This window comes from Pontibacter populi, assembly GCF_019336435.1.
GTDB lineage: Bacteria > Bacteroidota > Bacteroidia > Cytophagales > Hymenobacteraceae > Pontibacter > Pontibacter humidus.
Genome location: NZ_JAHWXQ010000008.1, coordinates 1 through 57,671, shown reverse-complemented (window position 1 = coordinate 57,671; position 57,671 = coordinate 1). Strand labels below are relative to the sequence as shown.

General features: G+C 44.3%; 49 protein-coding genes (1 of these 49 running past the window's edge). 29 read left to right on the top strand and 20 right to left on the bottom strand.

From position 1 onward, the window contains the following. The 7 genes from KYK27_RS17985 to KYK27_RS17955 form a co-directional block, all read left to right on the top strand. Positions 1 to 406: the final stretch of a TolC family protein gene (locus KYK27_RS17985; RefSeq protein ID WP_199111701.1), read on the top strand. The gene continues 857 nt to the left of window position 1, outside the view; the window shows 406 of its 1,263 coding nt (coding positions 858-1,263); its start codon lies beyond the left edge, outside the window; the stop codon is at positions 404 to 406. Positions 407 to 510: 104 nt separating this feature from the next. After that, positions 511 to 1,821 (top strand): efflux RND transporter periplasmic adaptor subunit, encoded by a 1,311-nt coding sequence (locus tag KYK27_RS17980; protein WP_199111700.1) that lies wholly within the window; start codon positions 511 to 513, stop codon positions 1,819 to 1,821. 74 nt (positions 1,822 to 1,895) lie between these two features. Beyond that, positions 1,896 to 3,095 (top strand): efflux RND transporter periplasmic adaptor subunit, encoded by a 1,200-nt coding sequence (locus tag KYK27_RS17975; RefSeq protein WP_199111699.1) that lies wholly within the window; start codon positions 1,896 to 1,898, stop codon positions 3,093 to 3,095. 165 nt (positions 3,096 to 3,260) lie between these two features. Beyond that, complete coding sequence (locus KYK27_RS17970; protein WP_199111698.1) at positions 3,261 to 3,896, top strand: DUF3347 domain-containing protein; 636 nt, start codon at positions 3,261 to 3,263, stop codon at positions 3,894 to 3,896. A gap of 107 nt (positions 3,897 to 4,003) precedes the next feature. Continuing rightward, the gene (locus KYK27_RS17965; protein ID WP_199111697.1) at positions 4,004 to 5,056 is read left to right on the top strand and encodes a YncE family protein; all 1,053 of its coding nucleotides are present in this window, start codon (positions 4,004 to 4,006) and stop codon (positions 5,054 to 5,056) included. A 33-nt stretch (positions 5,057 to 5,089) separates the two neighbouring features. Beyond that, complete coding sequence (locus KYK27_RS17960) at positions 5,090 to 5,800, top strand: hypothetical protein (protein WP_199111696.1); 711 nt, start codon at positions 5,090 to 5,092, stop codon at positions 5,798 to 5,800. Between the two features lie 108 nt (positions 5,801 to 5,908). Then, positions 5,909 to 6,373, top strand: coding sequence for a nuclear transport factor 2 family protein (locus tag KYK27_RS17955; protein ID WP_199111695.1), 465 nt, complete (start codon positions 5,909 to 5,911; stop codon positions 6,371 to 6,373). A gap of 180 nt (positions 6,374 to 6,553) precedes the next feature. On the opposite strand, the gene KYK27_RS17950 is transcribed toward KYK27_RS17955, so the two are convergent. The 5 genes from KYK27_RS17950 to KYK27_RS17930 all read right to left on the bottom strand — a co-directional run bounded on the left by KYK27_RS17950 (position 6,554) and on the right by KYK27_RS17930 (position 12,976). Further along, positions 6,554 to 9,190, bottom strand: a complete 2,637-nt coding sequence (locus tag KYK27_RS17950) for a multicopper oxidase domain-containing protein (RefSeq protein ID WP_233150516.1) — start codon at positions 9,188 to 9,190, stop codon at positions 6,554 to 6,556. Positions 9,191 to 9,442: 252 nt separating this feature from the next. Then, positions 9,443 to 10,882 (bottom strand): MATE family efflux transporter, encoded by a 1,440-nt coding sequence (locus KYK27_RS17945; RefSeq protein WP_199111694.1) that lies wholly within the window; start codon positions 10,880 to 10,882, stop codon positions 9,443 to 9,445. Between the two features lie 24 nt (positions 10,883 to 10,906). Beyond that, a complete protein-coding gene (locus KYK27_RS17940) occupies positions 10,907 to 11,611 on the bottom strand; it encodes a hypothetical protein (RefSeq protein WP_199111693.1) in 705 nt (234 codons plus the stop codon). Between the two features lie 183 nt (positions 11,612 to 11,794). Continuing rightward, positions 11,795 to 12,493, bottom strand: coding sequence for a DUF305 domain-containing protein (locus tag KYK27_RS17935; RefSeq protein WP_199111692.1), 699 nt, complete (start codon positions 12,491 to 12,493; stop codon positions 11,795 to 11,797). 168 nt (positions 12,494 to 12,661) lie between these two features. Then, complete coding sequence (locus KYK27_RS17930) at positions 12,662 to 12,976, bottom strand: four-helix bundle copper-binding protein (protein ID WP_199111691.1); 315 nt, start codon at positions 12,974 to 12,976, stop codon at positions 12,662 to 12,664. Between the two features lie 1,128 nt (positions 12,977 to 14,104). On the opposite strand from KYK27_RS17930, the gene KYK27_RS17925 reads away from it, so the two are divergent. The 5 genes from KYK27_RS17925 (at position 14,105) to KYK27_RS17910 (ending at position 19,116) form a co-directional block, all read left to right on the top strand. Continuing rightward, the gene (locus KYK27_RS17925; RefSeq protein ID WP_199111690.1) at positions 14,105 to 14,701 is read left to right on the top strand and encodes a helix-turn-helix domain-containing protein; all 597 of its coding nucleotides are present in this window, start codon (positions 14,105 to 14,107) and stop codon (positions 14,699 to 14,701) included. A 347-nt stretch (positions 14,702 to 15,048) separates the two neighbouring features. Next, the gene (locus KYK27_RS17920; protein WP_199111689.1) at positions 15,049 to 17,151 is read left to right on the top strand and encodes a copper-translocating P-type ATPase; all 2,103 of its coding nucleotides are present in this window, start codon (positions 15,049 to 15,051) and stop codon (positions 17,149 to 17,151) included. Positions 17,152 to 17,212: 61 nt separating this feature from the next. Next, complete coding sequence (locus KYK27_RS18560) at positions 17,213 to 17,887, top strand: hypothetical protein (RefSeq protein ID WP_317195963.1); 675 nt, start codon at positions 17,213 to 17,215, stop codon at positions 17,885 to 17,887. Positions 17,888 to 17,925: 38 nt separating this feature from the next. Beyond that, the gene (locus tag KYK27_RS18555; protein ID WP_317195962.1) at positions 17,926 to 18,564 is read left to right on the top strand and encodes a hypothetical protein; all 639 of its coding nucleotides are present in this window, start codon (positions 17,926 to 17,928) and stop codon (positions 18,562 to 18,564) included. Between the two features lie 132 nt (positions 18,565 to 18,696). Then, positions 18,697 to 19,116 (top strand): DUF305 domain-containing protein, encoded by a 420-nt coding sequence (locus tag KYK27_RS17910; RefSeq protein WP_370583661.1) that lies wholly within the window; start codon positions 18,697 to 18,699, stop codon positions 19,114 to 19,116. A 122-nt stretch (positions 19,117 to 19,238) separates the two neighbouring features. Here KYK27_RS17910 and KYK27_RS17905 read toward each other — a convergent pair whose 3' ends face one another. The 6 genes from KYK27_RS17905 to KYK27_RS18540 all read right to left on the bottom strand — a co-directional run bounded on the left by KYK27_RS17905 (position 19,239) and on the right by KYK27_RS18540 (position 22,271). Continuing rightward, positions 19,239 to 19,544, bottom strand: a complete 306-nt coding sequence (locus KYK27_RS17905) for a DUF6122 family protein (RefSeq protein ID WP_199111687.1) — start codon at positions 19,542 to 19,544, stop codon at positions 19,239 to 19,241. A 143-nt stretch (positions 19,545 to 19,687) separates the two neighbouring features. Next, on the bottom strand, positions 19,688 to 20,320 hold the full coding sequence (locus KYK27_RS17900; RefSeq protein WP_199111686.1) for a DUF2911 domain-containing protein: 633 nt from the start codon (positions 20,318 to 20,320) through the stop codon (positions 19,688 to 19,690). 10 nt (positions 20,321 to 20,330) lie between these two features. Beyond that, positions 20,331 to 21,134 carry a DUF6503 family protein gene (locus tag KYK27_RS17895; RefSeq protein ID WP_199111685.1) on the bottom strand — a complete coding sequence of 268 codons (804 nt, stop codon included), beginning with the start codon at positions 21,132 to 21,134 and terminating at the stop codon, positions 20,331 to 20,333. A gap of 4 nt (positions 21,135 to 21,138) precedes the next feature. Beyond that, a complete protein-coding gene (locus KYK27_RS18550; RefSeq protein ID WP_317195960.1) occupies positions 21,139 to 21,507 on the bottom strand; it encodes a hypothetical protein in 369 nt (122 codons plus the stop codon). Positions 21,508 to 21,567: 60 nt separating this feature from the next. Next, positions 21,568 to 21,972: a hypothetical protein gene (locus KYK27_RS18545; protein WP_317195959.1), complete on the bottom strand. Its 405-nt coding sequence runs from the start codon at positions 21,970 to 21,972 to the stop codon at positions 21,568 to 21,570. Between the two features lie 95 nt (positions 21,973 to 22,067). Further along, on the bottom strand, positions 22,068 to 22,271 hold the full coding sequence (locus tag KYK27_RS18540) for a four-helix bundle copper-binding protein (protein ID WP_317195965.1): 204 nt from the start codon (positions 22,269 to 22,271) through the stop codon (positions 22,068 to 22,070). 351 nt (positions 22,272 to 22,622) lie between these two features. Between KYK27_RS18540 and KYK27_RS17880 the strand changes: the two genes are divergently transcribed. Further along, positions 22,623 to 23,642 carry a potassium channel family protein gene (locus KYK27_RS17880; RefSeq protein WP_233150515.1) on the top strand — a complete coding sequence of 340 codons (1,020 nt, stop codon included), beginning with the start codon at positions 22,623 to 22,625 and terminating at the stop codon, positions 23,640 to 23,642. A gap of 418 nt (positions 23,643 to 24,060) precedes the next feature. Here KYK27_RS17880 and KYK27_RS17875 read toward each other — a convergent pair whose 3' ends face one another. The 4 genes from KYK27_RS17875 to KYK27_RS17860 form a co-directional block, all read right to left on the bottom strand. Next, complete coding sequence (locus KYK27_RS17875) at positions 24,061 to 24,387, bottom strand: GIY-YIG nuclease family protein (RefSeq protein WP_199111683.1); 327 nt, start codon at positions 24,385 to 24,387, stop codon at positions 24,061 to 24,063. Then, positions 24,388 to 24,672, bottom strand: coding sequence for a hypothetical protein (locus tag KYK27_RS17870; RefSeq protein WP_199111682.1), 285 nt, complete (start codon positions 24,670 to 24,672; stop codon positions 24,388 to 24,390). It lies immediately after the preceding gene. 62 nt (positions 24,673 to 24,734) lie between these two features. Next, entirely contained in the window at positions 24,735 to 25,493 is a 759-nt protein-coding gene (locus KYK27_RS17865) for a ParA family protein (protein ID WP_199111681.1), read from the bottom strand. Between the two features lie 510 nt (positions 25,494 to 26,003). Then, on the bottom strand, positions 26,004 to 27,083 hold the full coding sequence (locus KYK27_RS17860; protein WP_199111680.1) for a replication initiation protein: 1,080 nt from the start codon (positions 27,081 to 27,083) through the stop codon (positions 26,004 to 26,006). 1,284 nt (positions 27,084 to 28,367) lie between these two features. Here KYK27_RS17860 and KYK27_RS18605 point away from each other — a divergent pair. From KYK27_RS18605 to KYK27_RS17830, 7 genes are all read left to right on the top strand, one after another. Then, a complete protein-coding gene (locus KYK27_RS18605) occupies positions 28,368 to 28,685 on the top strand; it encodes a DUF6660 family protein (protein ID WP_370583659.1) in 318 nt (105 codons plus the stop codon). Between the two features lie 108 nt (positions 28,686 to 28,793). Then, on the top strand, positions 28,794 to 33,182 hold the full coding sequence (locus KYK27_RS17855; RefSeq protein WP_199111679.1) for a CusA/CzcA family heavy metal efflux RND transporter: 4,389 nt from the start codon (positions 28,794 to 28,796) through the stop codon (positions 33,180 to 33,182). 26 nt (positions 33,183 to 33,208) lie between these two features. After that, a complete protein-coding gene (locus KYK27_RS17850; RefSeq protein ID WP_199111678.1) occupies positions 33,209 to 34,399 on the top strand; it encodes an efflux RND transporter periplasmic adaptor subunit in 1,191 nt (396 codons plus the stop codon). A 12-nt stretch (positions 34,400 to 34,411) separates the two neighbouring features. After that, on the top strand, positions 34,412 to 34,741 hold the full coding sequence (locus tag KYK27_RS17845; RefSeq protein ID WP_199111677.1) for a YnfA family protein: 330 nt from the start codon (positions 34,412 to 34,414) through the stop codon (positions 34,739 to 34,741). A gap of 24 nt (positions 34,742 to 34,765) precedes the next feature. Then, a complete protein-coding gene (locus KYK27_RS17840) occupies positions 34,766 to 35,215 on the top strand; it encodes a Fur family transcriptional regulator (RefSeq protein ID WP_199111676.1) in 450 nt (149 codons plus the stop codon). A 33-nt stretch (positions 35,216 to 35,248) separates the two neighbouring features. Further along, a complete protein-coding gene (locus KYK27_RS17835) occupies positions 35,249 to 35,614 on the top strand; it encodes a DUF3703 domain-containing protein (RefSeq protein ID WP_199111675.1) in 366 nt (121 codons plus the stop codon). 17 nt (positions 35,615 to 35,631) lie between these two features. After that, positions 35,632 to 37,659: a heavy metal translocating P-type ATPase gene (locus KYK27_RS17830; protein ID WP_199111674.1), complete on the top strand. Its 2,028-nt coding sequence runs from the start codon at positions 35,632 to 35,634 to the stop codon at positions 37,657 to 37,659. A 189-nt stretch (positions 37,660 to 37,848) separates the two neighbouring features. On the opposite strand, the gene KYK27_RS17825 is transcribed toward KYK27_RS17830, so the two are convergent. After that, on the bottom strand, positions 37,849 to 39,384 hold the full coding sequence (locus KYK27_RS17825) for an IS1182 family transposase (RefSeq protein WP_199111673.1): 1,536 nt from the start codon (positions 39,382 to 39,384) through the stop codon (positions 37,849 to 37,851). A gap of 943 nt (positions 39,385 to 40,327) precedes the next feature. Here KYK27_RS17825 and KYK27_RS17820 point away from each other — a divergent pair. The 3 genes from KYK27_RS17820 (at position 40,328) to KYK27_RS17810 (ending at position 42,112) form a co-directional block, all read left to right on the top strand. Then, complete coding sequence (locus KYK27_RS17820) at positions 40,328 to 41,017, top strand: recombinase family protein (RefSeq protein WP_317195958.1); 690 nt, start codon at positions 40,328 to 40,330, stop codon at positions 41,015 to 41,017. A 79-nt stretch (positions 41,018 to 41,096) separates the two neighbouring features. After that, positions 41,097 to 41,213 carry a helix-turn-helix domain-containing protein gene (locus KYK27_RS18600; RefSeq protein ID WP_370583662.1) on the top strand — a complete coding sequence of 39 codons (117 nt, stop codon included), beginning with the start codon at positions 41,097 to 41,099 and terminating at the stop codon, positions 41,211 to 41,213. Between the two features lie 215 nt (positions 41,214 to 41,428). Further along, positions 41,429 to 42,112, top strand: a complete 684-nt coding sequence (locus KYK27_RS17810) for a hypothetical protein (RefSeq protein ID WP_199111670.1) — start codon at positions 41,429 to 41,431, stop codon at positions 42,110 to 42,112. A gap of 293 nt (positions 42,113 to 42,405) precedes the next feature. Here KYK27_RS17810 and KYK27_RS17805 read toward each other — a convergent pair whose 3' ends face one another. Continuing rightward, a complete protein-coding gene (locus KYK27_RS17805; protein ID WP_199111669.1) occupies positions 42,406 to 44,478 on the bottom strand; it encodes a hypothetical protein in 2,073 nt (690 codons plus the stop codon). A 310-nt stretch (positions 44,479 to 44,788) separates the two neighbouring features. Here KYK27_RS17805 and KYK27_RS17800 point away from each other — a divergent pair, with 310 nt between their 5' ends. After that, on the top strand, positions 44,789 to 45,019 hold the full coding sequence (locus KYK27_RS17800; protein ID WP_199111668.1) for a hypothetical protein: 231 nt from the start codon (positions 44,789 to 44,791) through the stop codon (positions 45,017 to 45,019). Between the two features lie 187 nt (positions 45,020 to 45,206). Here KYK27_RS17800 and KYK27_RS17795 read toward each other — a convergent pair whose 3' ends face one another. Together KYK27_RS17795 and KYK27_RS17790 are read right to left on the bottom strand one after the other, a co-directional pair. Next, complete coding sequence (locus tag KYK27_RS17795) at positions 45,207 to 45,734, bottom strand: hypothetical protein (protein ID WP_199111667.1); 528 nt, start codon at positions 45,732 to 45,734, stop codon at positions 45,207 to 45,209. 395 nt (positions 45,735 to 46,129) lie between these two features. After that, positions 46,130 to 46,471, bottom strand: a complete 342-nt coding sequence (locus tag KYK27_RS17790) for a hypothetical protein (RefSeq protein ID WP_199111666.1) — start codon at positions 46,469 to 46,471, stop codon at positions 46,130 to 46,132. A 3,056-nt stretch (positions 46,472 to 49,527) separates the two neighbouring features. Here KYK27_RS17790 and KYK27_RS17785 point away from each other — a divergent pair. From KYK27_RS17785 to KYK27_RS17765, 5 genes are all read left to right on the top strand, one after another. After that, positions 49,528 to 49,848 carry a helix-turn-helix transcriptional regulator gene (locus KYK27_RS17785; protein ID WP_199111665.1) on the top strand — a complete coding sequence of 107 codons (321 nt, stop codon included), beginning with the start codon at positions 49,528 to 49,530 and terminating at the stop codon, positions 49,846 to 49,848. Between the two features lie 183 nt (positions 49,849 to 50,031). Beyond that, the gene (locus tag KYK27_RS17780; RefSeq protein ID WP_233150514.1) at positions 50,032 to 51,132 is read left to right on the top strand and encodes a type II toxin-antitoxin system HipA family toxin; all 1,101 of its coding nucleotides are present in this window, start codon (positions 50,032 to 50,034) and stop codon (positions 51,130 to 51,132) included. A gap of 478 nt (positions 51,133 to 51,610) precedes the next feature. Further along, the gene (locus KYK27_RS17775) at positions 51,611 to 53,491 is read left to right on the top strand and encodes an ABC-three component system protein (protein WP_199111663.1); all 1,881 of its coding nucleotides are present in this window, start codon (positions 51,611 to 51,613) and stop codon (positions 53,489 to 53,491) included. Next, complete coding sequence (locus tag KYK27_RS17770; protein WP_199111662.1) at positions 53,488 to 54,096, top strand: ABC-three component system middle component 1; 609 nt, start codon at positions 53,488 to 53,490, stop codon at positions 54,094 to 54,096. Before KYK27_RS17775 ends, KYK27_RS17770 begins: the two co-directional genes overlap by 4 nt. A 2-nt stretch (positions 54,097 to 54,098) precedes the next feature. After that, the gene (locus KYK27_RS17765; protein WP_199111661.1) at positions 54,099 to 57,053 is read left to right on the top strand and encodes an AAA family ATPase; all 2,955 of its coding nucleotides are present in this window, start codon (positions 54,099 to 54,101) and stop codon (positions 57,051 to 57,053) included. A 254-nt stretch (positions 57,054 to 57,307) separates the two neighbouring features. Here KYK27_RS17765 and KYK27_RS17760 read toward each other — a convergent pair whose 3' ends face one another. After that, a complete protein-coding gene (locus KYK27_RS17760) occupies positions 57,308 to 57,595 on the bottom strand; it encodes a helix-turn-helix domain-containing protein (RefSeq protein ID WP_199111660.1) in 288 nt (95 codons plus the stop codon). Positions 57,596 to 57,671: the final 76 nt, after the last annotated feature.

Sequence of the window (57,671 nt, the reverse complement as noted above, 5' to 3'; positions counted from 1 at the left end):
CCCTATGATGCCGCAGCAGTTTACGGCAATGGGGATGATTTCCATTCCGATTGCCCCATGGTCTTCGAAGATGTACAAGGCTAATACCAAAGCCATGAACCTGGAGATACAGGCCATGCAAAGCGAGCGAGAAGCCATGCTCAACGAAGCACAAGGGATGGCCCGTAACATGGCACTTGAGCTGAATACCATGCGGCAGCAGGCCGAAAACTACAACAGCAGAATCATTCCGGCACTCAAAAAGAACTACGATGTGACCATGCTAGCCTACGAGCAGAACAACGAAGAATTGCCTTTGGTAATTGATGCCTGGGAAGCTTTGAACATGGCGCAGATGGAGTATCTCAAGTTGCTACAGTCCCTTTATCAGATGACGGTAAGCTATGAGAAAGAGATAGAAAGATAAATTATCAATACCTGGGTTTGAATAATAGAATGGTGAGCTCGATTTCATAGTCGATCATTCATATTTATTCAAAATTCAATTATTCACTCATTCAAAAATTGAACATGAAACGATATTTGAACATACTCTTCCTGCTAGTAGCCTTTGCTGTGGCGGCCTGCTCCGTGGAAGAAAAAACACATGCAGAAGGTGAAACGGAATACACCTGCCCCATGCACCCACAGGTAGTCAAAAGCGAACCTGGCTCCTGCCCTATCTGCGGCATGGACTTAGTTCCTAAAGCCGTACAAGGTGAAGGTGTTGAGCTAACCGAAGACCTTGCTTTTTTGCTCAAGCCAACCAATACCACCGTTGTTTCTAACATTGCTACGGTCAAACCTGTGCAAAAGACTGTCGAAGCCACAGTGCAGCTGGATGGTATTATCACCTATGATCCACGACGGGTTTATTCTGTTCCGGCGCGTATAAGTGGTCGTATTGAGAAACTGTTTGTCAAGTTTAATTTCCAGCCGATCCGCAAAGGCCAAAAGCTGATGGAAGTCTATAGCCCGGATCTAATCACGGCCCAAAAAGAGCTGCTGTACTTAGTGCAGTCGGCTCCGGAAGACAAGGAGCTGATCGTAGCTGCCAGGCAAAAACTAAAGTACCTGGGTGCCACCAATGAGCAGATCAACCGCCTGATCCGCACAGGGGAAGAAAGCTATACGTTCGCGCTTTACAGCCCCTACGATGGCTACGTGGTCGACCTGAACGCATCAGCACCTGCTGCTTCGGCAAGTGGCGCTACAGCACCAGCTGCCAGCGCTGGTGGGGGTATGGACGCCATGGGAGGTAGTAACGCTACTACCACAACTCCAGCAGCCTCCAGTACGCCAGCTGGACAAGCCATACAGTTGCGTGAGGGCATGTATGTCACCACAGGGCAGTCCCTGTTGCGGGTGGTAAATGCTGCGCAGTTGTGGGCAGAGTTTAATATCCCCACAGGTAAGATGCAGTCATTAGCAAAAGGTTCTCCTGTGGTAATATCATTTCCGCAACTACCCGGCGAAAAGCTGGAGGCCAACATCGATTTCTTTCAGCCCTTTTTTGATGAAGGTGAAAATTTTGCCAAGGCGCGCGTGTATTTGCCTGGCAACCTGAAATCAGTAATGGTAGGGCAATTGGTAAGTGCGCAGGCAACATACAGCACTGACACTTCCCTTTGGGTACCCAGCGTTGCGGTGCTGGATATTGGCACCAAGATAGTCGCTTTTATAAAAAGAAATGGTGTATTTGAGCCTGTCGCTGTTACCACTGGCACTGACGCTGGCAGTGAGACCCAAATCATATCCGGTTTAAAGCAAACGGACGTCATTGCTGCCAACGCACAGTTCCTGGTAGACAGTGAAAGCTTTATAAAAGTGAATAATAAATAACTGACTTTTGAATAACTGAATAAAATTGAAGCACATTCAATTTTATTCAGTTATTCAACTATTCAAAATTAGACATGAGACGATATTTGAACATACTCTTCCTGCTGGTAGCCTTTGCCGTGGCTGCCTGCTCGGTGGAAGAAAAAACACACGCGGAAGGGGAATCGGCAACCTATACCTGCCCGATGCACCCGCAAATTGTGCAGGATAAACCGGGCACTTGCCCTATCTGCTTTATGGACCTAGTGCCGGTATCGCAGACGGGTAAGGAGAATGGTGAACTTGTTTTAATGGAAAGCCAGATCAAGCTAGGAAACATCAAAACAATGCGTGTTAAAGCAGGTTCAGCTGGCAGCAACGCCATACTTACCGGCAAACTGGTACTCGACGAAACGCAAACCGATGTGATCAGCAGCCGTGCCGCGGGACGCATCGAAAAACTGTACCTGAAAGAGAACGGGCAAACGATTAAAAAAGGGCAAACGCTGTACGAACTATACTCCGAAGAACTTCTGACCCTGCAACGCGAATACCTACTAGCCCTGCGTCAGAACCAGGAACTGGGGAAAGAGAATCCACGATTTGCTTCCTTCCTGGAGGCTGCTAAAAAGAAGCTGCTGCTCTATGGGTTAACCGAAGGGCAGATAAGGAGTTTGGCTAAAACCGGAAATGTAAATTCACGGATAACTTTTGTAGCTCCCGCCAGTGGCGTTGTTACAGAAGTAGCCGCTGCCGAAGGCCAGTATGTAGCCGAAGGCAGTGTACTTTATAAGCTTGGCAAACTGGGCAAGATCTGGGTAGAGGCTGAACTATATCCGCAGGAAGTGGCTAACGTGAAAGAAGGTGATCCTATCCAGGTATTGGTGGAAGGTTTTGACAAGGAGCCGGTAGCGGCAAAAGTAACTTTCATCAGTCCGGAATTCAGGGCCGGTAGCCAGGTTGTTATCCTTCGTGCTGAATTGCCAAACGCCAATGAGCAGTACCTGCCAGGCATGCAGGCCAACGTGATCATCGATAAGCCCAAAAGCGCTACCTTAACCCTGCCTACCGATGCCGTAATCCGCGACGGAAATGGGGCGCACGTATGGGTACAATCAGGCAAGGACACTTTTAAAGCACAAATGGTAACTATAGGAGAAGAAAGCGCGGACAACGTGGCGATACTCTCCGGCCTGAAAGAAAACGACAAAGTAGTAGTATCCGGCGCGTACCTGCTCTACAGCGAATTTGTATTGAAAAAAGGCACTAACCCGATGGCTGTCCATCAGCACTAATTAATTTCTGATATGAAAGAATGTTGCAAATCCGGCGACGAAAAACCAGACAGTAAGTGGCGCAGGTGGCTAAGCTGGCTCGTCATTGGTATTGTAACTCTAATCATACTCTCGGTACTGATAAACCAATTTAAATAAATTTCAATTAACTAATTTCTAAAAACAATGCTGAAAAAGACTTTTGTAGCCGCTGTTATGGCAACTTTCCTATTTACTTCATGCTCCGAAGCAAAACAGGATACTACTGCTACTGCCGAAACTGAAAAAATGGAGCACCATGAAGGCATGGCGCACGGTGAAGCCACACCTGCTTCAGACAAAGTGGTAGTAGAAACGCCAGATTATACTTCGGTAGCAGGCCCTGTAAAAGAGCAGGTTGCTACCGTGGTAAATAAGTACCTGAAATTAAAAGACAAGCTGGTTGCTTCTAACGCGCAGCAGGCACAGGAGGATGCCAAAGCCGTAGTAGCTGCAGCCGAGAAAGTAGATGTAACGGCACTGCAAGGTGAGCAGAAAACTTTTGCAGAAGAAAAACTAAGTGAGGTAAAGCAAGCTGCATCTGACATGGCAGAAACTACTGACTTAGAAGCACAACGTGCCCAACTGGAACTACTATCTGAAGCTACATTTGCCCTGACCAAAGCATTTGGTGCCGCGAATGAAACATTATATTACCAGCACTGCCCGATGGCTAACAACGACCAGGGTGCCTATTGGCTGAGCTCGAATGAGGAGATCCGCAACCCATACTTTGGTGAGAAGATGCTCAAGTGCGGTAGTACAGAGGAGGTGTTTAATTAACATAGAAGAAGGGAGCAGTACTAAAAAGCGCTCCCTTCTTTATCAACTTTAGTCAAATCAGGAAGCAGGGCTTGCGTTCTACCTGCGTCTATCAACTTCATAACCTCATGCATAAATTCGGGACATCAATTATTGGGGCCTTTGCACTTGCCGGTAGCCTTATGGCTTGTAACGACCTCATGGTACACGACGAGCAGATGACACCCTTGAACCTAACTTACCCGGCTGCTTTTGTCGTGAATGGGCTAGATAATACGGTTGCTGTTATCAGGCTAAGTGAAAATCAACTTTCAGAAACGATCAAACTACAGGATGCCGTAGCGCCCCACCACATATCGATAAGTCCTGATAAAACAACACTTGCTGTTGCGATCACTTCCACTGATTTAAGCGGCGGGCATGATGGTATGGATGAAAGCGACAAATCAACTAAGGTAATTATTTTGGATGCAGTAACCGGCTTAGTCAAGCAAACGCTCCTTTTACCCAGTATGCCACATAATGCAGCATTCAATGCTGCCGGGAATGAGCTGTGGATCGGACAGCAAAATGAGAATTCTGGAACTGTGCTTGTATTTGATACGGGTGATTGGTCTATCAAATCAGTAATCACTGTAGGCAAGAACCCTTCTGAGGTCACCTTCGCTACAGATGGCAATTTAGCCTTTGTTGCCAATACCGGTGATGCATCCGTCTCGGTGATTGATCCTTCATCCAAGACAGTGTTAAAAACCTTACAGGTGGGCAAAGACCCAGTAGGGGCTTGGCCGGCTACCGATGGCAATATGTATGTGGATAATGAAAGCGCGAAGACAGTCAGTATCATAAATGTAGCATCAACAACGGTAACAGAAACACTTGCCCTTGGATTTAAGCCAGGGTATGTAGCCTACCAGGAGGATTCAAAGGAACTCTGGGTAAGCAATGCCACTGACGGTAAAGTAGTGGTCTATCAACGGGTCGGCGATAGCTGGATAAAAAAGGCAGAGGTAGCAACCGGCGCTGATGCACATGCCATTGCCTTCAATTCAGACAAAAGCCTAGCCTACATCACCAACCAGGGTGCAGGTACCGTGACCGTGCTAGATGCGACAACCTATACCAAAGTAAAAGAACTTGCCATTGGCCGCATGCCCAACGGCATTGTCATCAAACCATAATCTTTTAAACGATCAAACACTCTAATTTCACCCATGACACACAAACATTACATTCTGAAACCCTTTATCGGCGTAGTGGCTCTCTACTTACTCGCTGCCTCTTCTGTCCTGGCACACGGAGGCGAGAAGCACGATAAGAAAAAAGCAGAGCCAGCAAAAGTTGTAACTGTCGATACAGCCCATGCCTCGCACCCGGCCAATGATACCGTAATGGCACAGCAGCCAGTGCCAGCTGCCAGTGAGCATACGGAAGCCCATGAGCACACGCCAAGCGAAGTACATGCCTCACTCAGCGATTTCCCGAACACCCATCCGCTCATTGTCCACTTTCCGATCATGCTGCTGATGGTAGCAGCGGCAGTACTATTGGTTAACATCAAGTTCTTGCGCAAAGAATTAGACTGGGTTGCTACCGTTGCCACCCTGATTGGATTTGGCACGGCTTACGTGGCTGCCAACTACAACCACCCGCATACGTCCGGGCTAACCGACCATGCCCAGCTGGTGCTTGACCAGCACGACCTATATGCTGAATGGACCGTGTATCTGGGAGCAGTAGGCGTGGTTGTACAGCTGCTTAGCCAATTCTTATTCAAGGGCAAGCGCTGGAGCGTGGCTGTGGCTGCGCTTGTATTAACAGGCTCCGCGTATGCTGTCTCCATGGCCGGCCATTACGGAGCGCAACTCGTGCACATCGAGGGTGTCGGGCCTCAAGGAAAATTCCTGGAAGAACACCACCATTAAGCTCCAGCCTAGAAGAGAATCAGCTAAAGGCGCTTCTTGAGCTATTATTTTCTCTTAGAAGCGCTTTTGCTTATAAAATCATTTTTTTTAACCTCTCACAAATACCATATGAAGAAATTTTTAGCTATCTTTTTTGCTGTTTGCCTGCTATCCCTGCAACAGCTGAATGCACAACCTACAGTTGAACGTGATGTACAGCAGGTAAAATTAGTGCTGGGCAACTATAAAGCGGCTGTAGAGGCTTTAGACGCCTCTAAAACACAGCACCTCTTTGCACCCGACTCTAGAGTATTCGAGTCAGGGGGCGTGGAAGGCACGTATGCCAATTACCTTGATCATCACCTGGCACCTGAGCTCAAAGTATTTAAGTCTTTTAACTACAGCGACTATAAAGTGGATGTGCAAGTAGATGGCCCTTACGCCTTTGCCACGGAGACCTACACCTACACAATTGTACTAGCTAAGGACGGAAGTACGATCAAAAAGAAAGGGGTGGCCACTTCCATCCTAAAGAAGAGTAATGGAACATGGCAGATAATGAGCTTGCACAGCTCCTCCAGAAATACAAAGTAATTGCATCTTCGCTAAATCCGACTTATAAGAGGTAATTTGGCAGTAAATCAAGCCATGGTAAACTCTTAAACCCGCATAGGCTTTAAAAAGCCCGGCTAACAGCAACGTCAGCCGGGCTTTCTCATTTATAGGAGTTGTAAGTTCAGCATTAGAAGATTAGCAGAACTTTAATTACCTGCTTCAATAAACAAATGTAAGGCCAGCACCATACTTCATATCACTGTCGTAATGCGTTGATAAGGCCACATACTTGGTGACCACATATCGCAGGCCGGCCATGTATTCTTTATCGGTGTTACCCATCAGGTTAAGGCGCAGGCGGCTTGTTAGTGGTACATCTTCGCGCCGCAACTGGAAACGCAGTTTACCCTTGGTGTCAATTCTGGCTTCTGACACGATCAGCATAGGCAACGTATATTGCACCCCGGCTACGGCAACCTTCCGGTTATCCTGGTTGCTTAACTGTCCAAACATGTTTTCCTCAGGCTCATTCTCTACACTGTTGTAGTGATAGTCAAAGCCGATAAAAGGAAAGAGCCACTGCATTTTCCCGAAATAACGCCCAAAGTAGGTCTCGCTTTCTAGACCATACTCCTTCTTAGAACCAACCCGCCATTCGGTAGAGATCTGGTAACGGGAGTTAGCAAGTATAAATTCGCCGTCGCTGCCGTTGCTCTCCAGCCCTACCATTGCAGACGGCAGGAAAACCTTGTCCTCGCGGTTAAACATCTTTTGGGCCCGCTCAGGATCCGGAAGATCAGGATTGGGTGGCGAGTTCTGGTAGGTAAAAACCCGGCCCATACCCGCCATCATGTGATAAAGTATATGGCAATGGAAAAACCAGTCGCCACTCTCGGAGGCAGCAAATTCCAGGGTATCCGTCTCCATCGGTAAAATATCGACTACATTTTTCAAAGGGGCATATTCGCCTTGTTTGTTCAACACCCTGAAATCGTGCCCGTGCAGGTGCATGGGGTGGCGCATCATGGAGTTGTTGAACATGATCACTTTTACGTTCTCCCCTTTTTTGATCAGAATCTTGTCTGATTCCGACACCGTCTTGTTATCCAGAGTCCAGACGTAGCGGTTCATGTTGCCGGTGAGCTCAAAACGCAGCACTTTCTCCGGACCGGGTTTCAGGGTGGTTATTTCAGGTGCGCGCAACATACCGTAGTTCAGGGTAACCATCTCGCCACTGCTGCCACTCATGTTCATGTTCTGCATGTCGTGCCTCTGCATGTTATGGCCCTGGTGTGAAGTGGTGTCAGTTTGCTGATTCATCTGCATACTTGTGTCGGCAGCTGGTTTAGCCATATCCTCTCCGTGCATGCTATGCTCCTGAGCTGAGGCTTCCGGGTACATCACGCTGTTCATGTCCATTTGCTGGTTGCTCATTTCCATGCCCATCGGCTCCATATCCCCGTTCATTTTCATCATGCCGTTCATCATTTTCATGCCTTCAAAGTACTTGAGCTTGCCTAAACGCTCGGCCGGCATTTTCATGCCTCTGCCCAGCCACAGCGAAGTGGCATTGGTGCGGTCTTCGGCAGTCGCCAAGAACTCGTATTGCATGTTTTCAGGTATAGTTACCAGCAGGTCATAGGTTTCTGCAGGCGCGATGATTAGGCGGTCCACTTCTACCGGCTCTACATCATTGCCATCATTACCAACCACCGTAATCTTACTGCCGGAGTAGGTTAGCCAGAAATAGGTGGATGCCCCGCCATTTACAATCCGCAGCTTTACAACATCTCCGGCCGTAAAGTGTGTCTGTTCCGCAATGTCCTGCCCGTTGGTTAAAAACTTCTCGTACGCCACGTCACTTACATCCATGGCCGTCATCCGTTTCCATTCATTTTTAAGTTTGGTGCCAAAATGACCTTTTTTTATGGCCTCTGCATAACCTTGAGTAGCACCTTTCTGAATCGCAAACCAGTCGTTGGCGCTGCGCAATGACCGGTATACTTCTTTGGGGTTCATATCCGTCCAGTCGCTCAGCACTATAGGTATAGCCGGCATTTCCGGTTCATTCACCTTGTTAAAGATCAGGGCACCGTACATACCGCTTTGCTCCTGAAAGGCACTGTGGCTGTGGTACCAGTAAGTACCGTTTTGAATGATGGGGAATTTGTAGAGGTAAGTAGAATGGGGCTTGATCGGTTTTTGGGTAAGCCAGGGAACCCCGTCAAAGCGGTTGGGCAGAAACACACCGTGCCAATGGATGGAAGTTTCCACATCCATCTCATTATGCACATAGATCTCAGCCGTATCGCCCTGGGTAAAGGTTAAAGCAGGCGCCGGAATGCTGCCATTTATGGCCACTGCTCTCCTTGTTCTTCCGGTAAAGTTTACAAGCGTATCTCTTACATAGAGATCATAACGCACGGTGCGGGGTTTATAGGTCTGCCCCGGGCTCTCCGGTTTATGTCCTGCTTTATGAACAGGCTTATCTTTTTCTTCCGGATTTTGTACAGGTGTTACTAGCTTTTGCTGCGTAGGCTGCGCATGTTCATGAGCAGGCTGTGCTTTTTTCTGAGTCGGCTTCGCTTGTTTCTGCTGCACAGGTTTTTTAATAGGTGTCGCAGGCTTGGCTTTTATAGCTTTCTTTAGCGGAGCCTGTTGTTTTTTAGCCGGGGCTTTGGATTTCTTCTTTACCAGCGTCATGCCGCACTTAGGGCATTTACCGGGCTTAATGCTTTGCACTTCCGGGTGCATGGGGCACGTATAGATCTCGGTCTGTTGTTGCTGGGTTGGCTTATGCTGTTCGTGCTGCGCGAAAGTATACTGCCCTGTGCCGAGCAATAATACTAGTATCAAAAGTTTATACATTTTAAGCTGCTACAAAATAAAAAATGTTCTAAAGTTTGCCTGTTACTAGCAATGCTTACCGTGTTTTGAACAAGCTAAGCGAGTGCGACTACAGTTATAGTTCTGTTTTACACGAAACAGCTTAATAAGTTGGACCAGCCTCACTTTTACGTTTATATGTAGACGATTGTGCGGCCGATAAATGTACCTAAACACCCTCCTATTAACCCATCCCATTATCACTGGCTATAGTATTCCGGCTTAGTAATTGTTAACGCAGTCAGACATAGTCTCTTTAATAGACTGTGGATGACATTGTGATTCCACCTCTGCCTCCTTTTCCAGGTTCATCCAAGTGCCCTTCGCGAATTTATAAGCCAGTACTCCTGCACGGGTTACAATGTCTATACCAATGGCGATCCAGACACCTGTAAGCCCCCAGCCCAAGGTTATTCCCAAGTAATAAACCAGAACAGTGCGAATGGCCCACATACCGGCTGCCGTCAGGTACATGGGGAACTTCGTATTATTGGCAGCCTGGTATGCGCCTGTAAGCGTTAATAGAGCCGCCAAAAACGGCTGAAACGTACCAGAAACCTTCAGGGCGTTTCCTATTTTAGAGATCACCTCCGGGTCTTCAGAGAACAGACTGCCTGCCCACTCTCCCAGGAAGAAGAGCAGTAAACCCAGCACTCCCATAATGCCCACAGCCATCCAGGCTCCTATCTTCGTAAAGGAAATCGCCTCCTCTATTTTTCCTGCACCTATCTGCTGCCCGGCAAGAATAGTAACCGCTGTAGCAAATCCATAACCTGCCATATAAGAGATCACCTCCACGTTACCGGCAATCTGATGTGCGGCGAAGACGTTGGTGCCCAGCGAAACAATAAATCCGAAGTATACGATCTGCCCGGTCCGCATGATGAGCACCTCACCGGCTGCAGGGCTGCCTAATGTAGCAAGTTCCTTCTGATGGCCCCAGTCTACCGACCAGAAGTCTTTCCGGAAGGCCAGCACCTCCGAGCGCTGTATGTAGTAGACAAGCAGTAGGGTTCCAAGTACACGGGAAGCAACTGTGGCCAGCGCCGCACCTGTTACGCCCATTTCCGGGAAGATCCAGAACCCGAAAATAAGAGCATACCCCAGGAGCGCATGAAAGATGTTGATGAGAATACTGACTTTCATGGGTGCCCGTGTGTTACCTGAGCCCCGTAAATTGGCACTAAGCGCAAACATGAGCGACATAAACACGGAAGGAATACCCACAACCCGGAAATAGTTCTCCCCAATATCCAGCACCTGCTCTTCCAGCCCCATGAGCGTGAGCAGGGGGCGTGCAAAAAACAACGTTACGATACCTGTCAGAATGCCAAAAAGGATGGAAAGTATAATTGCTTGCTGCGCTATATGCCGGGCTCTTTCGACCTGTTTCGCTCCCAGCGCATTTGCCACCCTTACGTTTGCTGCCACCCCGATCGCCATAAAGACGGCAAAGTAGATAGCCAGTATGGCGTTGGTGGCCCCTATGGCAGAAACCTCCGCTAGGCCTATCTTTGAGACAAAATAGACATCCACAAAGCCAATGAATGTCTGAAAGAAGTTCTCTACTACTGCCGGAAAAGCAAGGAGCAGGACAATCTTCATTTTGCCACGAAAAGTGACAGCAATTGGTATATCTACACGCTCTTTATTAACTTCCATTGGTAATATTGCGATGTGCTGCGTTTAGTGATGGTGCCCATGAAGTCCCTGCCCCGGAAGCTCAGCTACCTGCACGACATAATCCAGGGTATACAGTAGCCCGTTCAGCAGGAACTGAATCCATACCCGGTATAGTCCTGTGGCAGTAAAAGCGGAGTGCAGCACCAGCACGTCCTTGTGCACCATGGGGTGGACATGAAGGTATTCTTTTGTATCCACATTGATCATGACAACATGCGCCTTAGCACCAAGATAATCACCTAGTGAAGAGGCTGGTATTACAGCCTCCCCCTGTTTGATAGTAACACGTATGGCACTGAGGTCCTGCACATCCAGTCGCACGCTCACATTGTCAACTGATCTACTGAGCACATCCTGCTGGTAGCGCTGTACGTCCCGTTTATTACCGGCAACATCCACCTTTTTTTGGATAACAAGCGGTAATCCGTTCAGGGGCTTTACATCACAGTAAAGGAGGAACTTGCAGCCAAAGGGAAATGTGAAGTCGACAGTGTATTCCTTGCCTGTCTTTTCCGGGTGCTCGTGGGCAAAGAAAGAAAGATCCTCTGATACAATGATCAGGTGAATGTCTTTGGTGTGCACCTCTTCCAGTTCAAGGGGATTCCCGTCTGCCTGGGTACTGATAGGGGTTAGCCCAACTCTAGTTATTTCTTGCGCCTTTACGGGATGAGGTTCATACGCAAATAAAACATCAATCGTATTTCCCATAGTATAACTTTTTGCCTAATATGTGAGCTGTGAAACAGTAGTAGAGTACAGAAGTGGCTTTGAAAAACTGGCACCTAATGCACTGCAGTGCCTATTAGGTTAAATGAAAACAGAGCTGCGCAGTATGCAGCCCTGCTTCCGTTACAAGACAAACAGCCTGAAAACATTTACAAGTTCTTACCTTTATCTGGTTGGCACGCCATGCTCATTGACAAACTCAGATAGCTCAATGATCTCCTGAGATTGTTCTTCAATGATTATTCGGGCTTCCTCTAACGCCATTTCATCATCTCCCCATTTCAATTCTGTGTTTGACATAGCGATAGCTCCCTGGTGGTGGCAGATCATTAGCTGTGCAAAATCAACATCCGGATCAGGCGTATCCTTCAATGAGCGCATGCAATGCATCATAGCCATCATATCTTCCCGCATTTCCATCATAAACATCTTGCACTCTTCCTTTGAGAGTGGCTCTGTACCAGGGTGTGAAGCAAGAAAGGCTTCAAGCCTTGCTATACTTGCTAGATTGCCAGCCTTTGTTTTCTCTGCTAGCTCCAGTGCTTCTGGCTCATGGCCATACTTCAATTCAATGTCTGCCATCTTGATTCCCATTTCGTGGTGCATGATCATCATGTTGGCAAAGTCAATGTCCGGATCGCAGGTCATTTCCATTTGGTTCATCATCTTCATCATGGAGTTTATCACCTGCTGCATTTCCTTGTCAAAAGCTTTATCATTCTCCCAATAAGGACCTTTTGCCGCTTGATCTGCCATAGTACTTAACGGAGTAGCAATATCTTGTTCTTTTTCGCAACTGCTGAATACAAAAATGGCAACTACCATAAGAGCAAGGCTCTTGAAACTGATAAATTCTGTTTTCATAGATGTTAGATTAAGTGTAAAAAATGTAATTAAAAAATCTTACTCTGGTTCTGCACATTGCATTATGCTACAGCCGAACAAAAATACCCTGACCACTCTTATAAGCTATAGAGCAATCAGGGTGAGTTTATTAGAAGATAATAGCACTCTTTGACATGTACAAGCTTGCTATGCCTGCTGACAAGCCTGTTCACAACGGCGGCAAGCTTCAGCGCACACGCGGCAGTGTTCCATATGCGAGTGTTTTTCGCATTCTTCTCCACACTCCCGACATACCCTAGCACATACATCCAGTACTTCTTTTGCTAACGTAGAGTCGCGGGAAACATACTCAAGTGCCACTTTACAAATCGCAGAGCAATCTAAATCGAGGCGAATGCAGCGCTCCATCATTTTCACATCGTCTTCCTGCAAGCAGGAAACAGCACAATAATTACAAGCTGCAGTACATTCTGCAAGAATTCTTATTAAGTCCTTATTCATAGTTTATGGTTTAAGGTTAGGTTTAGGTAATTTTTACCTAACATTATAAGGATGGGTTTTATATATTTAAGGATGAAAATTATATATTTATGACGTTCTGGCATTTAGTAAGCATTGTAATTCATTTCTAGACAGCTTATTCGATTGCTTTTTTGACAATTGTGTCCGTTCCATATACGACCGCGGAATTGAGAACTCTCTTAAATTGTCTTACTTTAATACCAATGTTCAAATACCGTTTACAAGCCATAAATACCTCTTTTTGTGAGCAATTGCATATAGTGTATACTGAAGTACCGGAAAAGCTGGTTGGTGTAGCTTTACACAGAACCTGAAACTTGATAGTAACCACCTAAGGCGTATTACCGTTGAATTTAGGCACGTGGTCTTATCTGCAATAGCTAGATGGATATAACTCTTTTCGTATTCACCATTTTTTCTATCTTTACATAAATAAATCCTAGACAGTGCTTTAGGCTAATGGGCAATAGAAGAAATTTAAAGCGTAGAGGTATTCCGGGGCTGCTGCTGATTGCAGTTTTCCTAAACCTATACCTTATCCAGTTAGTGTGCAACCTGCCGCATCTGGTGGAACGCTTATTGCCCACTTTCGCTGCACAAGGGCATCACCACAGTGCTGGGCCTGATACGCATGCTTCTGCGCACACGCATGCGGAGTCAGATCATTCTCACTCAGGCTCCGACGGTACTGAATGCTGTGAAAAAAAAGCATATGCTCCATTCGTTAAGGCATCTTCGACTGTGGACCTGCTTTTGCAAGCGAAAGCCCCCTTTGTCTGCTCCAATGTTTTTTACCAAGCTATCCTTGCAGGTCCGCTGAGGTCTTTTGCTTTTGAAGTATCTCCTGCCCCTCCAGATGATCCGGTTCCCAAGATTCCGGACATCAGGATCTTTCTGCACTCTCTTACGATTTGAATGAACATGCAGTCTTGCACCTGCTTCAGGCAATAGCCATGCGCTAATGTGACTGAGGCAGGCGGCTATGTGCGCCTAAGTCTACCCCTTTTAGTGGGAGTTGCCAGGCGGCTGGCCAGTTACTGTATCATTCACTTCTGCACTTCCAGATCTATTTACTTCTCTTGGAAGCGCAGGCATCATTTGCTAACGATGCATCAAGAGAGTTCGCACCAACAGGTGCTTCGCATAAAGAATATGGTATGCCCCCGCTGCATCACAGCCGTACAGCATGAGCTGGAAAAGCTAAGCCTGCGTGTGCAGGAGGTGGTGCTCGGTTCCGCAACAGTGGAAGCATCACAAGACCTAGATATTTCCGCCATAGAGGCAGCCTTGGTTAGCCAGGGATTTGAGCTGATCTTGGACAAGCAAAAAGACCTGGTAGAAAGTATAAAGATTACCGTGATAGATCTGATCCGATCAGAAAAAATAGCTCCGCTAGCCACTAATGTTTCTACCTATTTAGCACATGCGATTGGCAAGGATTATTCTACACTCAGTACTGCCTTTAAAGCCTCCGAGGGGGTTGCTTTAAACAGGTTTGTCGTCCTACAAAAGGTAGAGCGAGCCAAAGAGCTACTCTCCTATGATGAATTATCAAAGACAGAGATTGCCACGCGCCTGGGCTATAAAAGCCTGCAGCACCTTTCCAGCCAGTTTAAAGAAGTTACTGGGTCTACACTCCTGCAGTATAAAAAGAACAACTATCCCCAGCGGAACTCCATTGACAACCTGCTTGGCCCTTCATGATGACCACGTATATGTAATTTTATTCAATGAATCTGTAAAACATATTTTTCGACTGTAGTGTAGAGCTAGCAAGGTTTACCGGGAAAGATTTAGTTAAGCTAAGGTTCAGGAGGTAAGTACTTATTTAATGCTATACGTGCCGTTCAAGTTCTTCCTATGACTATAGTAAAATAAGATGAGGAGTTCAACTAAGGTGCTTTGCATTACAAAGACTCAATCTTTTGAAGCACAAGCACTTGTTGGTCTTGCATGGTCAGAAAATTACTTAAAAACGGAAAAATGTTCGTAAACCTATGAAGAAAGCATACGGCAGTTTGCTGCCTCAGGATTTGTAAAGAGAATAGCATATGGACCACACACACCACCATCACAAAGGGGAACATCAAAAAGCAAAGGATCAGACAGACCAGCTAACTGAACGTCTAGAAGAAAGGACCCTTCATGGCCATGAACATGCCATGCATAAAGATACGACCGGACACCCACCCCATGGTGAGCATGGCCATGATCATCACCGCATGATGATTGATGACTTCCAAAAGCGGTTTTGGGTATCGCTGGTGTTGGCTATACCGGTTATCATCCTTAGCCCGATGGTACAGCACATCTTAGGCTTTTCAGTAGACATACCTTATAGCATGTACATTGCTCTTATACTTTCTTCCATCATTTACTTTTATGGTGGCTGGCCTTTCCTTACTGGCCTTGTAGAAGAAGTTAAAAAAGTCGCACCAGGGATGATGACGCTGATCGGCGTAGCCATCACGGTAGCGTATCTCTATAGCACGGCTATTGTGTTTGGGCTACCAGGCATGGACTTTTTCTGGGAACTGGCTACCCTGATTGTGATCATGCTGCTGGGGCACTGGATTGAAATGAAATCTGTCTTAGGTGCCTCTAAAGCCCTGGAACTGTTGGTTAGCATGATGCCATCCGACGCGCAGGTGATCAGAAACGGAGAGACCGTAACGGTGAAGGTAGAAGACCTGCGGCCAGGTGACCTGATCCTGGTAAAGCCCGGCGAGAAAGTACCCGCTGACGGGGTAGTAGAACAGGGTGAAAGCTATCTGAATGAGAGCATGCTGACCGGTGAGAGCAAACCGGTACAGAAAAGGAAAGATGACAACGTGATCGGGGGATCCATCAACGGGAACGGTTCGCTGCAGGTGCGTGTGGTAAGCACCGGCAAAGACAGCTACCTGAACAAGGTGATCAAGCTGGTGCAGGAAGCACAGAAAACAAAATCGGACACACAGCGCCTGGCCGATAAAGCAGCCAAATGGCTCACTTACGTGGCACTGGTAGCAGGCTTTGGCACCCTTGCCGTCTGGTTGTTGGTGGGCGCTGAACTGGACTTTGCCCTGGAGCGGATGGTAACGGTGATGGTGATCTCCTGCCCCCATGCACTGGGTCTGGCCATTCCGCTGGTAGTAGCCATCTCCACCGCTGTTTCTGCCAACAACGGACTTCTGATACGCAACCGAACTGCCTTTGAAAATTCCCGCCTGATCACCACCATCATCTTCGATAAAACAGGCACCCTGACACAGGGTTCTCATGAAGTGGCGCAGGTTGTTTCCTTTGACCAGCGCTACCCCGAGCAGGAGTTGCTGCGCCTGGCTTCGGGTGTGGAACAGAACTCTGAGCACTACATCTCGCAGGGAATTTTGCGCAAAGTAAAAGCGGATGGCATTGCCATTCCTGCATCAGACAACTTTAACTATTTACCTGGCAAAGGACTGGAAGGCACTGTAGAAGGCAGCGATGTTAAAGTGGTCGGCCCAAACTATATCAAAGAGTATGGCATACAAGTACCAGAAAGCAAGGCCGAAGAAGGCGTGGAGACAGTAGTGTATGTGATGGTGGATCAGCAGGTAGCCGGTTATATTTCCATGCGCGACCAGATTCGTCCGGAGTCTGTAGGCGCTATAAAAGTGTTGAAGGAGAACGGCATCAAGAACCTGCTATTGACCGGCGATAACGAGCGCGTGGCAAAAAGCGTAAGCGATAAACTAGGCATGGATGGCTACCTGGCCAACGTGCTGCCGCACCAGAAACAGGAGAAGATAAAAGAGCTGCAGGCACAGGGAGAGTTTGTAGCCATGACAGGCGACGGTGTAAACGATGCCCCTGCCCTAGCGCAGGCCGATGTAGGCATTGCGGTTGGTTCCGGCACCGACGTAGCCGCTGAAACCGCCGACATCATACTTGTAAATAGCAATCCGCAGGACATTGCCTCGCTTATCATGTTTGGCAAGGCGACCTATCGTAAAATGATCCAGAACCTGATCTGGGCAACAGGATACAACATTGTGGCACTGCCACTGGCTGCAGGCGTACTGTACCAGCAGGGCATCATGGTTTCTCCGGCCATTGGTGCTGCGCTTATGAGCCTGAGCACCGTGATAGTAGCCATCAACGCCCAGCTGCTGCGCAGGCAGATAAAGTAGTTGGATGCTCCGTAACCGAAAGCTCTTAAGGCATAAGAACAATAATACTTAACCTATAACTATGAAAAATACAATACCATTATACATGCTCGTAATATCCCTGGCTGGCCTAACGCCTGCCTTTGGACAGCACGAACACCATCAACAAAAGCAGGATACTACAAAACATAGCCAGCAAAAAATGCAGCACGGGGATATGCAGATGCCCATGTCCCATGCCTTCTCACGTAACCTGCCCATGAGCCGCAACGCTTCCGGTTCTGGTTGGCTGCCGGATGAGTCGCCTATGTACGGCAACATGTACCACCAGGGAGACTGGATGTTCATGCTCCACTACAACCTGTTTCTGCGCTACAACAAGCAGGATGTGTTTGAACAGGGCAACCGGGGCGAAAGCCAGTTTGACGCACCCAACTGGTTGATGTTGATGGGTCAGCGGTTTGTCGGTGAAAGGGGCCTGTTCCGGTTCAGTGCCATGGTTTCCCTGGACCCGCTCACGGTTGGTGGCAATGGCTACCCACTGCTCTTCCAGACAGGCGAAACCTTTGAAGGCTCGCCGCTCATAGACCGTCAGCACCCGCACGACCTGTTCAGTGAACTTTCTGTTGGGTACACGCACATGCTTTCAGAAGAAGCAGACGTGTTCCTGTACCTGGGTTACCCGGGAGAGCCGGCCCTGAGCAATGTGGCCTTCATGCACCGGCCATCTACCCTTAACAACCCGGATTCCCACTAGGCCACCACTGGCAGGATGCCACCCACATCACGTTTGGGGTGGCCACGCTCGGTTTCAGATACCGCAACTTCAAGCTGGAAGGCTCCTCCTTTACCGGCCGTGAGCCGGATGAGCAACGCTATGATTTTGACAAGCCCCGCTTTGACTCACGGGCGGTACGGTTTACCTTTAACCCTACCACGCAGTGGAGCTTGCAGGCATCTACTGCCTATGTCAAGAGCCCGGAATCAGGGGAGCCCGATGAGGACGTTTACCGCACCACGGCCTCTGTGCTGTATGGCAAGGAACTGTCCGGCAATAACCGCTTTTTGACAGCTATACTTAACTGGGGGTATAACTATGTAGATCAGGACCACCAGGAACATTCAGTACTGCTGGAGTCTACGCTCCAAAGCGATAAGTTTGCTGTTTACGGGCGTTATGTATGGCTGCAGAAATCAGCTGAAGAGCTGGGCTTTGAGCATGACTTTTTCGAACATGACGCCATCTTCGGCATCAATGCGCTGACGGTAGGCGCTAACAGGCAGCTATTTGAATTTGGGACAGTGAACACGACCTTAGGAGCCCAGGTGAGCGTATTCAGGGGAGCACATGAGTTACACCCTTACTATGGTTCCTTACCTGTAAGCGCGCAGGTGTACCTCCGTATCTTCCCGACAGTAATGGTGCCCAAGTAATTAAGCCTTAAACTGAGTAACTAATTGTACGTAGCTCTAATTTAATATTCAGATTGCTGCTTATTCATTGGAAAAGTTAAACATTTAAAAAACGTAAAAATGGAAAAGGGAAACTATAAGAAGTTCCTGCTGATGCTCAGCGTATCTTTTGTGATCATGTATGGCGTCATGTTTCTGAACGCCGCTCAGTTTGACCATGTTTACTTGAACCTGAACCGGCTGTACATGGCCCTGCTCATGGTGGGGCCCATGGCCCTGGTGATGCTGGGGTTTATGACATCGATGTATAAAGACAAAAAACTCAATGCCATTATAGTTGGGGTAAGCCTAATCGTTATTGCAGGGGCCTTCGTTATGCTGCGGAACCAAACCTTTGTAGATGACGAGCATTTCATGCGGTCCATGATCCCGCATCACTCCTCCGCCATTCTAGTTAGCAGTGCCGCTGACCTTCAGGACCCGGAGGTGCAAAAGCTGGCTAGAGAGATAATCGAATCACAAAAAAAGGAAATCGCCGAAATGAAAGCTATCTTGAACAGAATGAACAAATAACACATGCTCCTTATAAACAATGCCACCAGCGATGCTATTCCCTGGTGGCATTGTTTATAAGGAGCATGTGAAAGATAAGTTCAGCTTTATATCTCAACTGTAGCTACCGGAACTGCTCTCACTTACAGACATTCCAGCCAGTCAAGTACAATATGTATCACGAGGCCGAGCCCGATCAGCCTTGTTTTAGGGAAAAAGCAGAGCAGCAGGTAAAACGGGATAATATAGTAACTGTGTAGGATGTGAAATCCTACGCTGCACCTATCGGGGTCAACTATGGGATCAGCCAGTAGGTGGTCCAGGTCTATCAGGATGGCTGCAAACATAATCAAGGCAGCCCGTTTGAAGTAAGGGCGAAAGAAGAGCCACGCGACCGCTACAGGCACCGATAGGTGCAGAAAAAGATGCCAGATAAAGCCTATAGCCATAATTCTCGATTTAGAGCTTATGAGAGGTAAAAGAAAAGTTTATTACACATCAAAGGGTGCTCTTTGCATATAGCTATTAACGAAGGTTCAACTACTTCATGCTAGATCATATAAAAAGCTTGTGTTCTCCCCTGAAGAGTATGTTAGTTTTCAACTTCTACTGGAACTGCAACCTTCATTTTCTCCCAACTAATGACCATAGACCCTTCGTTCTCCTTTTCAGAAACGATCTCATACCGAAGTCGTTCCTGGTGCTGGTCTGCCGCCTGGGGCTTTACTTTTATGCGCAGCACATCGTCTGACGCTGTGTAATCATCAGCCAGGTGCTGCTCCCAGTTCCTGTTGACTACAACGGTCCACTCTTCCTTGCCCGGGATGGTGAACAAAGCATATCTTCCTGCTGGCAACAATTCTCCCCCTATTGTAATGTCCTTATCCGTTGTCAGGCTGGTGGCTGAATGAGCGCCTGTCACCCATACCTGGTCATAGGCTACGAGACCACCCCAGATCGTCCTGCCCCGAACTGCTGGCGAATGGTAGTTTATCGTGAGATGGGCATTCCCGATCTGCCCGTGTGCTTCAGCCTTCAAACTTCCCTTCAGGGTATCTGGTTGCGACTGAGCTTGAATAATCAATGCTCCTTCTTCCTTTGCAGCAGTTGTGTGGGTGGCATGCTTGTTTTCTTCAACCGGGATTTCCTGCTTTTTATCAGCACAGCTTACCATGGCTGTAATTGTTACAGCTAGAAAAAAGCTCAACAAGATGATTCTCTTCATTTTTTGGGTGTTATAGTACATTGACATTAATATTTTCAAGGTTTATGTCGGAAAGCTTTTTTAAGCCTGCGTTTTCGAAAGCAACAACAAGGTGCTCTAAGGCTATCGTGTCGGAAACAGTTTCATAATTGACATAATCGGCAAATAGGATTCCTTTCACATTTCTTACGTTATGCGCCTCCCTGAAACGCATGCCACCTTCATTCACGCTAAAGCTGTACGCCAGGTAATCAACTGTATATTTATCCGGGTGTATCCAATACAAATACTCATCTTCATGATCGCTCCCACCTCCTGCCTGATCGAACGTAACCTTTATCTTATGATAGCTTTGTCCTTTGATATTCGCTACGCCCATGTACTTCTTGTTCACCACCGCGTCGTTTAACCCGAAAGGCAACAAGGCAAAATAAATCACAGAATTCACTGAGTTAGAATAGGCTTTTGCTTTCTCATCAGACAGCACTACCCTATTCCCGTTCACCTCCCTGTAAAACCCTTCGTTATTCAGCACATCCATTACCTGACCCAGCGAATCGGTAAACTCACGCGTGTATACATACGAGCCATTGTTTCGAAGAGCAGTGTAGTGCCTGTCCCTGAAGTCGAAGCTAAGCGACATCTTGTCGAAACGCTCGCCGCCGTGTGCCTTTATAGCCTGGTCAATTATCAGCTGGGCCTTGTCTGTAGCTCTAGCTGTTTGTGTGGTAGCTTCATTCTCTGTCTCGCTCGTAGATTGTTGACAGGAAGCCAGCCCTACTACCAAGGTTGTTGAGAACAGTAGGGCAAAAATGGCACGCTTGTAGTATTTCATTGTGTCAGTTATTGATGGTCTTTATTACTTTCCTTACAGACGGTGATGAGATGTAATACAGCACAAAACCAGAGATAACTGTGATCAACCCAAAAATAGAGAAAGCTCTTAACAGTATGTTGCCAAAATTGTCTCTTCCTTCATAATCCATGGTGTGCAGCATCCACAGGAAATCGAACACGCGCCACTGGTTGTGCCGGATGGCTTGGAAAGTGCCGTGCTCAGCTGAAATGTAGACCGTGCTGTTTGGTTCGCTGAAGGTAACCGCCCAGGCTGGCAGTGGTCTGCCTCTGTACTCACTGTGAGAGCCAACCTCAGTCAGATACTCCACACTTTCTACTTTAGCGGGATCTATCACATTTCTCTTGGCCACAGCAACAGCCTCTTCTTCTCTCAGCGGAGATAAAAGCTCTCCGGTTTGTGCGTCTGCCAGCTATGTACTGATATAGCCACCTGTTGAATGGCCTGTGCCGTGCGAACCACCTTCACTTCCAACGTGTTCACTCTCACCAGAGAAATAGCGCACCTGGTAAGCGGGAACCCCAGCAATCTCTATAAGCTGCACCGAGTGAAGAGAATCCACTACATGATTGGCTCGTACCCTCTCCAGCACCAACTGAGGCGATACCATGGTCAGGTTTCCGGAAATGTACCGTTTAGCCTTCCTTAAATGGTCGCCATGTACCTTGTCTATGTTATTCCAGCTGAAATACAGCCCACCTATCGTCCAGAAGAGATACTGCAGGCCCAGCAGAAGCCCTAAGTACCGGTGCGACTTACGGATGTAATAATGTTTGCTTTTACCCATACCACGGCAATAATACGATGAAATCATCAAAAGCGCTAGGGTGCAGGCAATCGCAGCGCTGAAAACAAAAAAGGACCGCCCTATGGGTAGGCAGTCCTTTCATTTTAATGATTCAGCTGTATGCCCTAGGCACTCTGATACTGCTCGCATGCCTCGGCGCACTTGAAGCAGGCTTCAGCACACATTTTACAGTGCTCCGCTTCATGCTTTTCGCACTCCTGCCCACAGTCTCTGCAGATCTTAGCACACTGCTGCAGGATCTCCTTGGCATAGCGGGAGTCTCGGGCTATATAGTCCTGGGCCGCCAAGCAGATTTTGGCGCAGTCCATGTCCAGTCTGATGCAAGGCACCATCATTTTAATGTCTTCTTCCTGCAGGCAAGCCACTGAACAGTGGTTACAGGCTGCAGCGCATTCAGCAAGTGTTCTTATCAAGTCTTTGTTCATAGTTAAGGTTTATTTGTTTTACATAAGTTATGTCTACTTTTTACCCGGTAAAGTGAAGGTATGTTTTATAAATTTTGCAATAAGTGTTACATATTTTTGGCGTGTGCTGCATTACGCGCATGCAAAACATGGGTTTTTAAGAGAAAAGCATTTTCTAAAAGATAACCCAAGCACATGTTGTTTAACCTGATTTACTCGAATGCGTTCAGGATTACAAACGAAACAATTCTCCCTATGAACACACTCTTCCTGGGACTGGGTCTCCTTATTTACCTCATAACGGCCATGGATATTGTCAAAACTACTCTTTCATCCAACGGTGGAGGCAAAATTACGGACGCTGTCTCCAAAGGTGTGTGGAAAGCCTTTTTTACTTTGTCCGGTAAAAATGGAAGGTCAAAGCTTCTTCCTTATGCCGGACCCGTCATCTTGGTCACTGTGTTACTGACCTGGGTGGTGGGGCTGTGGCTGGGGTTTTTCTTAGTCCTGCTTTCTGACCCCGGTTCAGTTATTAAGAGCAGTGATCAGTCGTTGGCGAGCCCCCTAGAGAAGCTCTACTACGCTGGCTTCACACTCTCAACTTTAGGGGTTGGAGATTACGTTGCGTCCAGCAACCTTTGGCGCATTGTGACCGATGTAGGGGCCTTTTCAGGATTAGTCTTTATAACTACTTCCATCACCTACTTCTTACCCGTTTTATCTGCTGTGGGGCTGCAGAGCAAGCTGAGTCTTTACATCAGTGGAATGGGCAAGACACCGCAGCAGGTTCTAATCAACAGTTGGAACGGTAAGAATTTCTCATCTTTCTTTGACACTACTTCAGACCTGTGCCAGATGCTCATGCAGCATACAATAAATCATCACTCTTATCCCATCATCCACTACTTCCATAACAGCCAGCCAAAGCTTGCCATTTCGCGGGCTATTGTGCAGTTGGATGAGAGTCACAAGCTTTTGAAGCACGGTATGAAGCAAGAGGTCGATCTTGACGAACTGAAGATGAACATGCTGCAGGAAGCTCTCGATTCCTTCCTAGACATGGTCAAGGGCAACTATGTCAAGCACACTTCTCCGTCTGCAGGTGCACCGCTTCCTGATTTGGAAGAGCTAAAAGTGAAAGGGCTCCCTCTGAAAGAAAAAGAAGATATAAAGGAATCTTTCACGCACGAGCTGCAGGAGCGGAGGAAGCTGCTGGGTACGCTGCTGCAGATGGAAGGCTGGACTTGGCAAGATGTGTATTTAAAACAAACCTGAGATGATGTTTCTCTCTTCAAAACCAAAGTGATGGTGTCCTGACTTTACTTGTCATGCGAGCAGGCCTTTGGGCCTGTTGCGCATGCAGGCTAATTTTAATAATCTTTTTAAGCTTGCAAGCCTTGACCGTGTTATCTGTTGGTGCTGCCTTGTCAGATGTTAACTGTTAAACTTCAACGCAGTGGTAGATTAACTAAAGCTTCTACTCCATAACCTTATCAAATACTACCTCATAGCATCTTGTTACTTATGTAGCCTGCATACTTTACAGCTAAGCAGTTGCTTTACATAAGGCTACTTATAAGCCAGAATTAAAACAGACTTGGTCCGCTGCCTGGTTCGAAATAGAGAGAAAACAAAAGAGGCGCTACTTGAAGGTAGCGCCTCACAAAGTTATAGATATAGCCTCTCCCCTACCTTACGCAGCGAAGAGTTCCAATTGTCCTTCCAGGCAATAGCGGTTGTTGAACTTTGGTTTGAGCATCCGGATAAAATGCTTTTCCAAACGGAGCACCTCTTCTTTGCTCATATACTCTCGCAAAATGACCTGCGAGTTGTCACTACATTTTGCTTTGTGCTTGGCCATGCGCCAGAAGATGTTACTTGTCTCTCCTACATAAACACAGTCATCACCTTCAAAGATAAGATAAAGAAAATATGTGTTGTTATCACGAACGTACCGCAGGTGCTTAAATGCCTTTAGCACCTCTTTCCTACTATAGGTTTTGAGGCTTTCTAAAATCATCTATTTTTTTAGATAAGGTTTCCCCTTAAAGTATTCCTTTAAGATATATTCAACAAAGTCTGATTTGCTTCTATACATTTCATGCAATGTACCTTTGTCAATATAATCTTCTAAAACTTCATCAACGAAGAAAGTAATTCGCTTTCTATTTGATTCCTTCTTTTTTTTCGATGGAACAGTTATAGTTTTTTCTTCTTTTGATGTATTTATAGTTGTCTCAGAAGGCTTTGATCCATGTAGCTTCCCTAAAACATTATCAAATCTCTTCGTCTCTTTATTTGCCATGATTCTAGACTTTACTCTATATAATTAATAAAAGCAATAAGTTATTAATATTCAATAATGTATTAACTATTAATAATTTCTTCAGTTAATTCTTTATAATCTTTTGCCCCATTAGAGTCTGGAGCATAAGAGAACACATCTTGATTCATGACTAAACATTCATGCAGTGCTACATTTGTTCGTATAGAAGTCTTCATTACCTTATCTCCTAACTGTTGCTGAGCTTCCCGTACAATTGTTTTTCCTAGTATAGTTTGTGCATTTTTAGAGTGGTTCGTAAAGAACAAACCTCCAAGCTCTAATTTAGGATTTAGTTCCTCTTCGACTATTATATCAATTGTTTCAAGCATCTTATCTAATCCATTCCAGGCAAAAGGCTCAGCAACCATAGGTATGTAAACTTTATCTGAAGCTATTAAAGCATTTACTGTATAGATACCCAAAGAAGGTGGGCAATCAATGATTACAAAATCATATTTTTCTTTAACCTTTTTCAAAATTGACCTAAGTTTTGCTGCACCAGCTACTGAGTGTGCTACGGCATTTTCTCTAGAAATAAGAGAATGTCCTGAATAAGCGATGTCTACTCCATTTACGCATTTGATTACGTCTGTAATTTTACAGTTATCAAGAAGAGCATCAGATATGTTTAGATCTTCCTTGGGCGATATTCCAACTGATGTTGTTAGGTTAGCTTGTGCATCCAGATCTACTAAAAGAACTTTCTTACCCATCTCCTTTAATGCAAACCCTATACTCTGTGTACTTGTAGTTTTGGCTACTCCACCTTTTGCGTTTACTATAGAAAGAACTTTTGCCATGACATTCATGAAGTATTAAAAGTTAATAATTTAAATAATCACGTAATTATATTAACATTATTTAATATTAGCAAATTATTTAAAATTGTTAATTTATTAATTTTATTAACTATTAATAAGCTTATTCATGTATAGATTATATAAGCAAAGTAGAGTAGATTAATATTTAACTGTATAACTATATCATGCATTTGGCCTATGGAGGATCTTGAGTAAATATCAAGATCCTCCATAGGCCAAATTTGCCAACTAGTTTATCAGATTTGTTAAGGATAGCAGTATCTAATACTATAACTATGATGAGTAATACTACTATTCATGAATAGTGGTTAGAAGTAAGTAGAGGAACAACACCCCCATTATATCTACTGCCAAAAATACATTTTAACTACGGCTAAATTATTAAGGTTATTAACAATATTAACATAACACACTTTATTAAAAAACAAGCCTTTGAAAACAGTTGTTAAATTATTAACAATGAATAAAACACTGCATGATACTTTATAACTAACGCTTATTCTTTTCTATTTTATTTTCTAGATGTTTAGAAAACCATTCACTTTCAGAAGTAAAGCTCAAGGTCCCTTTATTTGTTGAAAACCAATTATTAGCTTTTGTAATAACAACTGGATCTAAGAGTCGGATATATCTATCAATCAACTCGTCTGAGAAAGAGTATTTCTCCTTCATAATACGAATTGCATTTCTTATCACCTTATCTATAGCTGGGTTCGTAGTAGGGGAGGAGAAAAGCTCTTGTTGAATTAAAGTAGATTCTAACTTACTTGACCTCCCAGATTCAGGTGATTGTATTCTAATAGTTTTAATTAATGAAAAAGTAATAGAATCTGCATTCCGACCTCTTTTGTTAATCTTGTAATCAAAAGCCATGTCTGTATCCTTTAAATCTTCTTTGGCAGCATCTAAAATCCTACGCTTAAATTCAGCAAAAAGTGGATACTTGATAACCTGTACAGTCTCTCCCTCAGGTAATCCTTGCTTTCTAGCTTCTTCGTCACTCAATTCTATATCAAGACCTAACATCAAACGAAGCTCTCTATAGGAGATAGTAGTGGGCTTGTCTTTGAATTGACCTTGCTTTATTAACATGTAAATCCTGTAAGCCTGGATTGTTTTAAGGCCCAGAAGCTGTTCAAGTTCTGCTTGGGTATAATTTCCTTTTAAGTCAAGCAAGTAAGGCGCAAGGTCATTGTTAATTTTAGTTACTATGTATTTACTATCTTGAGTATAAGTAACAGTTGGGAAAATAACCATACTGGCAAAAGTTCTTTTAACTTGACCATTCTTATCAGCACCCAAATTCTCAATTTTGAATTTTATCTCCTGTAAATCAGACGCTAACTTAGCTACTTGTTTAAAGTTCTTACCGCCTTTAGATGTATAAAGAGCAGATATAGGTATTTTTACATGAGTGAGTTCTTTGTCATCCTTATGAATATGGCCTAATGCATAAATAAATGCTCGTAGCTGAACAGTTGGGATGTCAAAATGACTATTAATTAAATTGTTATGTTGCGTAACTATCTTATTTGGCTGCTTAACAGGTGTATTTAATAATTCACTCATGAGTTTTTATATCTTTTCTTAAATATATGTATAAATTATTTTGTTTGTACATATAATTTCAAAGATTTAAACCCCTAAATATCTATTGGGTGGGATTTTGTACACATAATGGGAATCTGTACATGTAAAAGTGGGTAAGTGTACATGTAAAAGTGGGAATCTGTACATGAAGGAGTGGGAATCTGTACATGTAAAGGTGGGAATCTGTACATATATTAGCTCATAATAGACTTATTTTTAAGTATTTATGTCCTCTTTAATAATTAATAAGAAAAAGAATAAAAAATAAAAAAAATAGATTTTCCATTCTTTTTTAGATTAAAAACATAAAAAAAGGCTTTAAATAAGGTCATTTAGGTGCTTTATAAGGAATAAAGAGATCAGCTTTTGTGGGATTTTGTACATATATGCCTCTATAAACTTTGTAATCGGATGTCTCATCTATTTAAAAGAGTGGGATTTTGTACATTTATGAGGTCATATCAGGATGAATTTCGATTTTAAGCAGTTGATATAAATCATTGTAAATCAGTTGATTGTATTTTATAGTATACATTGAATTTATGCCTTTGGGGGTATCAAATAAAACCTGTACATATATCCAAAATACCTTCTTTAAAAAGAGTGGGATTTTGTACACATATAAGTGATTTTACCACATTTTACTAAATAATGATAATATTTGGTAAAAATGTATCTATTTGATATTATAAGATATAACTATTCTGAGATACCTAGAATTGTAAAACTATAGTCCTTACCGGTATCAAAATAAGTATAGGTTTTTTTTGATACCCTTATGTGTAGAAATCATGCTTTATAAATATAACTCTAACTTGAAAGTTCAACAACTAATTACTCTCTAACCTTACTTATCATAACGCCTGTTATAAGTAATCTTTCCCTTAACTCTAGTTCTCTTTACATTTGAAGACAGTCCGTTTTGATTCACTCATGTAGACTCAGCGCACGTAAGTCTGATGCTACATTGGCAGGACAGAACACCCAGTAAAAAAAGCAGAAAGGGCAGAGGTGCTCACCTGGCAATTGACTTTTGGGGTGAATCAAAATTTAGTAAAGTAACTGGATATGAGACACAATTTATTGCCAACTACAATAGAGTACTGGTACCAAAGTAGTTACTTCGCCTTAACTACGCCATTCTTGCAAGTTGCTTAGCGAGCCATGGCCGAATGAGTTATCAGGCGCTAAATCACTCGCCAAAGTAACAGTAGCCTGGCAAATAGAGTACACCTATAAAAATTGTTTTATACCTTTGTAGTCATGAAGTACCCAATCATCATTTGGGGGTTGTTTATCTTTCTACTGGCGTGTTTACCTTGCACGGACAGCGGGATGGCGTATGCCCAGGGTACTGATACAGAATTAAAAGCTGATATAACACACTCAGACGCTGACCAGGAAGCTGACCTATGTTCCCCTTTGTGTGAATGCAACTGCTGCGGGGGCATTACCTTAACAATTCAATTTAAGAAAATAGCACAACCGCTTCTGCTTCTACAAAGCACTAGCTCTTCTACCTATGTGGTCCGTGGCCCTGCGGCTCCGGTCATCCCATTCTGGCACCCGCCAAAAGCTTAACCAACTTCTTTAAAGTAAGAAAATACGCTTTGTTGCATTACTGTGCAACCTGGAAGGCGTGCGCATACATGTATTGTATGTGGTTGTTTAAGTTTAATCAACACACAAGTGCTAGACAGAATCATTCATTTTTCTATCTACAACAAGCTCATTATCGGCCTTCTGACGCTGGTGCTTGTTGTATGGGGCAGCTATTCCCTCACGCAGCTGCCCATTGATGCCGTACCTGACATCACCAATAATCAGGTACAAGTTATTACCACCAGCCCTTCGCTGGCAGCCCAGGAAGTAGAACGGTTGATCAGCTTCCCGGTAGAGCAAACGATGTCTACGATTCCAAACATCGAAGAAGTACGCTCTATTTCCCGTTTTGGCCTTTCCGTTGTGACCATCGTTTTTAAAGAACGGGTAGATGTTTACTGGGCCAGGCAACAGGTAGCAGAACGCTTAGTAGAAGCTGCTGAAAACATTCCTCCTGGCGTGGGCAGTCCCGAAATGTCTCCTATTTCAACAGGTCTTGGGGAGATTTATCAGTATGTAGTACATGCCAAGCCTGGCTATGAAAAACAATACAGCCCCGTCGAGCTGCGTACCATTCAGGACTGGATCGTACGGCGTCAGTTACTAGGCACGCCCGGTGTGGCGGAAGTTAACAGCTTTGGAGGCTACCTGAAGCAATATGAAATAGCGGTAGATCCTGACCGGCTAAAGGCCCACAACCTGAGCGTTGCCGATGTGCTGGAAGCACTCGAACGTAACAACGGCAATACCGGTGGTGCCTACATTGATAAGAAACCAAATGCCTATTTTGTTCGAAGCGAAGGCCTGATCGAGAGCCTGGAGGAAGTAGGTAAAGTGGTGGTACAAAATACATCCGATGGTACACCCGTTCTGATCTCGGATATAGCGCAGGTGCAGTTTGGAACGGCTAACCGGTATGGCGCTCTAACGGACGCAAAAGGAGAAGCTGTAGGGGGTATAGTGATGCTGCTTAAGGGCGAGAATACCAACCAGGTAGTCGAACGCGTCAAAGAAAAGATGGCTCAGATCACCAAGTCACTGCCGGAAGGGGTGGCAGTGGAAGCCTTTCTGGATCGAAGTGAGCTGATAGGCCGTGCAATTGGCACCGTGGAGCGAAACCTGATTGAAGGGGCGCTGATCGTGATCTTTGTGCTGGTATTGTTCCTGGGTAACTTTCGCGCAGGGCTAGTCGTGGCCTCTGTCATCCCGCTTTCAATGCTCTTTGCCATTATTATGATGAACCTGTTTGGGGTAACAGGTAACCTGATGAGCCTGGGGGCTATTGACTTTGGGATCATCGTAGACGGAGCCGTGATCATTGTAGAAGCCACCATGCATCATCTGGGTTTAAGAGGTGGGCAGAAGCTGAACCAGGCCCAGATGGATGAGGAAGTATACGAATCCGCCCGAAAGATCCGCACCTCCGCTGCCTTTGGGGAAATCATCATTCTAATCGTTTATTTACCCATCCTTGTGCTGGTGGGCATTGAAGGCAAGATGTTCCGCCCGATGGCACTGACCGTGTCGTTTGCTATTCTCGGTGCGTTTATCCTTTCGCTGACCTATGTGCCGATGATGTCTGCCTTGGTACTCAGCAAAAACACAGCACATAAGCGTAATATTTCAGATAAGATGATGGACCTTTTCCAGCGTCTGTATAATCCAGTTATTCGTGGGGCGCTTAAGTTTAAAGCATTGGTATTACTGCTAGCGGTGGGGTTGTTTGCCCTAGCCTTGGTTATTTTCTCGCGCATGGGCAGCGAATTTATACCTACCCTGGAAGAAGGCGATTTTGCGCTGGAGACCAGGTTACTGACCGGCAGCTCCTTGTCAGAAACGATTGAAAAAGTATCGCTGGCATCCCGTATTCTTAAAGAGCAGTTTCCAGAGGTAAAAGAGGTCATCAGCAAGATCGGTGCTGCGGAAATTCCTACTGACCCGATGCCAATGGAGGCGGCTGACGTAACCATACTACTAAAAGACAAAGATGAATGGACCAGCGCAAAGACCAGGGAAGAATTAGCCAGTAAAATGACGGAAGCCCTGGAAGTTATTCCAGGCGTTACGTTTGGTGTTTCCCAACCGATTCAACTGCGGTCTAACGAACTTATCTCTGGTGTGCGGCAGGACGTAGGCATCAAAATCTTTGGAGAAGATATGGCCGAACTAACCCGGCTCTCGCAGGAAGTAGGCCGCGTGGTGGCATCAGTTGAAGGAGCAGAAGATCTGTATGTAGAGCAGGTATCGGGGCTTCCCCAGATCGTAGTGGACATCAACCGTGACCAGATCGCCAAGTTCGGACTGGACGTGGAAACAGTCAATCAAACCATTAATGCTGCATTTGCCGGACAAAGCGCTGGAATGGTGTATGAAGGGGACCGACGCTTTGATCTGGTGGTGCGCCTTCTGCAGGACGAACGGCAGGACATCGACGATGTGCGGGAGCTCTACATTACGACTTCAACCGGAATGCAGGTGCCGCTTACGCAGGTAGCTAACATACAATACCAGCAAGGGCCAAACCAGATCCAGCGCGAAGATGCCCAACGGCGGATCATCGTAGGCTTTAATGTCCGGGGCCGTGATATTGCCAGCGTGGTGGAGGAAGTACAGGAAAAGATTGACCGCGCCGTGCAACTACCTGTGGGATACTTTGTTACCTATGGCGGCCAGTTTGAGAACCTGGAGCAAGCCAACCAGCGGCTTTCGGTTGCTGTTCCGGCTGCCCTGGCCCTGATATTTCTGCTGCTTTTCCTGACGTTCCGGTCTGTGCGACATTCACTGCTGATCTTTACTGCTATTCCGTTATCTGCTATTGGGGGAGTACTCGCCTTATGGCTACGCGGGATGCCGTTCAGCATTTCTGCCGGAGTCGGGTTTATCGCCTTGTTTGGTGTAGCCGTGTTGAATGGCATCGTCTTGATCGCAGAATTTAACAGGCAGCGCAAAGAGTATCTAGGCATAAGTTTGCGAGAGGTAGTGTTGAATGGTACTGCAATCCGGTTGCGACCAGTGTTAATGACAGCAACCGTGGCTTCCTTAGGCTTTCTGCCGATGGCGCTATCGAATACTGCTGGAGCTGAAGTACAGAAACCATTGGCGACCGTGGTGATCGGTGGGCTTATAACATCCACGTTGCTAACGCTGGTGGTGTTACCCGTACTCTATATCCTGCTAGAAAACTATTACCTGCAACGCAAGCAAAGAAGATCGGGCGGGAGTAATTTCTCTACTGCTGTTTCTGTATTTCTTATCCTTGCCACCTTCAGCTTGATGGTAGGAGCGGCACCAACTGCACATGCACAAGGACCTGTGAAACAGTATACCTTACGAGAAGCAGAAGCACGCGCACTCAAACAAAACCCAGCAGTAGGCGCAGCGAGGGTAGAAGTAAAGAGAAGTCAAACGTTACAAGGAGCTTCCTGGAACTTGGAAAAAACGCAAGTACAGTTTTCAACCGGTAAGCTAGCTACTGGTACTTATGATAACGAAGTTTCCATCTCGCAGTCCTTCTCATTGCCTACGTTGTATAGCAGGCAAGCCAAGCTCGCCACTGAACTGACGGAGGTCAGCAACATTAACTTAACCCAACGCGAGCGGGAAGTTATTCGTGATGTGCGGCTCAACTATTATGGTCTGGTGTATGCCCTGTCCCGCTTACGCCTGCTTACCTACCAGGATAGTTTGTATGTGCAGTTTGCCAAAGCAGCACAGCTCAGGCTACGTACAGGAGAAACCAACCTGCTGGAGAAAGTAACCGCCGAGACGCAGCTGTCTGAGGTGCGCAACAACGCTTTCCAGGCTGAAACAGATGTTGCCGCTTTCCAGGAAAGACTACAGGCGCTGCTGGCAACCGATACCCTTGTCGCAACAGCAGATACGGTGCTCAACCGGCTACCTTTACCAACTATAACCGAAGAGCAATTAGAACAAAACCCTAGGCTACGCCTGGCCAAACAGCAAGTAACTGTACGGCAGGCAGAGACGAAGGTGGAAGGCGCAAAATTGCTCCCAGACCTGCAGCTAGGGTACACGAACCGCACCTTAGGAGGCCAACATACCAGCGATGGAGCAGAAGCCTTTGAAGCACCACAGGAAGTCATGGTTGGCGTAGCTATCCCACTTTGGGTAAAGCCACAGAAGCGTCGTATACAGGCTGCTAAATTGCAGGTAGAGGTGGCAGAGCTAAACTTAAGACAAACTCGGAATGAGTTAAAGGCAGATGCCCAAGTGGCCCTACAGCAAGCTTTAAAGTTGCAGAGCAGCCTGGCTTATTACGAAAAGACTGCCTTGCCTCAGGCGCAGCTTATCATTACCCAGGCCACGAAAGCTTACCGTGCTGGAGAGATAAGCTACCAGGATTATATTCTGAACTTGAACAGGGGGCTGACCATTCGGAACAACTACCTGGAGACGCTTTATACTTACGATAAAGCTATCATCGAATTACAGTACATCTTGGAAAATCAACTATAACAAATTTATAAGAGAAATCATCCGACATGAAAAGGATCATCCATATCACATATTTTACCTGCTTTCTGATTTTTACTTCCTGTGGTAATACGGCTGAACCGGCACAGGAAGAGGCAGAAGCACATAAAGAAGAAAGCGCTGACAGAGCAGAACTTACCGCAGAGCAGTACCAGGTAGCAGGTATTACCTTAGGCAAACCTGAGATGCGGAACCTGAGCAACATGCTCACCTTAACAGGAAAGCTGGATCTGCCCCCGCAGAACATGGCTTCTGTTACAGCTCCGCTTGGCGGGTTTATCCGGAAAACAGAAGTAATGGAAGGCCGCTACGTGAAGAAAGGAGAACTACTGGCTACCATTGAAAACCCGGAGTTTGTGACCCTGCAGGAAGATTATTTAGAAGCCAGAAGCCGCCTAGATTATCTGGAGTTAGAGTACAAACGGCAAAGGGAGCTGCACGAGGAACAGGTTACGGCTGCTAAGACCTACCAGCAAACTGTGGCGGAGTATAAAAGCATGCAAACACGGGTACAGGCCTTGCAGGAACGTTTAGCCATTATCGGCATTAGCAATGGTTCACTGCGAAGTGGTAAGATCAAACGAGTTTTGCCCCTTTTAGCCCCGCTGGAAGGCTACATTACTTTTGTGAATGCGGATGTGGGACAATACGTAGCGCCCACGGATGTGCTTTTTCGTATCGCTGATACCGACCACATGCACGTGGAGCTGACCGTGTTTGAAAAAGATTTAGCTTCATTGGAAAAAGGGCAGAAAGTGCATTATTCACTTCCTGGCGAAACAGTGGTGAACCACCAGGCAACGATCTACCTGATCGGTAAAGAGATTAGCTCCGAACGAACGGTGCAGGTACATGCGCACATGGAGGATGAAGACAAAAACTTGGTACCTGGCATGTACGTGCAGGCCCAGGTAGCACTGGATAACCGGCAGGTACTCGCTTTACCGGAAGCAGCAGTGGTGCAGGAAAACAACAGCAGTTTCGTATTTCTCTATACCGGGCAGGCAACTGAAGGAGATGCCGTAATGAAGCAATTTCGCATGGTGCCGGTAGAGCGTGGCATGGAAGAAGGTGGATTTGTACAGATAGCCCTTCCGGCAGGTATCGATACGGCAGCCACTAACTTTGTCACCAAAGGAGCGCACTCGCTACTAGCTAAAATGCGAAATGCCGAAGAATCTGGCGGACATGGCCATTAAACCTGAACAGAAATGGATATAATAAAATCATTAGGTATTTTCTTTTTAGCAGGCCTGTGCGAAATCGGTGGCGGCTACATGGTGTGGCAATGGCTGAAAGAGGACAAACCACTGTGGTATGGGGTATTAGGAGCTATTATTCTCGTGTTGTACGGGATAATAGCCACCTGGCAAACGGCTAGCTTTGCAAGGGTCTATGCCACATATGGAGGTATCTTTATCATTATGTCGCTGGCTTGGGGCTGGAAAGTGGACGGCCACAGACCCGACAAGTGGGACATTATCGGAGCTATGATTGCGCTTTTGGGCGCTTGCATCATCATTTACATGCCCCGGAAATAAAGTAAATGTTGATTGAACAGAACGATGCTACAAAACATTGAAAATACACTACATCAGAAAAGTATAAAACCCACAGCCATGCGCCTGCTGGTGCTGGACTTCCTTTCAAAGCAACGGGCGGCAGTTAGTCTGAACGATCTGGAAGCTGCTTTTCACCGCGCGGACCGCATTACCCTGTATCGCACCCTGAAAACCTTTGAAGAAAAGGGACTGGTGCATAGCATTGCGGATGGAACGGGTTCGGTAAAATATGCGCTATGTGCAGATGATTGTCAAGCAGAGGATCATCAAGACCTGCATGTTCATTTCCATTGCAGCAACTGTGCTGAAACTTACTGCTTACCCGCCGCTCGCATTCCTGATATTTCGTTACCGGCAGATTTTGCAGCAGATGAAGTAAGCCTGATCGTGAAAGGTGTTTGTGCGAGATGCAAACCTGAAAATGCAATGCAGTTGCAGACTAAGGGGCAGTAACTTTGTAGCAGAAATTAAAAAAAGGACTACACTATGAAGTTTAACTGGAACATGCCTGCTAAGCTCCGACCTTCTTACCAGCAAGAACTAGACGCTTATTATACGCATTGGGACAAGGGACACGTACTGCAAGCATGGCAACATTTGGAACGGGCGCATATTCTGGGACAACCATACCCACTAGCCCATACTACTGTACATTGGCAAATGCTTTTGTTTGGTTTTAAAACAAGAAACTCAAAAGAAGTTATTGGGCAAGTACCTCGCTTGCTCGTAGGCGGCATTAAATCCTGGGCCGGTATGATCCCGCTCGGCAATACAGGTGGAGCAAACGTACCAGCACTAAAGCCTCTACCGATCCCAGAAGATTTGCAGCAGATTATAGCTGCTGCACATTAACTATAAACACAAAAACTATGGATAAGAACGCTGAAACAACTAAAAACATAGAAGAAGATTTTAAGCCATTGGAGATCACTTCCCCGCGAACGGCAGAGGCTCCAGGACCCAATGTAGGCGCAGAGTGTTGCTCAGCAGATGGTAAAACAAAAGTGCAAGGGGCCGTAGATCATGCGCATGCGGAAGAAGAAGCCAAGTCTTCCTATGTGCCTACGATCTTAAGTTTACTTCTGCTGCTGGGCGGTATCCTGTTGGATTACCTGGATACACCTTGGTTTACGGATTATATCAGATTCATAACTTTTGGTATTGCCTATGTGCTGGTTGGCTGGCGGGTGGTGTGGCATGCCATTAGAAGCTTGCGTTCGAGTTTCTTTAACGAGTTTTTCCTGATGACCATGGCCACGCTTGGTGCCTTCTATATTGGCGAGTACGCCGAAGGGGTGGCCGTGATGCTTTTTTATGTGATCGGAGAGCATTTCCAGGAAGCAGCGGTACTACGCTCCAGGCGCTCCATTAAAGCCCTTATCGACAACCGACCAGATGAAGTGGGTGTGGTTACTGCTAATGGTGTAGTTAGCAGGAAAGCGAAAGAAGTACAAATCGGTGAAGTAGTGCAAGTGAAAGCTGGTGAAAAAATAGCTTTGGATGGTGAACTCCTGACCGACCGCGCTTCTTTCAATACCGCTGCACTGACAGGGGAATCTAAACCGGATACTAAGTCTAAAGGCGAAGTAGTGCTGGCAGGGATGATCAACCTGGACCAGGTGATCGAACTCAAAGTGACCTCTGCCTATGAAAACAGCGCCTTGTCAAAGATCCTAAAACTGGTGGAAGAAGCGGGTAGCCGCAAGGCCAAAACACAGCAGTTCATTACCAAGTTTGCTAAGGTCTACACACCCATCGTCTTTTTCCTGGCCATAGGCCTTACGTTTATTCCCTATTTCGTTTTCGAAAGCTATGACTTTAACGTGTGGCTGTACCGGGCGCTGATCTTCTTAGTTATTTCTTGTCCGTGTGCGCTCGTTATTTCTATCCCACTAGGGTATTTCGGTGGAATCGGAGCTGCTTCGCGTAACGGCTTGCTGTTCAAAGGTTCTAATTTCCTGGACCTGATGACACAAGTTGACACCGTGGTAATGGATAAAACCGGAACACTCACCGAAGGTGTTTTCCAGGTGCAGAAAATCGAGTCGGTATTACCTGATAAGGCTAGGTTCTTATCTGCTGTGGCCGCTATCGAGAGCAAATCGACCCACCCGATTGCCCAAGCTATTGTGGCTGAAGCTGGCCAAACCTATCAACAACATGATGTAAGCCAGGTAGAAGAAATATCCGGTCATGGCTTAAAAGGTATTGTAGATGGCAAAGAGCTGCTGGTTGGGAATGGAAGACTGCTGGATAAGTTTGCGGTAACTTATGATCCGAGCATAAAAGAAATAGTCGAGACAATTGTGCTGGTAGCCGTGGATGGAGCTTATGCCGGTTATATCACTATCGCAGATAAAACGAAAGAAGATGCGCCCCTGGCTGTAAAGCGAATGCGGGAGCTAGGTGTGAAGAAACTAGTGATGCTTTCGGGGGATAAAGACTCCATTGTACAGAAGGTAGCCAAAGAATTGCAGTTGGATGAAGCTTACGGTGGGCTATTGCCACAGGATAAGGTAGCCCATGTAGAGAAACTAAAAGCAGAAGGCCGAACGGTTGCCTTTGTGGGAGATGGCATCAACGATGCGCCTGTGATCACCCTGGCTGATGTAGGTATGGCCATGGGTGGACTTGGCTCGGACGCGGCGATTGAAACGGCAGATGTGGTCATTCAAACCGATCATCCAGCCAGAATAGCGACCGCAATTAACATTGGCAAAAAAACGAAACAGATCGTATGGCAAAACATTGCGCTCGCCTTCGGGGTAAAGGCAATCGTGCTGATTTTAGGCGCCGGTGGCTTGGCCACCATGTGGGAGGCCGTGTTTGCCGACGTAGGGGTGGCTTTCTTAGCTATTCTGAATGCGGTGCGCATACAGCGCATGAAATTTGATTAATTAAATTAATCGGTAAGGTTTGTAGTATACTATGCTATAAGCCTTACCGACATCAGTTTCAGACTTCAGAAAATCTTGCCATATTTTATGTAGCGCAGTGTGTCTAGCCCTAAAATCGGTATCTCAAAAAGCGTCCGTGGCTGTTGCATAACTACTCTTCTTATCATACACTTTCAGCTTCTATACTTGTTAAATTAATAATTTCACACTGTTTTCGGCAGTTTGCGTTGCATAATGCTTTAAAAATGTAAAAGAGGCGATTAAAAGAGCTTCCTTTTCCAATACCTGCGCCATGCTTACAGCTCTAACTGGCTTGCACTTCATATACTTCTTCAGGTTAAAGGCAACGGCCGCTAGCAACATTACTTTGTGCGCTCCTGATTTACCCAATACATTGATCTTGCGCAAGCCATAATGCTGCACCAGGCTTCCAAACACTGGCTCTATGGTGCTCTGGCGGAGTTTCTTCATGCGATTGCCTTGCTTGCTGTGTTGCCTGGCGAAAGCGCGCTGGTAGTGCTCATCATACGCGGTGCGTGTAATTTTGCGGCACCGGGTCTTAGGCGCACAGGTAGGCTTGCTTGGACACTGCCTGCAATCACTGGGTGCTGCCCAGTAATGCTTCAGTAACCTGCCGTCCGGCGTATGATCAAAGCTTTTGAACTGGAGCGCTTTGCCCATCGGACAGGTATACTGATCTGTTTTCTTATCATAAGGAAATCCATTGATCTCAGGCTTGTACATTCCGAAAACCGGTATCCAGGCAGTAATCCCCCGTAGTTCCAGAAAGTAATAGTTCGACCCATTCGAATACCCGGCATCAGCTAGCAGATCTTGCATCAATAGCCCATGGGTTAGGAGTCGGCTTTGCACCTGCTCGGTCAGGTTTGGCAGATACTGGCTATCACGGCCATCAGCAAAATCGGCCTGAATATGCGAGATCACGCCCTGTGCTGTATCTACTGCCATGCTGCAGTGGTAATTGAGCTTTCTGGCCTTTCCCGGCTTAACAGAGATGCGGGCATCCGGATCATGCGGGGCATAATGCGTTTTGTTGCTAACCAGCTGCGCCTTCTCATGATTTGCCCCTAAAGCAGTAGGAGCCCTTTTGAGGTTTTGCTGATGCTTTTTCAGTTTCCTGAGCTGATGGGCGGGAGCGGTGATAAGTTGTGTCGGTTGGTTATTCTTAGGGTGTTGAACGTCATGTAGTGGAGCCGTCAGATACAATTGCCCAGTCTCCTGTGGCTGCTTTAACAGCGGGCTTTCCATGGAAGCGTTGGCCTTAATCGGGGCGGAATCAATTGCCTGCACACTACCCGACACCATACCCTGCTCTACGCACAGGCTGAAAACCTTATCGAACAGAGTTTCAAACAGGCGTTCAGGATATAGTTTGCGGGTGCGTGATACGGTGGAGTGCCAGGGTAGCGGTTCGTCGAGCTGGTAGTCCAGAAAGTATAACAGATCCAAACGAAGGCTACAATGCTCGATGAGCTTGCGGTCTGATACGATGTTCTCCAGATAACTTATCAGGCAGAGCTTGAAGAAGACGACCGGATCAATGCTTTGCTGGCCGCACTTACCGTAGTAGGGAGCCGTCAACTCGTAGAGAAATGTTAGGTCGAGCCTGGCTTTGAGGCGCCGGTAAAAGTTATGTTCCGGCACATGAGCCGAAAGCGAAAAGAGCAACTGTCGCTCATCTTTAAAATTCTTCCTTCCCTGCATAACACCATAGAATTAACCACTATTATTTAACGGCTATATCTAAGTTGGTTGTGCAACAGCCACGGACGTTTTAGCAGTACAAAAGTATATGTAGAGAGAGGATAGGCGAAGTTATGAAGCAACAAGGCTGTTGCTTCATTTTGCTTCTAGGTAAGATGATGCAATAGCACCTTTTAATCAAATCGAAATCCAACGCATCTTAATCTAAGATCACCGCATCTTTAATTTTCTGTACTCCGCTAGCAACTTGTGTCAGCTTTCTGTAGCCAAACCAGCAGCACTAAATAACTCTCAAACTTAATTCAAACATCAAGTAAAAAGTACTTTTAATCTGATGCACTGAAAATCTGTAAACAATCAATCTCACTAATTGATTGTTTACAGATTTTGGTAAATGAGACTTCTATAGTTTCGAGGTGTATTGCTTATTCCCCTTTCTTATGCTTATGTGGCTTTAGTGATGGTGTATTTTTAGGAGTTTCCTTATTATCTCGTTGACGCCTATCTGGTTTTCCCGTTGAATCAGCAATCCTTTTTGGTCCTGGTTTGATTCCCATAATATTCTTCTTCTTTAAGGTTAAAATTATACTACAACAATTTAAGAATCTTTTAAATAATCCACTAAAATGGTGTATAACTTTTTAATGTCTCGTAAAATGCTTGATTAAGTTGACAGGCGGCTCCCGTTTAAGAAGAGACGCCATTTGCCAGGCAATATCGCGAAATGCCATCTCACAAATCAAACCTGACTTTTGTTTTATGAGACGGGCTGGAGAGACGTGCCCGCTGGTGGCAGCTTAAGTTAACTCCACGCTGCAAATTCTTCCATCTTCCAAAAGCGCCGGTCTCACCGGAATCATGCTTTTGGGCTTCTTTACATTCCTTCTACGTTCGTTGAAGAAATGTAAAATTAAACTTACCTTCGCGTGGAACATCGAAAACAATGGTTATGTCAGCGCAAAAGTATGTCGTCTATTACCGCGTGTCGACCAAGAAGCAGGGCGAGTCCGGCCTGGGGCTGGAGGCGCAGCGCACCTACGTCGAGCACTTCTACTCCGATAAGAACATCATCCAGGAGTACACCGAGAAGGTAAGTGGCAAAGACGTAACTAACCGCCCTCAGCTGCTCGCGGCCCTGGACCTTTGCAAGCGTGAGCAGGCGACGCTGGTTGTGGCCAAGATCGACCGCCTGAGCCGGGACACCGAGCAGGCCCTGAGCATCTATCGGGAGCTGGACGGCAGACTTGAAAGCTGCGATGTACCCAATTTAGATAAATTCACGCTTACTTTGTTTATGGCCATCGCCGACCGCGAAAGGGAGCTGATCAGTATCCGCACCAAAGGGGCGCTGGTGGAGAAGCGAAAGCAGGTAGGAGAGTGGCGCAAAGCCTCGGAGGCCTTTCTGACCGGTACCGCCTCCGCTGAGGGGACCAAGGCACTGCAGGCCAAAGCCAGGACCAACGGCAACAACAGGCGTGCCGCTGCCATGATAGAGGTGTACCGTAGCAAGGGCATGATCTGGATGGAAATTGCCGATAAATTGAACGAGGCAGGTTTCCGGGCTAGCCGTGGCGGCAAGTTCCAGGCAACGCAGGTGCAGCGGCTATATGAGCGTGCAACAGCTAAGGCGTAATTATATCTTTGCATACGTCTGAGCATTTTCCCTTAATCCTTATTTAAGACAGTATTAGAAAAAGCCAAGTCAAGGGCGTATTCTGTTTAATTCTGGTGCAAAGATCATGGAAGAAATTGCTAAGATCCTGCACATCTCCAGGGCTACTTGTTACCGTTACCTTTCGCATACGTCTTTTGATGATAGTGACGCTTAATTTCTGTCTTTATTGTAGACACAGATGTATGGCAGCAATAAAAGGCACTTGTTTCAGAATACTAAACAGATATTTAAATTATTCTATAATACCACCTTATTAAGGTAAAAGTGGGAGGAATAATTCATGTCAATATATTTTAACATTATTTATAGATTAATAGTTGGCATATAATTATATCTTTATATCTTCCTATAACAAATACCGTTGAATACATGAGAAAAATTTCTATTAAAAACCTTGTTGAGTTTAGACAAAGATCAGAACGATCAAAGCTCACTTTCTTAAACAATATTAGAAAAGATAAAAAAGCCAATCCTGATGAAAGTGGAGGAGATTATTGGGTAAGTTGCTTAAGCGCGATAAGTAACGTTTTTGGCACTGAGGATACAAGCCTAATCAATCAAAAGATAGATGTTCTACGCAATAAAATAAAAGAAACTGAACATACTAATAATAAAAATAGATGGCAAAAGAACATTGATATACTTCAAAATTTTGAGGATTTTGATTTCAAAAGTATCAAGCCAGATAGCAATTTAATATTTCACAAGAAATCAGATTTAAATTCTATCATTAACTTGGATGGAATACCAATCGAATCAAAACCCCATCATGTCTTTTCTTACACCAACAAAGATCAAAAAGAGGTTGGAGCTGTTTGGTTTATAGCGAAGAAAAATGGTTATAAAAAAAACGAACTAGGTATGTTTTGCGACATAATGCATAGATCCTTAACCATGCACTATTCAGACAAATACAAAATCAATCCTGCTTATTGCATTGCAGTTGATGTTTTTAATTGTCAGGACGTTAATTTTTCTCAGCTGCTAAGTGGTGAAGTTTCTATTTTATTAGGTACAACAGTTGATGAAATAAAAAAGCTACTTACAAAGTAGTTTACAAATAACGGACTATTTTCGACTCACGATTATTAACGTTAAGTGACTGATTATAAGATTCAGATGTATTCAATCTTTAATGGCACTGCTTGGATTCTACTTGATAGTTAAGAAAATCGACTTTCAGTCACTTACTGCCAGCAATGATAAACTACTTTTTAATTGCTCGAAGGTGGAAGCTTCTAGTTAGGTTTCGATGAAAGATGATGCACTGGTTTATTCAATCATGTGCGGCCGAGCAGATGATGAGTAATCAAAGTAATGAGGATTAGGAGTGCCCAAACAGTTCCTTATTCATCATAAGCTTTTTCGAGCTCCTTGCGCTTGGTTTCCTTGCTGTCAATGTCCCAAAGCCTGGTATAGAACATATTCCCAGCTACTAGTACTAAGGCAAGAGGAGCATAAATCAAGGCCCTTAATGTATTTTGCTTTGTCTCACTTTCTAGCCCATCAATCCAGGTTACTAATTTTGCTGGTAAATTATATTCCCAGTCAGTAAGAGTAAACTGTAGCAAGGTGAATAACATAATGATTATGCCAAAAGCGAGGTACCAGTAGGCGGTAGATTGCCACCTATTAAACTGATCTTCTAATGTTTTACGTTTTAGCCGCTCCCTTAATTTTTGGTTCTCCTGTTCCTTCTCTCTGAGGCGTTTATCCTTAGAAGTTGCTTCTTTTGAAAGGTCTGAAATCCTACCATCTGCATCTTCTTTCTGTATAGCTATCTGGCCAAGGAGCTCTGCTTGTTTTACCGTAATATCCTCAAGTTCTTTTTCAAGTGCTGACTTTGCATAGGACTTTGTCCTCTCCAGGATTTCGTCGCTATCAGCCCCATTGTCTAGTATACCTTCAAACTTATTTTGAACAAGAGTATTGACGAGCAGCTTTTGCTGCATATAGTTGGATGTCATCTCACTTATGCCAGCTAGAACAATGTGCAGCTTTTCACTGTCGATCGTTCGCTCAGGGTTAGGAAGGTTTAGGAAACTGACAAAGCTTCGGAAGTCATCGTTGCTTCTTGCTACATAGCGTAGCACAATACTTAGCCACTGGCTAGGTAGCAGCACGATAGGGGTGACACTAGTCCGATAGTAATCCCACCTTCTAAGCATCTGGTCAGTGGAAATAAAGTAATATTTAGAATCAAATAAATTGATGTTATTACCATCCCTTCTCACGTTCACAAGATGCACGTTACAGGCATCGGTATAGCTGCTGTCATAGCCGTGGTTAACCCCTTCTGCGGTTTTGAAGCTGGATATATCATTGGCAATATCTGATATAGCCTTTGCTATCTTCTCGTCTGAAGGGTCAAATGGGATTTTGTAATCTACATCAATGGAGAATTCTCTCTTGAATGAGTCATAGTGGCTCAGTACATAGGCCTCGAACAAGTCGTGGCTGTCATTCACCTTACCAATCCGCCATTGATGATAATAATCGAAGAAACTGCGCAGGCTTCTGAAGTACTTTTCATTAAGAACATCCGGATTAAGATTCCGGACCGGGTACCTTCTCAGTTTGTTAACATAAAATTTTACACTATCCCTGAATTCTTGTTCCGTGAACTTCGAGATTACTAGCTTCTCGCCAGCATCTACAAACTTTCTGAGAAAGGTGCGAGTTCTCTTTTCTCTGTCCTGCCCGTTGATTCCAAGCGCTCTGAATACAACATTTGTGTCCAGGTAAAAAACCTTGTTTCTTAAAGAAGAAAGGTGTACTGCTGCACCATTACTGTTGTTAGTGAGCATGCAGTACTCCAACGCATAGCTGGCAATATCAAAAACTGCCTTGTTCTTATCATTGTTCTCCCAAGAGAGGAAGGCATTAATAACCGCCCTTTCAGTAGCAGTGTAAGTATTTGACTCCACATTAATAAGGTCATCTACCTCTTTGTCTCTATCCAGCAGCTTTCTAAAACTCGTAATGTTCGTGTTAAGCAATTCATACAGAAAACTGTACACTAACTCCTTAACGTTTGCGCCCGCTGATAGATCCTGATTCTCTTTTACAAACTGCTCAATGAAGAAATCAATGTTTCTCTCTGACAGCTTTGCCTGTAGAACGAGCTTTCTTTTTTCCGCCAGGCAAACGAATAGGTCGCCATTCCGTTGGTTTGTCAGAAATACGTCTTCTTTCTCACCCTTAACCACTGATGTAATTTCATCTTCATCGAAATCTATGCTATAGTTTTCTTGAATGTAATCGATGATGCCGTGCACACTCAATTCCTTCTTGCCTGAATTTAGCAATGCGGACTCAACAATCTTCTTATGGATGGTCTTAGGGGTAACCTCATAATTATTGTCAGCATAAAGTACTGCTGCTAACCTAAATGACTGCTTCTTAACTTCTGGGATCACGACTAAAGTTTATTTTCAATAATAAGATCTAACTACATCCTGTAATTAGCTGCTTAGAAATGATTACACCTAATAGAACTTAGGAGTAATTAAGCTTTGTAAGCTGCTAATATAAAGAATGAAAGTAAAATTTTAATAACTGTCATTTATGAAGCTTGACTGGCAATTAATAATTCAGACACTTACGCTGCACCGTCTTAGCTAGAAGGTTTAAATGGCGTAAAATCATTATTGTATTAGTATAGGAAAGTAATCGAAGTTTTTTGCGTAAGTCTCAGTGAGGAAGCAAAATGAAGATGATATTGCAATTATGACCTTAATAGACAATTATGGGGCACCTTTTAGCTATTTTATTGCCGTTCTTGTCCCTGATGCTCAACGAAAAGATTTTTTCAGGGATCATCTGCCTTATCCTACAATGCACCGTGCTTGGGTGGCTCTTAGCTGCGATCTGGCGGTACTCTCCCTGAATAACCAGCTGGCAGAGAAGCGTGCCAATAGAATTATCAAAGCCATTAAGAAAGGTCGGCAGATGGCCTAAAGGCTGCAGCGAAAGCTACAAAGCCTATGCGCAATGGGTGCAGACCACGACATAGGATCAAAGTATGTACATTTTCGCACTTTATAAATTTGCGGCACCCCCTGCACGTACGATGTTATGGAACTAACTATACTATGTTTGGAAAGCCCAGGCACGTAAACATGTTAAGACTACTGCTCTGAGTACCTTACTGGGCATCGGCCTGGAGTTTTTGGATGCGCCGGCGAAGGCCAACAATATTAATATCTGTGTTGGTTTGCTGTTCCTGCAGGAAGTACCGCTGCTGATCTGTAAGCTCAATCATTCCATTTTCTCTGTCTTGTTGCAGCAGTTTTTTGATGATGTAGTAATAATACTCGTACTCTTTAAATCGCAGGGTGTGGTAAGCTATCTCGTTTTCTGGTGTTTTACCCTCCCAGGCAAATGAGCGCGCTCCTTGGGCTTCCATTTCCATACGCTTCTGGCGGTAAGGATTATAATAGGCCAGGCGCATATTATTACCCTGCCCGATGACGGTAGGTTCCATGCCTTCAGGCTCTTCGGGTGTAGCGTGCTGCGGACCCTGCTGGCGAGCCTTGCTGGCATAGGTGCGGCACTTGCTCGAGCAATAAATAGCATGGGGTTTGTTGGCCCAGAAATGTTGGCCGCAATGGGGACAATCTCCCTCGTAGACGATTGAGTTGGCTGGGTATTCTTCTCTGCTGTACTTGGGCATGGGTGGTAGTGCTTTTAGGTAAATGGCGCTATAGTAGCGGAAAAATAACGCAGCGATTGCGCAATAGGCCTTTTAACTTTGCGAAGACCTCTGCTGCGTGTGGTCCACGCGAAACTGATATTACTATTCTACAAACTAATTCCCGGTTGTAAATGTATAACATAATTACTGTTATATACAACATGTTATATCATTTACTTAAAGCATAGGTTTAAGGAACAGCTGATAGTGCCATCTAGGGTTATGAGCAGGTATGCTGCTCGTGTAAAATCTTTAAAATAATGTAGCGCCTGCTGAGAAGCAGCATGTCTAATGCTTAATTCGATTTAAGCAGTCGTGGATGGTTAGCATCCATTAAGCAGAAACAAGGTTAGCTGCAATAGGGGAGATGACAACTACAACTTAGCGATCAAAATGTAGTGAATAGACATGCTACATTTCTGAGAGAGTACTTCTACTGCCGTCTTGATAGCCGCTAAGGCTGTGGCTTTGCCCTTGGGTCTGCTTTTGAGCGTGCCTTGGTGCTGGTAGGCCTGCCAGGGATAATGGTAGTCCATCCATCCGGAGCTTACATGGCAAGCCCAATGCTTGGCCTGAATTTCCTTTACAGCAGAAAAGTCGCCGGCGTAGGCGACCGGTTTCCACCTATCATGACACAACTGCTTGACGCGCTTCAACTCCCTATGATCAGCAAAGCCCATCAGGGCAAAACCAGTCTGCAGGTTAACATATTCCATAAGCGCAAAATTAATGCTTTATCTGGTGATCATGCGTGGTTTCGGGATAGACCTTAACAGACAATGAGCTTGCACGTAAAGCATCTGTAGGAAGCTCCTTAAGTGCTATGCTTAAGGGATGGATGAATGATTGTAACACGCAGCAGAATATCTACTTTTGCGGGCCAATTGAAATTGCGCAGCGGATAGCTAAAACGGACTTACTGAAGCTCAAAAAATAAGTCCTTTTTACGGGCGTATTTTACCGCAGAAACAGTACTGCTGTATAAGTGTGTTTTGTAGCAACTAAGCGCTTCCTGCCGCAAAACAGGCCTACTCCGATCAATGGACATTACCTATCCCAATTACCATAAATTAATGATGCTTTGGTAAATTAACTTCTGCCGTAATATGACTGTTTTTTACAACCTGAAAAACGGCACCTACGGCTGCTCTCGGTAGCAAAGTAATCTCTGAAGAAAATGCCCTTTAAAATAGCAGGAAACACTCCGTAAAAAGATCTACTTTTTTAACTCCTAGTTAAGTAATATTCAGCTGGAGAATTTGCCGTTCTAAAACGCCACTTTCTGCGGCCACAAATAAGTGTTTTTTAGATACACAAACAGGTGCTGCATGTCAGTCAAAAACAAGCCATATTTCCTATTGTTTGAGCCCCGCATTATACATACCTGCTATAAAATCAATTTTGTACGAATGCAGCCAATGGAGCCGTAAAACAGATGTTCCAAATGCTTTAAAATGTATACCTAAAACATCCGTGTTTTTATGCCGCAAAGTGGCCTTAAACCTGCGCAGTTTTAGGTGGTATTTTTCATACCTTTTTCCGCTCATCTTAATAGCACGAAAATAGGCTGCTAAAATGACCACTTTTTGCATACTAACTAGCCGTACCGGAAGTAGTCTAAAACAAGAGTTAGTGCATACCCTTTTTTGCGGTCGTATGGAGTGCACGTTTCTGCGCTATAAGGGTACGTCTGCGCAGGGATTTTTTGCCCTATAAATGTACTGGCCGATGAAGCGATAAATCATGCGCTTAGGAAACTTGTTGTAATATGTTCAGAAACACCCGTTTTACGGGAAGTTCGAACAAGGGCTATTATAGGTAAACATTGTTAATAAAAATCTAAAATGGAATGCTAGTTTCTGCGCAAGAAACGCTGTTTTTGCGATAAAAGCTGCTGATTCTATCACGACAGTTCTACTCTATTTTATGGCAAGCTGTGCGGCCTAAAAAGGCACCTACTTCTTTGCTTTAAGACTTGAATAGAAACTAGAATAATAAGCGGTAGTTAATGCGGCATAAAATACCACAATATATAGTTGCCTGCAGTGGGCCATTTATCGTGTTACAATGCTTTGAGCCGTAAAATGTCCTGCTCTTGTTTTTTATTAATAGCCAGTTAAAGTTCATATCAAAATGCAGTATAGCAATTAACGATTTATGCGGTTCAAAGGTCTCTAAAACAGCATCACACTAGCAGCCTGATCTAGATCAGTAGAACGTGTACAAAATGACTCCCTGGAGTAATCCATATTTATGGCAGGATCGCCTGCTATGCGCATCTTTGTATTTGCGAAAGTAGCCGTTATAAGGCCATAAAATACAGTGCATTTTTAAAGCGGAATTTTGCCTAGCTCTTGTGCCAGTTGCTGTATATTGGGGCACTTAATATGAGTCAGTTGGATAGCCACCTTCTGTACACTTGACACAGATGTAGATAAACGGTGTGCAGAAGTGGGGTTGTGGTGGCCGTAAAATTGCAAAGTTAACGTTAATGCAGGTACTGTAAAGCATCTATACCTGGTCATATTTTCCTTAAAGATTAGGACCGTAATTTTCATAGCCTAAATCAAGCGATTTTGTGCAAATTCAGCGAATCAAACGATAAAACAAGCACTCTAGGAAATTAGTAAAAAGGGGTATGCTAGCTTGCTATTTTTAGTACTGAATGATAGCTATAAAACTGTGCGATTTAGAGAGCAGTTTTTCAACGCATGCTCACTTACCGCAAACAGCAGAGACGCAGACCCAATTATGGATGTTTTAATTGAATAATGAAGATTCAGAAAGCAGTCTTAAACAAGAAATGCTAACTGCGGGTATTAGCTTTATGCGGGTTGTGTACTATTCAGTTCTGCGCAAAAAAAGGCAAACTTGTGCTCCACTTTGCAGCCGTAGATATAATACCCGTTTTAGGTATAATTCCTTTTCTATGATAACTTATTGTAACCGGTGCAAATTACCAATGTTGAAGCAGTGTATCAAGATGATCATCTATAGCAATACGCTTTAGCAGCAAGTATACTTGTTTTTACGCAGGAGAGCTTTTTTAGCGGCAAAAGCCACTAAAGTGAATGCGATAATCAGGCTTTTTATTTTACGGGAGATGGTGCCACTCAAAATGTGTGTTTAGCTCCATCGAAACAGTAGGCATGTTACAATTCTATTGGCCTCACATAAAGCTGCGCAGCGTTCCCGTAAAACGCTGCTTTCTGTAGGTATTGATTTGCTGCATTTCTGCGCTCTGTGCCGCATATATGGCCTGAGCTATTCTGCTACCCCGAGCACGCTGAGATTGCCTTGCTGTTAGCCTTGGTAACTACCAATTTAGGGCTCAGAAGAGATCGTAAATGCGCTACGCTGTCAGTTTACTTATAACACTTCTTGCCATACACAAATAGCCACCCCAGATCCTGCTCGCTTTTACGATAGGATGGTATACTGTCCGCATTATCTTACTTCTTGAAATAACCGCACAGTAAGGTGCATGTAGTTAATGTTATTTGCTTTCCGGTAAGCTGCTCGTTTATAGTCTTGAGGTCATAAAAGCTGAGGGGGCGTATTACAGCTTTCATTGCATAATAAAGAACGGTCGTAAGTAGCAGTTCTTTCTGCATCTGTAACCATAGCACAAGCAATAAGATGTATCCTATGTCGGATAACCTGCCCTTATGACGTTGGGGGTAGGGGCATCTGCAAAATGTTGCTTATTTTGCAAGATAATGCAAACTACGCTTTACAAAAACGTGTATATTTGTCAACTACAGTTTACATTATGACTAGATCAAGACGTTTATATCCTACCTGGCAACGGCTATTGGCTGAACTGGGAGAAAATATTAAGCTTGCCCGGCTGCGACGCAAACTCAGCACCGAGCAAGTAGCCGAACGGGCGGCCATCTCGCGGCCTACGCTAAGTCAGATTGAGAAAGGAGAACCCACAGTGGCTATGGGGAATTATTTTAAAGTGCTGGCTGTGCTGGGCCTGGAGAAAGATCTGGCGCAAGTGGGGCGGGACGACAAGCTCGGGCGCAAATTGCAGGATGCCGAATTGCCAGTGCGCGAAAGGGCTCCGAAGCATTCAAGTGATACCTAAACGAAGATGGCAAAGCAGAAGCTAACCAAAGCGATATATGTGTACGCCGACTGGGCAGAACTAGGAGAACCCCAGTGGATGGGCACGCTGCACGCGAGCTCCGTGCGGGGTAAAGAAGTGTTTTCCTTTGAATATGAGAAAGTCTGGCTAAGCAGCCCGTATGCGCAAGTGCTGGATCCTGACTTGCAGCTGTACACAGGACCGCAGTACCTGGCAGGAGAAGAGAAAAATAACTTTGGTGTATTTCTGGATTCATCTCCGGACCGGTGGGGTAGGGTGCTGATGCGCAGGCGTGAGGCGGCCATGGCGCGCAAGGAAGGCCGGCCGGAGCAACGCCTTCAGGAAAGTGACTACCTGCTGGGGGTATATGACGGCCACCGCATGGGAGCCCTGCGATTTAAACAGGCGCCCGACGGGCCTTTCCTGAACGACAACCGCGAAATGGCCACACCGCCTTGGACAGCTTTGCGAGAACTTGCTTTTGCCAGCCAAAAGCTCGAAGAAGATGACATCAGCCAAGACGAGGAGTATCTTAAATGGCTCAGCTTGCTGGTGGCGCCTGGATCTTCGTTAGGGGGCGCTAGACCGAAAGCAGGCGTAACGGACGAGAAAGGAGGCCTGTGGATAGCCAAGTTTCCAAGCCGTACCGACAACCGGGACGTAGGGGCCTGGGAGATGGTAGTCCAAGAGTTGGCCCTGGCGGCCGGCATCACTATGGCGGAAGCAAGGGTAGAGCGTTACGCCTCCAAGCAGCATACTTTCCTAACCAAGCGCTTTGACCGCACGGAAACTGGGGAGCGCATCCACTTTGCGTCTGCCATGACGCTGCTGGGCTACCACGATGGCATTGACTATCAGGATGGAGTAAGCTACCTGGAGCTAGCGGAGTTTATTACCACGCAGGGTGCTGCGCCGGAAAAGGATTTGGAGGAGCTTTGGCGGCGGATCTTATTTAACATCTACGTGAGCAATACTGATGACCACCTGCGCAACCATGGCTTCATCCTTACCCCGCTGGGCTGGCGGTTATCACCCGCTTATGATCTGAATCCGGTAGAGACCGGCACTGGACTTAAGCTCAACATCACCGAGGAAGACAATGGACTGGATCCGGAACTGGCACTTGCTACGGCAGACTACTACCGCCTTTCTCCAAAGCAGGCCGCAGCAATACATCAACAAGTAAGAGAAGCTGTGAGCAACTGGCGAAGTGTGGCTAGCAAGTACGGTATCTCAAAGGCGGACCAGGATTTAATGGCACCTGCTTTCCGACAAATGCTGTAAGATAGGTGCGTGTAGCATTTGAGATATATGTTTTACAGGGGTGCTTAATCTATCACGATTAAGCTATGCAATCAGTATTGAAAGAGAGTAACATTACCCAGACTAAAGATCCATCTTACCTTTTTCAGTTTGCTAGAGGAAAAAGGTGCTCAGGAAACATCCCATATAGTAAACAGTTCATAAACGACCCCACAGCTGCTACTCCAACAATAAATATTGTAACATAGTATATACTAAATTTAAAATTATAGTATTTTGCTCTCCCGATCCCAAACTAAGCTGTGAGCGCAAATGAGATATATTCCTGACTACGACAAGGCCTTGGCAGGCTACTTCAAAGGCTGCCTTTATATCTCCAAGATCAGCGTGCGTTTCTGCCGGCTTACTCTTATATGCTTTCTTCCAATTTGTTGAACTAGCCTTTCTAAAATATCTAATCGATATACTGATAGGTTTGTAAATGAATATATAAAAATTTATGTTAAAGAAATTAAGGCTAGATCAGACAAAGAAATATGAGCAATCGATAGCTGTTTATGAAATAGCAAAAATGCTAATAGCCTTTGTTAGAGGGCGCACCCACTATATATCTATCGGTGCCGAGCAAGGTGATATTCAAAAATGGGATGACTTAATTATTCAGGATGCTGAAAATTCACTGATACACATACAAGTAAAGAGACAAACAACAGACTTCTGTAGATCGAATGATAAGTGTACAAGAGATCCTTATACTCAAGGGGAAAGAAAAGGAACCTTAAGAGACTTGTCGCCTTTCGATGAATCAATAAAGAGCTTAGCACATTGGGTTAAAAAGTTTGAATCTGTCTCTGATACAATTAAAAGGGAGTTTTGGATTGAATTGCCAGAGAACAGTACTAAAATCAAAGAGGGGCTAGAAGTAAGGCACCTGAGATATTTGTGTAATCAAGTTAAGGATGTCACCACAGCAAAGGGTCTTAATCAACTGGCTAGCCAAGAACCATCAGTCAGGGATTGCTATGAATGGCTAAGATCATGGTGTGACTTTAAAGATTGGGATCAGGTTTTAAAGGCCCTAAGAATTCTTACAATTAAATCATCTGGGCTAGAAGGGGACATAGAAGCAAGAACCGAAGAGCTTTTGAGAGACATCTTCACAAATGACAAAGTAAAAGATGTTCGGTTACAGATAATCTCTTATGTTGATGAAAACACTACATACACCGGTGCCATTAAACCCCGAAGTCTGCTGTTCAATTTAATCAGTTTCTTATTACCGACAGTTGCGAGATGGACCCAGTTTCGGAGGTTAGATTCTACTTGGCAAATTTCTGGCACACATGACTTAGAAAGCCATGACCAAATTGAGCGAGCTTCTATCATTGTTCCTTTGCTGTGGAGTAATGACAATGTAAAAAATCTTAAGATTACAGCCCAAGTAAACGAAAATTGCAAATTATCTGATAGTCTAATACAATTAGCATTGCACCAATATGGTCAAGTTAATACACACTGTACAGATGCCGCAGCTTGGAAGAATCTTATTAAATTAAAGATTGGCAATACTTTAGGTGTCAGTAAGGCTGATTTAGAAGCCTTGAATATCATAGAAGACACTGAGGCATTCTCTACTTCAGACTTTCGGCCAGTTGATTCACGGCAGGACCATGAATTTGTTGCTGCAGAACTGAAAGATGAGATGACAGCCAAAACCTGGAAACTAGTTGTAGACAATGTCGAAAGAGGACTAGATGAAATGGGTTCCACTGAAATACGCAACGCCGTCGAACTGCAGTGGCATTTATGGAAGACTAAACTTGATAATTCACGAATAGAACAATTTAATTTATTCAAAAAGATTCTACATCCATATGCAGAGGGTGAGGATATTTCTGGAGAGTTAAGAATAGGGGCAAAAACTGCGAATTTGATTGCAGATGGCTTGTTTCTACTGCTAATAGTTTCAGTCTGCCTTGGAAATGAAAAAAGCTGTTGGCAAAAAATACAAGATAATTTATCCGTCAATACAATTGGGTTGAGTTGTTGGAGCGGACCTTCAGGAAAAAAGAGAAAAGTACGTCCCATGCACGATGAATGCATATTAGACTTAATAGGAAAAGAGTCTTCTGATGTCCTTATTCTTTCTAAAATAGAGTCCTCTCCTAATGATATTTATGAAGAAGACTTGATGAGTAGCAATGTGCAAACTAAGACTTTAGCGAGCCCTAGTCTTCCCAAGTTGCTTGTAACCAATAATATGAAATTAAAAATGCTTATAAAAAGGGGAGAGCTACAACCATTACGAAGTTATTTGAATTCATTTTTAGAACAGAGTGATAACTCAGTAGAAGAGGCAATCAATAAAGTGGTAATATGAAAGTAGAGGAAGTCAAAAATGCAATACTTGAAGTAGTTAAAGATCACTATATAGTTGAGGACCCATCACTAATCTCTTGTGATCTACAAAATATTTTAAGTGAAGATGCTATTAAAAGAGCTGTTATAAGGATCCAGAGACGTATAAATTCGGCAGTCCCAATGTTAAACACCTGGAAAACTCTGCTAATAGTAGAGTTGAAGACAAGCTCTGATCTGAAGCTAGCACTTAAATGGACGTCTGTGGTTCAAGATTCTCTACTGGATCCTGAAACTTCAGATTTGTACTTATTCATAGCTTTTACTGAACCTACTGCATTAGAAAGCTGCTTAAGGGTTGAATCTACTGAACAGTTTTGTAGAAAGTATGTACTAAGACCAAATGAATCCCCTCAAGAGTTGTTGGATCGATCCTTCTTATGTAGACTAGAAAGTACTTCTCAAGAGTTAATTGGATTAGACCCCTTGTATAATGCACTACTTGACACTAGTTCTGACCATATTTGGTTTGATGCAAAAGAACAGAACCGATGGAAAGTAGCTTTTTTGTCCAATCTGACTGGCGGAGAATTGGTTGATGAGTTGTTTACAAGTAACGGCAATTAGATATGCGGCATCTACAGAAAATATCAATTAGTAATGCAAGGAGGTTCGGGAAGGACATCGAGATTGATTTTGGACATGGCGCCACAATCTTGTTGGCCCCCAATGGAACAGGAAAAACTACCGTTTTTGAAGCAATTGAACTTGCTTTAACAGGATCTACTCAACGCCTAGGAAATCCTCCAAGTGCTTTAATTCGAGAGAAACAACCAGGTTTAGATGTTCGATTGGACTTTGAAGATGGTAAGTTTTGCGAGGTAGAGTATCGTAAAGGGAATATTCCCATATTGAAGGGTGACCATAACGAACTATTTAGAAATCATGGCTTAGAATCTATACCTTTTCTACTCAGACTAACTCATTTGCTGGAACAAAGAGGTAAAAACTGGATCATAGGGGCAGGTACAGAGGAAGCAGGAAGTATGTTAGACAGAATTTCTATTGGCAGGGAATTGAATCAAGTATCTGGCAAAAGAATAAGTGTGCTTAAAGCCGCTCGTAAAGAAGAGGAAATCAGAAAGCTTCATTTAGAACAGTCGAAACAAAATCTTATTGAATTTCAGGATCTCTTAAACAAAAGAAATAAACTCGCTGTAGATACTAAGCTTATTCCATTTAAAGACATTGTCTCTCAAATTCAACACTACTTTACCTTAGTTCTCAATGAAGAAGTGCACATCGTCATTGAGAACGCTTCTTCAGGAGGTGCTTCATTAAGCCACATACAATCTATTATTGATCAGAAAATCAAGGAATTAGATAGAAAGATTGAACAATACACTGAATTAGAAAATCTAATTCCCTTATATGATTCAAATTCAATAAATATAAGTAGTAAGCAGGAAAAAATCCTTAATCTGGATAAGGAGGAAAAGTTCCTTGAAAAGGAGAAACATAAAGTTGCAAATGAAAATGAAACTAATAAACAAAATCTATCATTTGCTCAAACTGCGCTTACTGCTTTATGTGAAATAATAGACTTATTTGTACAGCAAGAAGTCAGTCAGTTAGAAAGAGATCAGTTTAAAACAGAAATAGAATCACTAAACATTAAGTTGCTTTCAGATAAAGACAACTTGAAATCACTGAATGATAAAATAGAAGAAGCTAAGGCTCATTCGGACAGACGAAGGCTTTTAGATGAAGGAATTGAAAAGGCTTTAAATGAAAGAGGAGAACTAACTAATCTTGAAGAGCTTCATAAAGAATGGCAGAAACTTCATGAATCTATTGAAGAACTTAACAAGTCAACCATTCCAGAACTTAATATTCAAAAGTCTCTTAGCAATGAGAGGCTTAGTGAAGTTCGAACACTGTTAATAAACGCACAAAATAGGTTTCAAGCTAGTGAAAAGTCTCTAAAACAACTAAAGGATGTTTCTGATACTATACAAGGTGCCGTAAGTGTTATTGCTGCAAATATTCCTGAAAATAGACAAGATTGCCCTGTTTGTGCTGCAGAGTATTCTCCCAAAGAACTTCAAACACGCATTTCAAATGCTCTTACATCAATAAACCCTTTAGTAGCAGATGCAGTTATAGTGGCTAAAGAAGCTTCTAAGCATCTTGAGGACACACAGAGCAAATACAATGAAGAAATGCTTCTTCTTAATAAGACTTTAAATGAACTTAATCGTTTCGAAGAACAGATAAAAAGTATTAATTCATTGATAAATGAAAAAATCTTACCGCGGTTTCCTAGCTGCAAAACACCTAATGATGCCCTTGCCCAAAACAAAGTTATAAGTGATAATATCAGAGGCACCTTGTTAAAACTCAATAGGGAGAGAGATTTATTAGGTGAAGTATTACCCTCAGAAAAATTGAAAGATTTAGTATTATTGAAGGGAGAATATGAGCGCCGGATTGATACAATGCAAATTAGTATCAATAACTTCAGTCTTAAGTTATCGAATGTAATAGAAAAGATTGAGAATATACAGATTAGAATTTCCGATAAGAATAAAGAGAAAGTTCTAATTGATATAGATAGTAAGGAGTCAGAAATAAATGAGCTTAAAACATTAAATGTAAGAATCAAATCAAAACAGACTGAACTACAAGAAAATATAGATAAAATAAAGCAGCAGATAATTTCTGAGAATAATTTTATATCTCATATTGTCAGTCAACAGAACGTAATAAGTGAGAAATGGCTAGCCATGGAATTGCTTGGCGAACCTTCAAAAAAGAGCTTAATTGAGAGTAAAAATTCAATGCTTCGAAGACAAAATGAACTAATTGAAGCGAGAAAGTCTGCAAATACTCTAGAAATAGAACTCTCACGTTGGAAAGCAGCTGAGGCTTTTGAAATTTTAGATAAGGAAATTAAAGAAAAGGCACATCCAGACAATGAAGATGAATATCTGATCAAACTCAAAGAGCTATTAAAAAATAGTGAGAGTAAGAATCACTTTTTAAGTCAAAGGATTGGAACGCTGAACAGTCTCTTCGAAAATGTAAAAATACAACAGGATACAGTTCACAAATATGTCGAGTCAGTTAATCCGCTGTGGCGTTCGCTACTGAAGCGTGTCGTTGTTAACCCTCGATTTGCTGAAACATCGCTAAACAGCTACAGCAAGAGAAACAAAACCTTAGCAGAAGCCAGCACTAAGTTTGATGGGAGTTTTATAGATGTTGCTGATGTTGCAAGTGAAGCTCAACTAACAGACTTGCAATTAACTTTTATGTTGGCAATGGCTAAGAAATACGAATGGACTTCATGGAAAGCCCTTTTACTTGATGATCCAACCCAACACCATGATTTAGTTCATTCTGCTGCTGTTTTTGACCTTCTTCGAGACTACATCATAAATCTAGATTTTCAGGTACTATTGGGTACACATGATGCAGTACAAGCTAATTTCTTTAGAAGAAAGCTAGTCAATGATGGTATAGATGCAAAGATATGGACTTTAAAAGCTGATGAAAATGGTGTAAGAGCGGAATGCATATAACCATACCCTTACAATAAGAGATTTGTTAAAAGATATATACAATTCTTCCAATCGATCTTTAACACAATCAATTTAACATAAGAATAATTATAAGACTTCTTATTATACTTTAATTGAGCGCCTTTTTATCTATTAAGATTTAAGAAGGTCAAAATCATGTCAACAAAGTATATATGCCTGTTATTGGTATTTGTGCAAGCACCACTTGCATTAAAAGCTATGGGCAATCGTTCAAGGTAAGCTTTGATGATCAGTTAGAGCATCGATGCATCACCTGCAGGTGCTACATCTTCAAACCCTTCGGAAAAGAACTCAGCTAGCGAGATTCCAAAGTAGCGACAAACAGCTTCTAAGGTAGAAAGTGTGATGTTGGCCCGTCCTGACTCGAGCCGTGCCAGGTGGATACCCGTATCATGAAAGAAGGCTTCAAGCGTCACCCCTTTATGCTCTCTGAGTCGCTTAAGGCGTACAGCCGTGGCCTTGATGAGCTGTTCGTTTCTAAGTCTTGCCATCCTGGGATGCAAGCTGTAAAAACGTGGCATTCTTTATAATGACATATATGTCATTATAAAGAAGTTGTGCTTATCTTTACAACATGATGCACCCTTAACAGCAAGG

What these genes read in the sequence shown, in the direction of transcription:
- KYK27_RS17770 (WP_199111662.1), top strand. Translation starts at nt 53,488, where the DNA reads ATGAAAGTAGAGGAAGTCAAAAATGCAATACTTGAAGTAGTTAAAGAT.
- KYK27_RS17955 (WP_199111695.1), top strand. Translation starts at nt 5,909, where the DNA reads ATGAAGAAATTTTTAGCTATCTTTTTTGCTGTTTGCCTGCTATCCCTG.
- KYK27_RS17835 (WP_199111675.1), top strand. Translation starts at nt 35,249, where the DNA reads ATGAAGTTTAACTGGAACATGCCTGCTAAGCTCCGACCTTCTTACCAG.
- KYK27_RS17935 (WP_199111692.1), bottom strand. Translation starts at nt 12,493, where the DNA reads ATGAAAACAGAATTTATCAGTTTCAAGAGCCTTGCTCTTATGGTAGTT.
- KYK27_RS17980 (WP_199111700.1), top strand. Translation starts at nt 511, where the DNA reads ATGAAACGATATTTGAACATACTCTTCCTGCTAGTAGCCTTTGCTGTG.
- KYK27_RS17840 (WP_199111676.1), top strand. Translation starts at nt 34,766, where the DNA reads ATGCTACAAAACATTGAAAATACACTACATCAGAAAAGTATAAAACCC.
- KYK27_RS17790 (WP_199111666.1), bottom strand. Translation starts at nt 46,471, where the DNA reads ATGGAATATGTTAACCTGCAGACTGGTTTTGCCCTGATGGGCTTTGCT.
- KYK27_RS17860 (WP_199111680.1), bottom strand. Translation starts at nt 27,083, where the DNA reads ATGAGTGAATTATTAAATACACCTGTTAAGCAGCCAAATAAGATAGTT.
- KYK27_RS17800 (WP_199111668.1), top strand. Translation starts at nt 44,789, where the DNA reads ATGACCTTAATAGACAATTATGGGGCACCTTTTAGCTATTTTATTGCC.
- KYK27_RS17850 (WP_199111678.1), top strand. Translation starts at nt 33,209, where the DNA reads ATGAAAAGGATCATCCATATCACATATTTTACCTGCTTTCTGATTTTT.
- KYK27_RS17825 (WP_199111673.1), bottom strand. Translation starts at nt 39,384, where the DNA reads ATGCAGGGAAGGAAGAATTTTAAAGATGAGCGACAGTTGCTCTTTTCG.
- KYK27_RS17965 (WP_199111697.1), top strand. Translation starts at nt 4,004, where the DNA reads ATGCATAAATTCGGGACATCAATTATTGGGGCCTTTGCACTTGCCGGT.
- KYK27_RS17910 (WP_370583661.1), top strand. Translation starts at nt 18,697, where the DNA reads ATGCTCAGCGTATCTTTTGTGATCATGTATGGCGTCATGTTTCTGAAC.
- KYK27_RS17760 (WP_199111660.1), bottom strand. Translation starts at nt 57,595, where the DNA reads ATGCCACGTTTTTACAGCTTGCATCCCAGGATGGCAAGACTTAGAAAC.
- KYK27_RS17765 (WP_199111661.1), top strand. Translation starts at nt 54,099, where the DNA reads ATGCGGCATCTACAGAAAATATCAATTAGTAATGCAAGGAGGTTCGGG.
- KYK27_RS18605 (WP_370583659.1), top strand. Translation starts at nt 28,368, where the DNA reads ATGAAGTACCCAATCATCATTTGGGGGTTGTTTATCTTTCTACTGGCG.
- KYK27_RS17870 (WP_199111682.1), bottom strand. Translation starts at nt 24,672, where the DNA reads ATGGCAAATAAAGAGACGAAGAGATTTGATAATGTTTTAGGGAAGCTA.
- KYK27_RS17810 (WP_199111670.1), top strand. Translation starts at nt 41,429, where the DNA reads ATGAGAAAAATTTCTATTAAAAACCTTGTTGAGTTTAGACAAAGATCA.
- KYK27_RS17940 (WP_199111693.1), bottom strand. Translation starts at nt 11,611, where the DNA reads ATGGGAAATACGATTGATGTTTTATTTGCGTATGAACCTCATCCCGTA.
- KYK27_RS17820 (WP_317195958.1), top strand. Translation starts at nt 40,328, where the DNA reads ATGGTTATGTCAGCGCAAAAGTATGTCGTCTATTACCGCGTGTCGACC.
- KYK27_RS17845 (WP_199111677.1), top strand. Translation starts at nt 34,412, where the DNA reads ATGGATATAATAAAATCATTAGGTATTTTCTTTTTAGCAGGCCTGTGC.
- KYK27_RS17905 (WP_199111687.1), bottom strand. Translation starts at nt 19,544, where the DNA reads ATGGCTATAGGCTTTATCTGGCATCTTTTTCTGCACCTATCGGTGCCT.
- KYK27_RS18540 (WP_317195965.1), bottom strand. Translation starts at nt 22,271, where the DNA reads ATGGACTGCGCCAAAATCTGCTTGGCGGCCCAGGACTATATAGCCCGA.
- KYK27_RS17895 (WP_199111685.1), bottom strand. Translation starts at nt 21,134, where the DNA reads ATGAAATACTACAAGCGTGCCATTTTTGCCCTACTGTTCTCAACAACC.
- KYK27_RS17875 (WP_199111683.1), bottom strand. Translation starts at nt 24,387, where the DNA reads ATGATTTTAGAAAGCCTCAAAACCTATAGTAGGAAAGAGGTGCTAAAG.
- KYK27_RS17880 (WP_233150515.1), top strand. Translation starts at nt 22,623, where the DNA reads ATGAACACACTCTTCCTGGGACTGGGTCTCCTTATTTACCTCATAACG.
- KYK27_RS17865 (WP_199111681.1), bottom strand. Translation starts at nt 25,493, where the DNA reads ATGGCAAAAGTTCTTTCTATAGTAAACGCAAAAGGTGGAGTAGCCAAA.
- KYK27_RS17945 (WP_199111694.1), bottom strand. Translation starts at nt 10,882, where the DNA reads ATGGAAGTTAATAAAGAGCGTGTAGATATACCAATTGCTGTCACTTTT.
- KYK27_RS17775 (WP_199111663.1), top strand. Translation starts at nt 51,611, where the DNA reads ATGTTAAAGAAATTAAGGCTAGATCAGACAAAGAAATATGAGCAATCG.
- KYK27_RS17795 (WP_199111667.1), bottom strand. Translation starts at nt 45,734, where the DNA reads ATGCCCAAGTACAGCAGAGAAGAATACCCAGCCAACTCAATCGTCTAC.
- KYK27_RS17900 (WP_199111686.1), bottom strand. Translation starts at nt 20,320, where the DNA reads ATGAAGAGAATCATCTTGTTGAGCTTTTTTCTAGCTGTAACAATTACA.
- KYK27_RS17925 (WP_199111690.1), top strand. Translation starts at nt 14,105, where the DNA reads ATGCATCAAGAGAGTTCGCACCAACAGGTGCTTCGCATAAAGAATATG.
- KYK27_RS17785 (WP_199111665.1), top strand. Translation starts at nt 49,528, where the DNA reads ATGACTAGATCAAGACGTTTATATCCTACCTGGCAACGGCTATTGGCT.
- KYK27_RS17960 (WP_199111696.1), top strand. Translation starts at nt 5,090, where the DNA reads ATGACACACAAACATTACATTCTGAAACCCTTTATCGGCGTAGTGGCT.
- KYK27_RS17970 (WP_199111698.1), top strand. Translation starts at nt 3,261, where the DNA reads ATGCTGAAAAAGACTTTTGTAGCCGCTGTTATGGCAACTTTCCTATTT.
- KYK27_RS17920 (WP_199111689.1), top strand. Translation starts at nt 15,049, where the DNA reads ATGGACCACACACACCACCATCACAAAGGGGAACATCAAAAAGCAAAG.
- KYK27_RS17930 (WP_199111691.1), bottom strand. Translation starts at nt 12,976, where the DNA reads ATGAATAAGGACTTAATAAGAATTCTTGCAGAATGTACTGCAGCTTGT.
- KYK27_RS17975 (WP_199111699.1), top strand. Translation starts at nt 1,896, where the DNA reads ATGAGACGATATTTGAACATACTCTTCCTGCTGGTAGCCTTTGCCGTG.
- KYK27_RS17830 (WP_199111674.1), top strand. Translation starts at nt 35,632, where the DNA reads ATGGATAAGAACGCTGAAACAACTAAAAACATAGAAGAAGATTTTAAG.
- KYK27_RS18560 (WP_317195963.1), top strand. Translation starts at nt 17,213, where the DNA reads ATGAAAAATACAATACCATTATACATGCTCGTAATATCCCTGGCTGGC.